We start from the raw sequence: 56944 nt of genomic DNA, 5'->3' as shown, positions 1-56944 counted from the left end.
CAACTGTCAATGCAGGCTAAAAGCGGCAAATTTAACCCCTTTACCAAAAATGGTGTACCGGTGGTAGGTATTGTCAATCTACCGGTTCGCTGTCAATAACTATGATTGTTAAAAAAATCCGTTCTTCATGAAACTTATCACTGTACAAATCGCTTTAACTAACATCACATGCCCAGTGTAGATATAAAAAACCCTCTAAATAAGCTATTTAGAGGGTTTTTCTTAGAGATTTTTGCTAGCTGATGAATTAATTGTATTCAATAACAAAGTCTTCAGTGGCTACGCGTACTTTTGCCATAGGCGCAATCCAATCACGTGCTGGATCTGCAACACCCACGTACATGATTACGATACTTTTTAGCCCCAATTTCTCTAAACCTAATACCTCGTCAATCAGCTTAGGATTAAATCCTTCGGCAGGGCAACTGTCTACTTTAAGCTCTGCTGCTTGTGCCAACGCAAGTCCCAATCCAATGTAAGCTTGGCGAGCGATATGTTCAAAGTTTTCGTCTGCGCTTTTTTTGGCCACACTTGCTTTGAGCATGGAAGTATAGCTATCAAAACGCCCTCTAGGTAAGCCACGCTCATCTGTGGTCATGTCATATACGGTATCAATTTTTTCGGCGCTATAATCCTGCCAACCTGCAAAAACAAGCACGTGAGAACATTCTTTCATGCAGTCAGGATTGAGCGCACCCGCCACTAGCTGCGCTTTAATGGCTTGGTTTTTGACCACAATAACTTTAAAGGGCTGCAATCCCGATGAGGTAGGCGCCAGTCGGGCGGCTTCGATGATTTTGTCGATATTTTCTTGACTCACACTTTGGTTTGGGTCAAAGGCTTTGACGGCATGGCGCCATTGTAAATTTTCAATCAGTGACATGAAATATTCCTAATCTAGTGATACAACTATAATGATAATAGTACAGTGATAAAAGTTATTGTCCGAGCCTTTAAACAAAGCTATAGAAAGCTCGTTGTTACCAATTTTGTCATTGGCTGTTAGAACGCTTGAAAGGCTTTCAACTTGCTCAACAAAACGGTGAATGTGCCCAAATTGGTCTTTGACAGTTGAGCACGCCACTTGCAATGGCAATTATGTTAAATTGATTATGCCACAACCTTGGTATGAAGGCGTACGTCAACATTACCACGCACGGCATTGGAATACGGGCAGACCTTATCCGTCGTCTCAACCAAGGCTTTGGCTTGTTCTTCGCTGACGCCGCTAAGTTCAATATACAAATCGATGTCAAGCGCATAACCGCCTTGGCTATTCATACCAAGCCCAACCACTGCTGAGGTTTTTGAGCTGACGCCTTCTAGCTTCATGCGCTGTGCCACATGAGTCAACGCATTGTCAAAACAAGCGGCATAACCCATGGCAAATAATTTTTCTGGGTTGACGCCTGTACTATTTTGCTCAGGGGTTTGTAAATCAAAGCCTAGTGAACCATCTTCTAGTGCAACATGACCTGAGCGGCCGCCTGTTGAGGTAGCAGTTGGAGTTTTATAAAAAATTTTCATAAGAGTACCTTATTTTGAATGCTTAACTTGCGTGAATGAATAAAAAAAATCGGCGTGACAACATTCGCCACAGTATTTAGATTTTAATATTTAAGTTTTAAAAAATTATATTTTACACAATATAATTTTCAGTGCCTAGATAAGGTAATCAAATTCTCACACGCTGCATACAAACTAATAACAAATGACTAAAAATGCTAAATTTAACGATACCCCAACAAGACGCATGATAATAGATAAGATATAGGCACATAGCGCTTAAAGATGAAAATTTGTTTAATGGTTTTTGGGTGATAGATTGTGGGTACACACCTCCGTATGAGTCGGGCAAAGTTTTTGCGCCACTCGTTGTAGCAGCTCTAGTGCTTCGTCATCTAACTGCATGGCAGCCAACATAGCACTAGGAATGGACGCAGCTTGGATTTTTAGCGCATCCCCTTTGGCAGTGAGCGATATTTGTACCACCCGTTCGTCTTGCGTGGCACGCTCACGGTGCACAAAGCCTTTGGCTTCAAGTCTTTTAAGTAAAGGGGTCAGGGTGCCGGTATCAAGGTCTAAAAAATCGCCCAATGTGCCGACAGTTTGTGGACTTTTTTCCCATAGCACCAGCATGACAAGGTACTGTGGATAGGTCAAATCCAAGGCTTTTAGCAGGGGACGATAGTGGCTAGTGATACTTTTTGACAGTGAATAAATGGGAAAACATAACTGGTTGCTCAGTTTGAGGGCATCAAGGCTCATCGTATTTTTTGGGACTCTAGAGATGAAAGGGTCATTGACCACTATAGGAAAAAACGCATCTTTGTGCAATCATTAACCACAATTAGCGGTCTGTACGGTCAAGCAGTTGATAGCCGATGATAGTGCATAATGTGATAAAGATGGTGGGTTAAATGACGGCATTTGTTTTTAAATTCATAATCTTGCATAATGGGTTTGGTATACTAAAAATCAAGGTGGGGATATGCGAATTGAGCCTTGGCACTGGCTGATTTTGGGGTTAGTGCTGATTATTCTTGAACTATTCTTGACCAGTTTTGTGAGTTTATCGATTGGTGTGGCGGCGATTGTGGTGGCCGCTTTGTCATGGCTATTACCGTTTAGCTGGTTTTTTTGGCTGATGGTATGGCTGATACTGTCGGTGATTTTTACTATCATTGGCTTTAAATTTATCAAGCCGTATATGCAAAATCGTACCACAGCAGGATTGGGTTCGGGGGTTATCATCGGGGAAACAGGCATGATTGTTCAAAGTCCGCAAGCAGATAAATTGGGCAAGATTCGTTTTAGTGTGCCAATTTTTGGGGCGGATGAATGGGTGTGTCGTAGCTATCAAAGCGCACCGCTGGCAGTTGGCGATAGAGCCATTGTCGTGGATGTTATCGGTAATGAGTTGCTTGTAGAATCCACCAAGCAACAATAAGCATTAATAAGCATCAATAAAGGAATTGTCATGGAAGCGTTGAGCGGTATTGGTATTTTTTTGGTCGCCTTTGTGCTATTTACCCTTTATAAAGGGGTAAAAATCGTACCACAAGGGTTTAAATGGATTGTACAGCGTTTGGGTAAGTACCATCAGACCTTAGAGCCTGGGTTGAATTTTATCATTCCTTATGTCGATAACGTGGCATATAAAGTAACCACCAAAGACATAGTGCTAGATATTCCATCGCAAGAGGTCATCACCCGTGATAACGTCGTGATTATCGCCAATGCGGTGGCGTATATCAATATCGTGCATCCAGAGCGCGCCGTATATGGTATTGAGAATTATGAGCAAGGTATTCGTAATTTGGTACAAACCTCACTGCGTTCTATCATTGGTGATATGGATTTTGACAGTGCGTTATCCTCGCGTGACCAAATCAAAGCCGCGCTAAAAATGTCAATTTCTGATGATATTGCAGATTGGGGAATTACCCTAAAAACCGTGGAAATCCAAGATATTAGCCCATCATCCACCATGCAAATGGCGATGGAAGAACAGGCGGCCGCGGAGCGTCAACGCCGTGCTACAGTGACCAAAGCGGATGGTCAGCGCCAAGCGGCGATTGCAGAAGCCGATGGACGTCTTGAGGCTTCACGGCGTGATGCCGAAGCGCAAGTGGTGCTGGCGCGAGGCAGTGAGCAATCAATTCGCTTGATTAGCGAAGCGGTGGGCGAGCGCGAAATTCCGCTGCTATATCTACTAGGTGAGCAGTACATCAAAGCCATGACTGATATGTCAAAATCACCGAATGCCAAAACCGTGGTATTGCCTGCTGATATCTTAAATACCGTGCGCGGTATGATGGGGGAAGTGGGCGATAAAATCCACCGTCCTTGATATTGGGCGTGACTCACCTGCTCATTAGAACGCTGACTGAAACCGCTGACTGAAAACCGCATCACCTTGCGGTTTTTTTATTCGCCCAAATTGGGTAACCATGACATTTTAGGATGTAAAATATGCGTGAAATGAAAAATTTACTATTGGTATTACATACCCCATCAGATAATACCCAGCGATTAGCAGAAGTTGCAAAATCCGCCACACAGCTAGCGGATATTGATAACGTCACTGTGATTGCTAAAACACCGTTACAAACCCAAGTGGAAGATGTGTTAAAAGCGGATGCCATTATCATTGGCACGACCGAAAATTTCGGTTATATGGCGGGGTTGACCAAGGATTTTTTTGAGCGAATTTATTACCCCGTGCTTGAGCAAAAACAAGGGCTGCCTGTGGCGTGCTATATCCGTGCTGGGCTTGACGGTACAGGTAGCAAACGCGCGGTAGAGAGTATCGTCACAGGGTTGCGTTGGCGCTGGATACAACCGCCTTTAGTATTAAAAGGTGAATGGTCAAGCGCATTTGATGAGCAAGTCGCTGAGCTTACCATGGCAGTCTGTGCAGGTTTATCATTGAGTATTTTGTGACCGCTTTAACATGATTTCCGAGTAAATTACTCAAGTTTTTTTTCCGCGTGATTAGCAAGTTTGTTATAATATCAACAATTTCACATTGTATGACACGCTGTAAGGATAGTTATGACCCGTAAGCCTGAACTTTTATGCCCTGCTGGCACTTTTCGTAATATGCAATATGCGTTTGCCTATGGCGCAGATGCCGTCTATGCAGGACAAGCACGCTATAGCTTACGGGTGCGCAATAATGATTTTGATGAGGAAAATCTTGCCAAAGGGATTGCCTACGCCCATTCACTGGGCAAGCAATTTTATGTCGTGGTCAATATCCAAGCGCATAATGCCAAGCTTAAAACTTTTATCGAAGACATCCGTCCTGTGATTGAAATGAAACCCGATGCGCTGATTATGTCAGATGCTGGGATGATTATGATGGTGCGTGAAGCCTTCCCAGAGCAGGTAATTCACCTATCGGTGCAGGCCAACGCGGTGAACTGGGCAACGGTAAAGTTTTGGAAACAAATGGGCGTCAGCCGCGTGATTTTGAGTCGCGAGTTGTCACTCAAAGAAATCGAACAAATCATCGCTGAAGTACCCGATATGGAAATTGAGGTGTTTGTGCATGGGGCACTTTGTATGGCGTATTCGGGTCGTTGCTTGCTCTCTGGCTATATCAATAAACGCGATGCCAACCAAGGCACTTGTACCAATGCCTGTCGCTGGTCATACAACACCTATAAAGCAGAAGAAAACGAAACGGGCGATATCGTGCCTACACAATCTACTACCCAACCTATCAATAGCCCCGAAGTTTTTGTGCCTACTCAAACCACGCAAGAAGATGCCATTCAAACTATCAATCTAAATGGTGATGTGGTGATGGGCGATGACTATGTACAGCAGCCATCGGATGAAGTGGTACTGATTGAAGAACAAGGTCGCCCAGGCGAATTGATGGCGATGTTTGAAGATGAACATGGCACTTATATTATGAATTCTAAAGACTTACGTGCCGTTGAGCTAGTGCCTGAGCTAACCCATATGGGCGTACACTCACTCAAAATCGAAGGCCGTACCAAGTCGCATTATTATGTGGCACGCACCGCGCAAGTGTACCGCCAAGCGATTGATGATGCCGCCGCTGGTAAGCCATTTGATACAGGCTTAATCACCGCACTCGATGGGCTCGCCAATCGCGGCTATACCGAAGGCTTTTTACGTCGCCACGTGCATAGTGATTACCAAAACTATGAATATGGGTCATCAAAAACCGATCATCAGCAGTTTGTTGCCGAGATTAGCGACATTACCCCAACACGCTTAACCTTAATAATTAAGAACAAATTAATGGTGGGTGATACCATCGAAATCATGACGCCGCAGGGTAATTTGAGCTATCCCCTCAAAGAAATGTGGAATAAACAAGGTGAGCCGATTGATGGCGCTTTAGGCTCTGGCTGGGTGTGTCAAATCGCCAATCCGTTTAAAGAGATGCAGGATGATGTATTGCAATTTGCGTTAATCATGAAAAGCGTCAGTGAGCCGATTTTTACCTAAGGTGTTGTCGAGGTATCAGGCAGGAATTGTGGATGCAAGATGACAATGTATGGCGCCTAAGTGCGGTGTCAATCGTTAATCGCTAAAGGTAAAAACAGACTACAAGACATGGCATTAAAAATCACTTCCGACTGTATCAATTGCGACATTTGTGAGCCTGAATGCCCAAATGAAGCCATTAGCTACGACAATAAAGTACAAAAGACCTACGTCATCAATCCTGACTTGTGCACCGAATGCATCGGGTTCTATGATGAGCCAACCTGCGATAAAGTCTGTCCGATTGACTGCATCATCAAAGACGATGAGCGCCCTGAATCGCCCGAACAGCTGCTTGCAAAGTATAAGCAAATTTGGCAAAAATAATACTAACAAAAAGTTGCGGTAAATGTTGCCAAAACATTTTACTATAAGTTAATCAATTTTTTTTGAAGTGATTACTGGCATTTTTTATCAAAAAACAACAATCTAAGTGACATTTAAAGTGACATTCATGTTTAAAAAAAATAACAAAGCGACTGACTCTGAAGCACAACAATCGAAGCGCTCAGCACAGTCTCGCAAACAAAAAAATACAGCTAAAAAACGTCACGTTGTCGCGAAACTCATTGGCGTCGGTGTGACAGCCACAGCGGCAACGGGCGTAACTGCTGTCTTAGGCAGTTATGGCGCATGGCAATATGCCAAGCAGCAATATAAAGCGCGCCGTTTATACACCCCTGCATTTAGCGGGGTTGTGACCAATCAGCATTTTAAAGGCAAGGTGCATAAAGTCGGTGAATATTTGACCTTTGTCACCGATGGCGCTACCTATGCGCTCAATGACCCATTACTGCGTATCCAATCACTGTATCAGTCCAACAAAACACCTACTGACAATCAAGCCAGTCATCAAACCAAGCTCATGGATCAGGTGCATTGTGATGATGTCACCATTGTCGCTGAGCTCAGTGAAAAAGGACATTATGGTTATTTAGGACATTTGGATTATCAGTTAACCGTGGTCGACACCGCGGACGACGTAATGAATTTTTAATGGCGTTTTTTTGATAGATTATAGTATAGCATTTGTGACATACGAATGATTGTAACCACCCAAGTTGAACCATCATCAAAGGAGCTGAAGATGACAACAAAATTTATCCCAAAACCCTATCGTATCGAGCGCAATGACTGCCAAGCCATGCTGATTGATATACAAGAAAAACTTGCGCCCCATATTGCCGAACATCGAAAATTACTCAAGAAAATAGCGATTTTGATTCAAGGTCTACAAGCGCTCAATATTCCCATTATGGTTAATGAGCAATATCCCAAAGGACTGGGGTCTACCTTACCAGAGTTGACGCAGTTACTATCTGAAAAAAATACGCCAGTGTTTGAAAAAACAACCTTTAGTGCCTGTGATACGCCAACCTCTTGGCATCATATCGCCCAGCAAAATCGCAACAATGTGATTTTATTTGGCACAGAAACCCATGTCTGTGTCATGCAGACGGCGTTAGATCTACTCGATAACGGTATGCAGCCTATCATTATCACCGATGCGGTAGGCTCGCGAGACCTGTATGACCGTAAAATTGCGATTCGTCGTATGCGCCGCGCCGGTGCGGTCGTCACCACCACCGAAGCGATTTTATTTGAGCTGTGTCGTAGCTCAGAAGACCCCGCGTTTAAAACGATTTCAGCGCTAGTCAAGTAAATACGACTCAGACCATGCATGATAAAGAGGTATTTGATGCAACCACTTATTGATTATCTGTTGGCATTGGATGCCTTAAAATCAGTCAACCGCCGCAACTATACCACCCAACTGTCTAAAGACGCGCCACGACGTCTTGAAAATTCTGCCGAGCATTCATGGCATTTGGCGATGGCGTGTTGGGCAGTCGCGCAGCATTTCAAACTGGATGTCAATCATGAAAAACTGCTCAAACTGGCACTGGTTCATGACTTGGGTGAAATCGAGGCGGGGGACACGTTCTTATACGCTGATAAACGCTCGCAGGCGCATGTTGATGAGCGCATTGGTGTAGAAAAACTGACGATGATGACTGGCAACCCCGTTTCAGAATTGTTAACGCTGTGGGATGAGCAAGAAACAGGTCATAGTGCTGAAAGCAAACTACTTAAAGTGGTAGATAGGCTATTGCCCTTTATGCTCAATATGGTGACAGATGGCGGTGCGTGGACAGATCATCAGGTCAAACGATCCCAAGTCAAAGCCGCCCAAGCCTTTATCAGACAGGATTTTCCCGAGATTCACGACTGGATAACCGAGCAAATTGCCATTGCGGTACAACAGGGTTGGTTGATTGAAGATTAAACAAAAAAAACGTGCCACATAGGCACGTTTTTTAACTCACTATTTTTAAAATCACTAACAGTTAAACAATCTCTGGCGATTGGTTATCATTAATCACTGCCTCATTGACTGTGACGGTTTTGCCGGGTGTCATTGAAGGCAGTTCATACATGGTATCGAGCAGGGCGTTTTCAATAATGGAGCGTAAACCGCGCGCGCCGGTACGACGCTTTAGCGCTTGTTTGGCAATCGCAACTAGCGCATCATCGGTAAATGATAACGTCGCATTTTCCATTTTAAACAAGTATTCGTATTGTTTGACCAGCGCATTTTTTGGCTCAGTTAAGATTTGTACCAATGCCTCTTCGTCCAGTTCTTCTAATGTCGCCACCACAGGCAGACGACCAATTAACTCTGGAATCAGACCAAATTTAATCAAATCTTCTGGCTCGACTTGCTTGAACAATTCACCGGTTTTTTTGCCGCTGTCTTTGGCTTTTACCTCAGCGTTAAAACCGATACCAGTTTTTTCGGTACGCTGTTGAATGATATTGTCGAGACCGGCAAACGCACCGCCACAAATCACCAAGATATTACTGGTATCGACCTGAATCATCTCTTGGTTTGGGTGCTTACGACCGCCTTGCGGTGGAATATTGGCAACCGTACCTTCAATCAGTTTTAACAGCGCTTGCTGTACGCCTTCACCCGACACATCACGGGTAATCGAAGGGTTTTCGCTTTTACGGCTGATTTTATCAATTTCATCGATATAGATAATGCCTTTTTGCGCTCTCTCGACATCAAACTCTGCCGCTTGTAACAGTTTTTGTACGATGTTTTCCACATCTTCACCGACATAACCCGCTTCGGTCAAGGTAGTGGCATCGGCGAGCGCAAATGGGACATCAAGTAGGCGGGCAAGGGTCTGCGCCAGTAAGGTTTTGCCAGAGCCCGTTGGACCAATCAGCAAAATATTACTTTTTGATAGCTCAACCATCGCATCTTCAGCGCCAAGTGTCGTCAATGTTTTATCTTCACGCAGTTTTTCGCTGACCTTTAAGCGTTTGTAGTGGTTGTAAACCGCTACCGCCAAAGTTTTTTTGGCTTTATCTTGACCGATGACATACTCATCTAAGTGGCTGCGGATTTCTTTGGGCGTTGGCAATTTGCGCGCTGCCCAGTTTTCACGCTCATTAGTATCACTATCATCACTGCCCGATGACTTGGATTCGGCGATTAAATCATCGCACAGTTCAATACACTCATTACAGATATTGGCGTCTTGACCTGCAATTAGCTTTTTGACTTCATGTTTGGCTTTACCACAAAACGAGCAGTGTGGCTCAATGTCATTTTTTGACATAAAAAAACGCTCCTAAAATTATGCTTGTCTTAATTGCTTTGTGATTGTGTAACCTATTAAGCAATGCTTGGACGTTTTTCTAATACTTCATCAATCAGACCGTATTCTTTGGCTTCTTGGGCATCTAGCCAATAGTCACGCTCTACGTCACGGGCGATTTTCTCAAGTGGCTGACCGGTACGTTCTGCCAAGATTTTATTCAAGCGTTCACGGATTTTTAGGATTTCACGCGCATTGATTTCAATATCGGTCGCTTGACCTTGTGCCCCACCTGATGGTTGGTGAATCATCACACGCGCATTGGCTAAGGAATAGCGTTTACCTTTTTCACCCGCTGCCAGTAAGAATGAACCCATGCTATAAGCACCGCCCATACAAATCGTTGACACTTGTGGCTGGATAAAGTTCATGGTGTCAAACACCGCAAGACCCGCACTCACAGAGCCACCGGGTGAATTGATGTATAAGTGAATGTCTTTTTCTGGATTTTCCGCTTCTAAGAACAACAACTGGGCGACAATTAAATTCGCCATGTGGTCTTCAACTTGACCGGCTAAGAACACCACACGCTCACGCAATAAGCGAGAATAGATGTCAAATGAGCGCTCACCGCGAGCCGATTGTTCGATCACCATAGGTACTAAAGCACTTTGTGGTGACAACAGGTCACGGGTTACGGTATTTTGGATTTGACTCGTCGCGAAAGGCGAGTCCAAGAATTTTTCTAACATGTTATTGTCCTTTTTAAATATGCAAAAGCCCTTATCGTTTATAAGGGCAATTGGCATAAAAACAAGTTACTAAGCTGACTAAAAATCCATTCTTAAATGCCTAAGCTTAAATATCTAAGCTTAAATCCCTAAGAATGGATTAAGCCAATTATTACATCATCGCTTGTTATTGTTGGCTAGCCAGTAACTCTTGGTAAGATACTTCAGTGTCCGTTACTTTACCTTGAGACAAGATATGATCGACCACTTGGTCTTCTAACACCACCGCTTCGATGTTGGCACGTTCTTGCGCATTGTTGGTGTAATAGTCGATAACTTCGTTTGGATCTTCGTAGTTTTCTGCCATTTCGTTGATGTATTGGGTCACACGTTCTTGGTCAACTTCAAGTTTGTTTGACTCAATGAGGCTCGATACAATGATGCCAAGACGGGCAGCGCGCAGGGCTTGCTCTTTAAATAATTCGTTTGGTAGCATATCTTTGTTAAAAGTTTTAGGATCTGCGCCAAACTGCTGGGCAAAACGGTTTAACATCATGCTGCGTTGGCGATCGATTTCTTGCTCAAGCATCGATGCAGGTACGTCGATTTCATTTTTTTCAAGTAAGGCGTTAAATGCCGCTTCTTTCACTTGGTTACGGGCAGCGCTTTTTACTTCACGCTCCATGTTTTTACGCACGTCTGCTTTAAGTTTGTCTAAGCCGCCTTCTGTTACCCCAAATGCTTCAAGGAACTCATCGTTTAATTCTGGTAATTGTGATTGCTCAACTGATTTGACGTTGATTTTGAACTGTGCTTGTTTACCTTGTAGGTTTTCGGCTTGGTAATCTTCTGGGAACGTCACGTCGATGGTTTTTTCTTCGCCTGCTTTCATGCCTTTGATACCATCTTCAAAGCCTGGAATCATACGGCCACTGCCTAATACTAGGCTAAAGTCTTGTGCGCTACCGCCTTCAAATTTTTCACCATCGATTGAACCTTCAAAGTCAAACTTGACTTGGTCGCCTTCGGCTGCGGCATCGTCTTTGGCAACGTAAGTTTGGCGTTGTTTTTGTAGGTTTTCAATCATAGTGTCAACGTCTGCGTCACTCACGTTGGCAACTTGACGCTCAACTTCGATGTCTGATAACCCTTGCACTTCTACTTCTGGGAATACTTCAACCGTTGCTTGATACACTAAAAAGTCGTTTTCAAGTTTCACGTCATCAATGTTTGGCATACCCACAGCGCGGATGTTTTCTTGACGAATCGCATCAAATACGGTATCGCGAATCACATCGTTGATGACTTCTTGTTGAATACCTGCGCCATATTGGGCGCGAATGTGCGATACAGGCACTTTACCTTTACGAAAACCGTCGATTTTAGCGGTTTTTGCCACTTGGTTGATGCGTTTTTCCACGCGACCTTGAATGGTTGACACAGGTACTTTAACCGTGATTTGGGTTTCAAGGTTTGATTTTTTGTTGGTAGTTACTTCTAAGTTAGTAACTGTTGAATCTGACACATTTGAATTTGACATAACAAAACCTTCCATAAAATATCAAAAAAGAGCAGCGAGGTTGCCACTCATAAGGGTAAATAGCGATAAATTATCAGGCTTTTAAGGGGATTGAAAAAAGCCTATAAAATACGCAATCCAAAATCTGTGGGTTAACGCATGCTAAAGGCAAAAATTAACCGAAAGTGGTATAGTATAAATTAATCGCCACATAAAGTAAAAAAATTGTTGCTGTAAAATCTCTGTGTCGACTACCTTAGCAGTCACACCCTGTCTATCTGCAATTGATAGGCGAGAGTTGCAAACCTTTACTTTACTTCATCAGTTGCATTAGCAGTTGCTGCATCGCTTGCCCGCGATGACTGATGCGGTTTTTATCGCTCTTTTGCATCTCAGCAGCGCTTTTTTTTACGCTTGGTACCCAAAATAACGGATCATAACCAAAACCAAGTTCACCTTGCGGAGCGGGCAAGATTTCACCTTGCCAAATCCCTTGTGCAATGATGGGTAGCGGGTCTTCGGCATGGCGCACGAGTGCCAACACGCAAATAAACTGCCCGATAATCGGCGCATTCGTGTGTCTGTGCGGTTCAAGAAGCCGCAATAATTTTTGGTTATTGGCTAAGTCTTTATGCTCGCTAAAGCTGGCTTCATCTTGGGCAAAACGCGCGGAATAAATTCCGGGTCGACCGCCCAAAATAGGTACACATAAACCCGAATCATCCGCAATCGCAGGCAGCCCGCTAATACGGCTGGCATGACGGGCTTTAATCAGCGCGTTTTCAATAAAGCTCAGCCCATCTTCGACCGCATCCTCGATGCCCAATTGCCCTTGTGGGGTGACGGTTATTTCAAGATTGGCTTGTTCAAATAATTGCTTAAATTCCGCGAGTTTGCCTTGGTTATTACTGGCGAGGACTAACTGACGGGTAGGAAATAGTTGATTGGGGATAGAAACTGACATACAGACCCACTGTGTTTATTTTGCATAAAAAACCTGACCTTATCATAGCATAGTTAACAGTGGCTCGCGCTGTAAATACTCACGTTGCAAAAGCCTTATACCAAACCACTACAGTTTTTTTTGAGTAATTTGCTATCATCAAATAGCAAGTAACGGGTTAAAAATCAGCTTATTAGCATACACTCATTGATTTTTACCCCACAAGATAATAAATCCCCACTGTAGAAACGGTTAAATTCTGCCAATTTTTATGGCAAAATAACCCATGTGTTATGAGGATATTATCAAGGCTAATGATAGCAAGGTTAATAAGCAAAGCTCACGATAGTAAAGTTAGTGAGTGGTTTTAACCCTTGATGAAGTATAGCTAAATAACATAAACTAAAGAACATAAACCCAGCCAACTTGCCATTTTAGATATGGTTTTGATATATGCGTTTTTAATACAAAGCTTTTATCACAAAAATGGCATGTGGTCACTTTTATCATAAAGTCATCACAACAATAGCGAAGGAAAAAGGAAAATAACATGTCACACATTACATTACCAGATTTACCATATGCCAAAAATGCGCTTGAGCCACATATCAGTGCAGAAACCCTAGAATTTCACCATGACAAACACCATGCAGCGTATGTTAACAAACTAAATGAGCTACTACCAGGTTCAGGTCTTGAAGGTAAAGAGTTGGATGAAATCATCAAAGCCACCGCAGGTGATAGCAGCAAAGCAACCATCTTTAACCAAGCGGCACAAGTTTGGAATCATACTTTCTACTGGAACTGCCTAACTGCCAATGGTGGCGGTGAACCAACAGGCGATCTAAAAGCCAAAATCGAAGAAGCGTTTGGTTCGTATGCAAAATTCCGTGAAGAATTCAAAAACGCGGCTGTAAGCCAATTTGGTTCAGGTTGGGCATGGTTAGTGGCTGACAGTATTGGTGGTCAATTATCAATCATTAAGACTGCAAACGCAGACACCCCATTAGCGCATAACCAAGTTGCAGTATTGACGTGTGACGTGTGGGAACATGCTTATTACATCGATTATCGTAATCGTCGTCCAGACTACGTTGATACTTTCCTAGACAAACTGGTCAACTGGGATTACGCAAACGCCAAATACAAAGGTCAAGAAGCTGGCGTAGAAAAATAATTGCCTATCTTTGCTTCTTTAAGTCCTTTAATTTTTTAAAAAAAGCCGAATCAATTTCGGCTTTTTTTATTTGCACATTTGTGGTGACGATAAAGCTGTGTTAAGAGACTTGCACAGGAATCACGTTGGCAGTGTCTTTAACAATATTACCTTCATCAAGGTAAACCAAGCGTGGATGATGGTTGTCGGCTTCTTTCTCATCCATTTGCGCGTAAGCAGCGATAATTACCACATCGCCTAAATCCGCCATGTGAGCGGCTGCTCCGTTGAGCGAAATCATTTTTGAGCCTGCTTCTGCACGAATCGCATAGGTGCGAAAACGTTTACCGTTGTTGACATTGTAAATGTCGATTGATTCGTTCTCACGGATGCCCGCCAAGTCGAGTAACTCGCTATCAATGCCACATGAGCCTTCGTAGTGAAGCTCACAATGGGTCACACGCGCACGGTGAAGTTTGGCTTTTAATAGGGTTAATAACATGATCGTTCCTTACCTTGTCAGGTTAACGCGATGCGCGTCATTGTGGTAAAAGTGAGCAGGCTAGTCATGAGAGGCTATTAACCAACTCGATAAAAGTTAAACATGATTGAAATATCAGGTGAGAAATTCATCCATCTTGCAATCAATATATGGAAGGAAAATAAAAGTTCAAGGATAAACCCTAAGATTTATCAATCTTGTCCTTTGGTTAACGTTAGGCATGGGGTAGTTTAAAACTATTGATGGCTTGCTGGGCTTTGGCTAAGTCACCTGTCACCAAGTCGGGCAGGGTACGCATGGCAGCATCTAGCATACTGTCAAATGCGATTTGCTCATCAGCGGTCGGTTTGCCAAGCACATAACCCGATACTTTGGACTTATGTCCTGGATGACCAATCCCCAAACGTAAACGGTGAAAATCCGCGCCGATATGCGGCACGATATCACGCAGTCCATTATGACCGCCATGACCACCGCCTGTTTTTAAGCGCATACGACCCACATCAAGGTCAAGCTCATCATGAACAATCAGCAGTTCGTCATTGTGGATGCCATAAAAACTCACCATCGGCACCACCGCTTCCCCTGATTTATTCATAAAAGTATGCGGTAACAATAAGCGTATATCCATGCCATACACTACGCCACGTCCAACCAAACCATGAAATTTTTTATCCAACGTCATGGTGATGTTAAACGTCTCGCTTATACGCTCCACAAACCAAAAGCCAGCATTATGCCGTGTTTGGGCATACTGCTGACCTGGGTTGCCAAGTCCGACAATCAGTTTCAGTTTTGACACGCTGATTATTCCAACTTAAGCGGCAAATGACAAATGATTATTCATCATCAGATTTTGGGGCATCATGGGTATCATCTTGTGCTTGAAGCTTACGTGCTTCTTCGTCACCTTCAGGATCACGAGTACCGGCAGCTTCTTCATTTGCTTCTGGCTCGATTGGCTCTTCAACTTCCACCGTTGGCGCTTGCATAGTAGCCACGGTACGGTTAAACGGTTCAGTCACTTCAAGCTCACGAATGGCAACGCCTTCAGGCAACTGGATATCTAACAAGTGAATCGAATCGCCTATGTTCATGCCAGAGACATCGACTGTCAAGTATTCTGGGATTTTTGAAGGAATGGCAGTGATTTCAAGTTCCGTAGCATTCGATACAAAGATACCGCCTGCTTTATGACCTGGTGCATCTTCAGCGCCTACATAGTGTACAGGAACAGTGATGTGCATCGCTTGACCACGGACGATACGTTGGAAGTCAGCGTGCATTGGGGTGTTTTTGGCTGGATGACGTTGTAGTGCTTTAATCACCACTTCTTCCGTACCTTGACCTTCTACGTTGATGGTCAAAATGTGAGAGAAGAAACTTTCTGTTTCCAGTGATTTAATCAACTCATTGTAACGGATGGCAATAGAGGCTGGCTCTTTGTCCGCACCGTACACGATTGCTGGTACTAGGTTTTGTTTACGAAGGCGGCGGCTCGCACCTTTACCTTGTAACTCGTCGCCACGTACGACAGCGTTTAATTCAAAAGTTTGGTTACTCATGGGAGTTTCCTTGGGTTAGGCTAGTCATGGGTGCCTGGTCAGTATGACTTGGCTTTTTGCCTTTACTTACAAAGCTCTGCTTGTAAAGATTGGCAAGTGACTAGCGAGTGAAAAAAAGCATAAATTTGCGACCAATTTATGCGTTATGCGCCATTTTTTAAAAAATGGCAAAACTTTAACAATTATTTTGCAAATAGCAAGTTAACAATAGCAACATGGGCATAACCAATACGCCCGCATCTTACATGTTGACTAGCATTGCCTAAAATCACCTACATAATGTCAAACATCGCACTCAATGATTCTTCATTGTTGATACGACGTAGCGCTTCAGCCAGCATAGGGGCAATAGTCACTTGGCGAATTTTGCCCGTGTTTTTTGCCGCATCTGACAGTGGGATAGTATCGGTTACGACAAGCTCATCAAGCACTGACGCTGCAATTGTTTGAATTGCTTTACCTGACAATACGGGGTGGGTGATGTAACCCACCACACGGCGCGCGCCACGTTCTTTTAATGCGGCAGCGGCTTTACACAGGGTACCTGCGGTATCCACCATATCATCAATAATCACGCAATCGCGGTCTTTAACATCACCGATAATATGCATCACTTCTGATTCGTTGGCTTTGGCGCGGCGTTTATCAATAATTGCCATATCGGCATCGCCTAACTGTTTTGCCATTGCACGGGCACGCACCACACCGCCCACGTCAGGGGATACTACCATCAAGTTATCGTATTTTTGCTCACGTAAATCTTTAAATAAAACCGGCGTACCGTAAATATTGTCTACAGGAATATCAAAGAAACCTTGAATCTGGTCTGAGTGCAAATCCACGGTAACCACACGGTCAATGCTCACAATATTGAGCATATCAGCGACCACTTTTGCTGAGATAGGCACACGCGCTGAGCGAGGACGACGGTCTTGACGCGCATAACCAAAATAGGGCATCACTGCCGTAATACGACCTGCACTCGCACGGCGCAAGGCATCTGCCATTACCATGATTTCCATCAAATTGTCATTGGTCGGTGAGCAAGTTGATTGTAGGATAAAGACGTCTTTACCACGTACATTCTCTTGGATTTCAACCGCGACTTCACCATCCGAAAAACGCGTCACATCGGCACGTCCTAGCGGAATATGTAAGTGATTGGTGACATTTTTTGCCAATTCTGGATGGGCATTTCCGGTAAAAATTGCCAAATAAGGCATATGCGAGTCCTATTTTTCTAGACCAACGACGGTTTCATCAAACAAAAAAACCCATCAACTAACTTTTACAATTAGGATGAGAAAAACGTCATTACGTCAACTACTAAAAATGGGTTAGTAAAGAAAATGGCAGGGGTAGCTGGACTCGAACCAACGAATGCCAGGATCAAAACCTGGTGCCTTACCAACTTGGCGATACCCCTGTGACGGTGCGAACTATACCGATTTTAGGCAATTTTGTCAATGTAAAATGTCTTGAACAGCGCAGATTTTATGACAAAATTTTTACTACGTGAGGCACAAAAAAATCTGTACATCTTTGAATATGGCAGGGGTAGCTGGACTCGAACCAACGGATGCCAGGATCAAAACCTGGTGCCTTACCAACTTGGCGATACCCCTATATTGGAAGCGATATTTTAACCAAAAAACATAAAATTGCAAGCTTTTTTTGGGCATAAACATCAAAATTTTTGCAATTGTTGATTTTCCAAAATTTTGTTACAGCGTATGCACCCAATACGCCTGAAAAGGTGAGGATTGTAACCAGTGTTTGATGCTATTTTTATCAAAATCGCTGGGTACTGGCAAAAACACACAACTGCCTGAGCCCGTCATGCGCGGTGTGGTGTGGGTGTTGGCGGCAAGCGTCATTAAAACATTCATCGCGGCGTTGACGTCTGTAGATAAGGCACATACCACAGGTTCAAAAACATTGGTAAAGCCATCGGTTAACTCATTGGTAAAGGCATGGCAATGGCTTTTTAAATAGTCATGAGAAAGGCTTGCGCAATCCCGTTTTAGCAGCGGGTGGGCGAAAAGTTCAGCCGTGCTGATATGGGCATCGGGTTTTAGCAATAAAAATTGCTGCGCAGGCAAGTCAATCGGCGTTAAAATCTCACCAATGCCTTCAGCAATGGCATCTTTGCCAAAAATAAATATCGGTACATCCGCGCCCAGTTTTGCGCCAATGAGGCGTAGCTGCTCATTTCTCAATCCCAGTCGCCATAAGGTATTGAGCGTCATCAGGGCTGTCGCACAATTAGACGAACCCCCGCCCAAGCCTGCCCCCATCGGAATGTGTTTATCGAGGTGAATATCAACAATCGGTAATTGGGCGATTTGCGAGTCACTCAAAATTTGATGATTTTTGGCAAAGGCTAATAAGGCAATGGCCGCTTTAACAATCAGATTGTCGGCAGGGGTGTCGGTGACGTGCTCGGCATTGGTCAGGGTGACGGGTAAGTTGTCGCCAATGGTTTTATCCGTATGGCTAAAAGTGAGTGTATCGTACAAATCTATCAGCCGAAATACGGTTTGTAGATTGTGATAGCCGTCGGGGCGTTTACCGGTAATATGTAAAAATAAATTGATTTTGGCAGGGGATTGTTGGGTAATGGTCGGCATATTTTTATAATGAGTAACAGGGTGGCTCGAAATTTTAACACATCAATTTGCATTGAAGTTCATTGAAAGGATAAAAATCGGCTGTGCTATAATGCCTTTCCTTTTTGATTCGATGTTCAAATTTAAAAAATGTCTCAACTTAAACCTTTTCTAAAATGGGCTGGCGGTAAATCACAACTCATCGGTGATATACAAGCACGTTTGCCAAATTATACAGCCAATCAAGATTTCTGTATGATTGAGCCATTTCTAGGTGGGGGTGCGGTCAGTTTTTGGGCATTATCTAACTTAAAGTATCTAAAAAAACTTATTATTAATGACTTTAATGAAGATTTAATAAATGTCTATCAGGTTATCAAGGCAGATGTTCAACAGTTAATGATTGAGTTAGATAACTTGCAAAAAGATTATGATAAGTTGTTAGATAAAGATGCAAAAACGCCTTATTTTTATGCTAAACGTGCAAGTTTCAATCAAAGAAATCTTGATCCAGTGAAGCAAGCCAGTTTATTTATATTTTTGAATAAAGCCAGTTTTAATGGGCTATATCGAGTTAATAAAAAAAATCAGTTTAATGTGCCAATAGGTAGTTATAAAAGACCCGTTTTTTTGGATAAAGCATTATTACTTGCAGTCTCTGACGCGTTGCAAAAAGTCGTGATTTTACAGGGTGACTACGAGCAAACGATTAAAGCGCTACCAAACAACTTACCTTGCTGGTTTTACCTTGATCCACCTTATCGCCCGATTAGCGAAACAGCAAGTTTTACTGCATATTCTCATCAAGTTTTTGATGACAGTGAGCAACGTCGGCTACATGGGTTTTGCCAAAAAATTGATAAATTGGGACATCAGTTTTTATTAAGTAATTCCGACCCAACGACGCACAGCGAGTATGATGATTTCTTCGACATACTCTATCAAGATTTTAATATTGAGCGAGTAACGGCTAATCGTGCTATTGGGGCAAAATCAACCAGTCGCCAAGCCGTCAATGAGTTGTTAATACGGAACTATTAATCTCTAAACAATTTTATCGGCTTTGATAGTACCGTTTTGAATATCTAGCATAAATTCCTTTTTAAAATAAAATGCATGGTTTTTATTGGATACATGGCGATCAAGCGTGGTGCAAAATATTGGATTATATTGCCCGTTCGCTCTCTTTGCATCTTTACTGCGAATTTGGATATATTTGCCGTTTGAAGTATGAATAAATTTGTCGGATGAATTTTCCAAATCATGCAAGATTTTTGCTTTTATTGTTTCAAAATCATCATGAAATTGTTGAAACAAATCATGATTTTCTTTGCAATTAATGTGATACGCAGGTAAAAAATACCAATCATTAGGCTCTTTACTGTTTTTACAAACAGGCAGATAAAGCAAATTACTTATTTTGGCTAGTAAGCGATTTTCTACAGTATCATTAAAAAATAAACTATCAAAATCTTTAGAGATTTGGGTAATAAACATGGTTTCTCTAGGTTTGCCGTTGCTATCTGCTTTATTGGTTTTTAACTCACCATCTTCAAAATCGGTCAAATCGCTATTGTTTGGCATGTCTAAAAGCTGTTGTAAGAATTGACCCGTATTACCTTTATTAATTGTAAAGCTGGTTAAATCTTCTTGAAGTTTAAGCTGTGAAAATGGCTTGTGATAAAGGGCTGGCAATTTATCAAATACATCAATTAGTTTCATTTTTTCCCCTAAAATCAAATAATTCACTTAACGACAAATCAAACGCGTTAGCAAAAATCTCAATATTGTTTAGTGCAGGATTTCGCTCGCCACGTTCGACCATCCCAATATAGTTACGATGAAACCCTGTCAGTTCTGCTAACTGCTCTTGACTGAGATTTTTAGCTTTGCGCAGTTGGCGAATTTTTTGCCCAAACTTGATTAAAATGTCATTTTCCATTGCGTTATTCTCACTGATTGATTAAAATTAACCACACACAATAAGTGTTATTTTGGAATTATTGACATGCATGTTGCTTACAAGTTCAATGATGATTGTGAATGGCTAGCGGATGAAGGCATCAAAGGCAAAATTGTGAATACCTTGCGAATGCTTAGCTTGGATAGTCGGTTAGAAAACCAGACGGTTTTCATTCCTGATGGTTGTGAAAATATGGGATTTTTAGAAGGGAGTTATGATATCGCGTCAATGTTGCACTTTATTGCGGATATGATGGAATGATTTTTTATCAATCAGAACTACAAGATTTTACGCTGCTGCAAGGTGATTGCTCACACATTTTGCCGACAATCGATGATAAATCTATCAATATGATTTTTGCTGATCCGCCTTATTTTTTATCCAATGACGGATTAACGGTTAAAAATGGTATAGTGCAATCGGTCAATAAGGGTGAGTGGGATAAATTTAGTGATGATAATGAAGTCTATATTTTTACTTATGATTGGCTAAGCCAAGCAAAGCGAATGTTGGCAGATAATGGCACGATTTGGATGAGTGGAACCCACCACAATATTTTTACGCTAGGGCGAGTATTATCACAACTCAATTTTAAAGTCTTAAACATGATAACTTGGGAAAAACCCAATCCACCGCCAAATTTTTCTTGTCGCTATTTCACCTATTCAACTGAATGGATAATCTGGGCAAGAAAAAACCCAAAAATTCCGCATTACTTTGATTATGAATTAATGAAGTCGCTCAATGGTGACAAACAAATGAAAGATGTTTGGCGTCTGCCTGCGGTATCAAGCTGGGAAAAGCAATTTGGCAAACATCCTACGCAAAAACCGTTAGGATTGTTGTCAAGGATTGTTTTGGCGTCTACCAAAGCCAATGATCTCGTGCTTGACCCATTTACAGGCTCATCGACAACAGGTATTGCTGCCAATTTATTTGGTAGAAAATTTATCGGAGTTGACCAAGATAGTAATTTTTTAACCTTAAGCAAAAATCGCTATCTTGGGTTGGATGAAAAATCACGCCAATATTTTAAAGAGAGAGTCAAACAACAGATTAGCTTGTAGCTTTCATTATTTTTGGCTCTTGAATCGGTAGATTGAGCACAGCAGCCAAGGCAGCCAGTGCCATATCGGCATACCACATATACTGATAATTACCAAATTTATCGACCACAATTCCCCCCAAGTAGGCGCCCAAAAACCCACCAACTTGGTGACTAAATAACACCAATCCAAACAAGGTCGCCAAATATTTGACCCCATACAACTTGCCGACGGTTGCCGCAGTCGGGGGTACCGTGGCAAGCCAAGTTAGACCCAAGCTAACCGCAAATATAAAAAAAGTCGTTGCGGTTTTGGGTGCCATCAAGAAAATCGCAATCAAGATAGTACGGCTCAAATACATCCAAAACAAAATATATTTACTGCGAAAATGACCCACACACCAGCCGACAAACAAACTGCCGACCACATTTGATAAGCCAATCAACGCGAGCGACCAAGAGGCAACATTGCTACCGAGACCCGCCAACGTTACTTCCATCGGCAAATGAGTGACCAAAAACGCAATATGAAAACCACAGGTAAAAAAGCCGATATGCAGCAGCCAATAGTTACGATCGCTAAGCGCGCGTCGGATGGCTTGTGATAGCGTTTCGTGGACTTGGTCATGAGCAACCGCCGACGAAGCGGCAGGCGCATGTTTACCAACATTTTTACCGTGCGTGAGATAATAGGCCAACGGCAAACACAGCAAACTTGTCCCTGCCATAAAATACATTGCCCCTGTCCAACCTATCAATGGCAGAGCAATTAACCCTTGTAAAATCGGCGCAAATAAAAATTGTCCAAACGAGCTACCTGCATTAATAATACCCGATGCAGTGCCGCGCATATGGGGTGGGGTTTGATTCGCCACTTGTCCCATCAGCACTGAAAAACTACCCGCCCCTGTCCCAAATGCGACCAAAATCCCAAGCGTGACCACCAAACCAGCGGCACTGACAAAATAGGGCACACTAAAACAGCCAATCGCCAGTAGCAAGGTACCGAACAATAGTACCTGCCATGCGCCAAACTTATCCGCCAGTGCCCCTGTCACAGGCTGTGACACGCCCCACATCAGCTGTGTCACCGCTAAGGCAAAACTGATTTGCACAATGCCGATATGCGCGCTAGCATCAATCGGTTTGATAAATAACCCAAGCGATAGGCGAATCCCAGACGTTATCAATAAAATAGCCGCAGCGGCGGCAACTAACAGCCAAAGCTGATTTTTTGACGGTAGGGCAGGGCTTGACATAGGGCATATCCAAAAAAAGGTAGCAAAAACTGGGGTGGCAACTACTTGGCTAACGCGCTAGTATCTGACGCATAAAACTGTTCAAAAAAATCCATGAATGCGCGATTTCATACAATCAATGTGCGCCGAGCAATCTTGATTAATTTAACCCATAAAAACAAAAAACCCTAGTAAATACTAGGGTCTCAGGGATTTTAATGGTTAGGTTAACACTTAACCAAACATTCGTTGTATTAAATTTACTTGCTTTGGAACCAAGAATCCGCACGGCTACGTGCAGTGGCAATATCTTGTGATGACAAGTTTAATGCCAATTGACCGATTTTGCTTTGCGCGCGGGTGCGTACTTGGTCTGATAGCATGCCGTCACGAGCCGCTAGGTCATACCATTTGTAGGCATCGACCAATTTCTTTTCTTTTTCATCTAGCATGGCTAGGGTATAGCTGGCACGGTTATCACCCAGTTTTGCCGCTTTTTCTAACCAATAACGCGCTTGCCCAGCATTAGGCTGCACGCCTTCGCCACGGATATACATCATGGCAAGATTTAATTGTGCAGGTGCAATGTCTTGTTTGGCGGCGGTGGTGTACCACTGGATGGCTTGTTGGAAGTTTTGCTGAATGCCGAGACCTTTTTGGTAGCGTTTGGCTAGGAAGAATTGGGCTTGTTGGTTGCCAGATTTAGCTTGGCTTAGTAATGCCATCGGTTCCATGCTGTCATAGCGTGAGCCATTGAGTGGAATATTGGCAACCAGTTCAGCGCTTGCAACGCCTGATAAGCTTAAAAATGCAGTTAATACGGTGACTTTTAATAATTTCATAACCAACTCCGAGTATCAAGCTGCAGCCATCGCAAGCTTGCCTAGGTTTAGATAAAATAAACTTAATAAATAGGTAAACGAATTAACAGAAAATCTTAAATTTTACAATGATTTAGCCATTCGTTATGTTTTAATAGGATAACGCAATCTTTTGATTGTTTTAGGTTAACACTGTTTGCTTTGCGTTTCAAATATTTAAGTGAAAATGTAAACAGTTGTTACAATATTTCACAGGGGAAACAAACACTTGCGACGTTTGGTGTCGTGTAGGGCTTTACTTTTGTGACATATTGTTAGATTAGACGGTAATTTATCCGCTGACCAAATTTTCATAGGCATAGAATCAGCGATAAAACAGCTTAGTTTTTGGTAACACGATAGATTGCCACATCGGCAAGTAAGTTGGGGTTTTTGCGGATGATTTGCGCCAATGCCCAAGGGTAGGGCTTTTCACTTTCTTGTACCGCAAAACGATTGATGATGCGGATGTCATTGTCATCACACAGCTTTTCAAAGTCTTTAAAGGTACACAAGTGAATATTGGGCGTGTTGTACCAAGCAAACGGCAGGGCTTCAGACATTGGCATCATACCTTTGATACCCAAGTGAATACGGTTTTGCCAATGCGCAAAATTAGGGAAAGTGACAATCACTTCTTTGCCAACACGTACCATGTCGAGGAGTAGTTGGTCGGGCTCTTTGACCGCTTGTAGGGCGCGCGCCATCACCACCGTGTCAAAGCTTGCGTCGGCAAACCGCGCCAACCCATCATTTAAGTCTTGCTCAATGACGTTAACGCCTTTGGTGATACAGTCATTGATTTTAGTTTGGTCGATTTCGATACCATAGCCAAATACGCCCAATTTGTTTTGCAAATGCGCGAGTAAATCACCGTTGCCACAGCCTAAATCTAAGACTTTGGCATTGGGTTTGATCCAGCGTTCGGCAAGTTGATGGTCGATTTTCATTCAATTCTCGTTAAATCTAAGTTAAGCCGTTAAAAAATTAAATACCGATTGACGATAGGTCGGGATATCAAACAAAAACGAATCATGCCCATAGGCGGCATCGATATTGATATAGCTTACGGGCTTACCATTGGCAATTAGCGCATCCACAATTTCTTGCGAGCGCTCTGGGCTAAACCGCCAATCGGTGGTAAAGGATATAATTAAAAACTTACATTGGGTATTTGCCAATGCCAACCGTAGCGCATCGGTATCACTCAAGCTATCATTGATACTGTCATCCTCAATCGCGCCACGCGCTGGGTCAAAATAATCCAGTGCTTTGGTCATCAGCAAATAGGTATTGGCATCAAAACGTTCACTAAACTGCTCACCTTGATAGCGTAAATAACTTTCCACTTGAAATTCTACATCGTAATTGAACATCAGCTTGCCGGCTTTCAAATCGCGTCCAAATTTCACCCGCATCGCTTCATCGGTGAGATAAGTGATATGACCGACCATACGCGCCAAAATCAAGCCGCGTTTGGGGATTTTGCCTTGCTCGATATAGCGTCCTTCACAAAAATCAGGATCGGATAAAATCGATTGGCGTGCCACTTCGTTAAAGGCAATATTTTGCGCAGACAGCTTGGGCGTGCTGGCAATGACCACACATTTTTTCAGCCGACCCGGATAGTCAATTGACCACTGCATGGCTTGCATGCCGCCCATTGAGCCACCAACAATGGCATGCCAAATGTCAATGCCCAGATAGTCAGAGAGCATGACTTGTGTTTTTACCCAGTCTTTGATGGTGACTAAGGGAAAATCTGGACCATACGGCTTGCCGGTTTCTGGGTTGGTACTGGTTGGACCGGTCGAGCCGTAGCAGCTACCAATGTTGTTAAGACACACCACAAAAAAACGCGTGGTATCAATCGCTTTGCCAGGACCGATAAAAGTATCCCACCAGCCGGCTTTTTTATCATCGCTACTATGATAGCCAGCCGCATGATGACTGCCCGATAGCGCATGACAAATCAATATCGCATTGGATTTATCGGCGTTGAGCTCGCCATAAGTTTCCACCATTAAATCAAAAAATGGCAGCGTGCGATTGCATTCTAGTGTCAATGGGGTATCAAAATGAATTTTTTGCGGTGTGACGATACCCACAGATTTGCCACCAGATTTGGCAAAACTAATAGGATGATCGTCGTCAAAATTTTTGGGGACAGTCAATTCAGCTTCAGGTAAAATCTTGGCATGTGGTTTGTGTTGCTGTGTGCTCACCCGCTTTCTCACTAATTTTTGATTGATAACGCATTAAAAGTATAGCTATTGTAAGGGTTTATATGGGTTATCACAACTTGGAATTCAAATGCCAAATTTAGCATCATCACCCCACTATACACTCCTATCGCTTACGGGATTGGCGCTCACAGGATTGGCGCTCACGGGGTTTTTGGCATTGACGTATTTGGCGTTTCATCAGCCAACATCGGTTTTGGCTGTCAATGCTAGTAAAGCCACAAGCGACACGACGATTAGCCATCATCAAAGCAATCACTCCCTCAGCCATCCAAACAGCCACCAAAACCACTATCAAAACCAACAGCACCAACAGCCCAAGCAGCATAGCCACCAAGCAGACGGTGAATCGGCTAGCAGTCCCTCACAAAACGCAACCTTTAAAAGTAAAAGTCCTGCTAAAAGTCCTGTATCATCTGAACAAAATTCCCGCCTAGTGGATGCGCTACTGGTCATGGGTGGGATAGGTTGTCATTGATTCAAATATAGCTTAAAAATGCAATAATTGAGCAATTTCAGGTGATTATCCAGTACGCGCGCCCTAGTAAATATGCTAATCTTAACCCCACTTTTTTTATAATTTTTTGGATTAAAGACAAATTATGAAGCCAAGCAATCCACCTGAAATTGCCGTTGTCCTTGTGAATTTGGGAACACCCGATGCACCAACTGAAGCAGCGGTGCGTCGCTATCTCAAACAATTTTTGTCCGATCCGCGCGTGATTGAAATTCCGCAGTTTATCTGGCAAATCATCTTAAACTTGTTTGTGCTACGCAGTCGCCCCAAACGGGTTGCCCACGCCTATGCTAGCGTGTGGGACGGTGATTCCCCACTGCGTAAAATCACGCTTGCCCAAGTGGACTTGTTGCAGCAGCGTTTTGACCAACATCAACTGCCTTGCAAAGTAAGCGTCCATGCTGCCATGACCTACGGCAAACCTGCGTTAACAGATGTGCTATCGGCATTAACTACCAAAAAAGTAGAGCAAATCGTAATGTTGCCAGCTTATCCACAGTTTTCCGGTTCCACCACTGGCGCGGTGTTTGATGTCGTCGCCAAATGGGGACTTAAGCAGCGTAATTTACCCAGCATCAGCTTTGTCAAAGATTATTTTGCCCATCCGCAATACATCCAAGCCTTGGCTGAGAGCGTCAAACGCTTCCAAGATGAACATGGCAAACCTGAAAAACTGCTATTGAGTTTTCACGGGATTCCAGAGCCATATGAGCAAAAAGGCGATCCGTATGCCAGACGCTGTCGCTGTACGGCAGCGCATTTGGCGCAAGTGTTGGGGCTTGAGCGTCATGAGTGGGAATGTAGTTTTCAATCACGCTTTGGTAAGCAAGAATGGGTCAAACCCTATACGGATGTCACCTTAACCGAGTGGGGCAAGCAAGGGATCAAGTCAGTGCAGGTGCTAAGTCCGGCATTTTCGGCAGATTGCTTAGAGACGTTAGAAGAGTTGGCAGTCGAAAATCGAGAGACATTCCAGTCCAATGGCGGTGGGGATTATCATTATATCCCTGCACTCAATGTGGATGCTGCGCATATTGACTTGTTTGAATCATTGGCATTGCCACACGTGCAAGCGTGGCAACAAAATCTGCAAGGTTGGTATTAATACTTATTGTTAAAGCTTGAGATTAAAGCGGATTATTAAGCGCATTAATAGCAAGTCTTATTAACAGCAAGCTAATAAAAAAGGTTGGTAGCTTACCAACCTTTTTGGTGTTTCTTTTTGACCTTTAAATACAAAAAATTTCAGTACAGGAAATCAGTCTTTATAACTTTCATCTGCGGCATCAGGGTCAGCGATATCACCAATGGTCGGATAGTGCTCTTCGCTAAAGCTGTCTTCAACCAGTAATTCATCAATCCGCTGCTCATCAATATTTTGGCGATGAATCGCGGTCAGACCACTTTCACCCGCTTCAATATGGCTTGATGACAAGGATTCATCATCCAATTGCACAGTAAAACTATCCGCATCAATATCGCTCAAATTGCTATATGTTGGTTTGGCTTTCATTTTTGTTCCTTAATTTTCATTTATTGTTTATTATCAGTGTTATGGCGTTATCATAGCCAGTAATCAGCATGACATCTATGTTGCCAATGTGATATTTGTGTTATGTTATCGAAAACAGTTTTTCGCACAGACAGCGTTTTTAACAATTTTTATGGATAAAACAGGAAGTGGCTATGTTTAAAAATCTTGCCTCAGATGCATTGGGTTTGAGTGACATCGGTAAAATCATCCCACCGAGCCAGTTTAACCAAACCGATATTGATGACTATATTTTTCACGAAGATAACGAGCGGATTTATTTTGTGATTAAGTCAAAAATGGACGAATATTGCTTTACCAATGTCGCCTTTATCCACCTTGATGGGCAGTCGGCGACCAGTAAAAAACGCCTGCTAAAACGCTATCCGTACCGCAATTTTCAGCCTGCCAATATCATGATTGAGACCGCAGGCACGATGGATATGGATGCTGAGCTAAAATTTAGCTTGGGCGGTATGGCGTTTTCGATTGATATCGACAAAAATCAAATCGAGCAAATCCGTGACATCTATAAGGCGTTGACTGCGATTAGCGAGCAATGCAAACGCATTGCCCATGAAGAAACGGTGCTAGAAAAATCCTTTAATACCGTCACCAATATGTTTAGCCTACGCGAACTGTCAGAAAACGTGGTGCTTAACTTGCCGGATGTCATCAACCAAACTGTCGCACAAGTAGAAAATGCCTATGGCGAGCGTTTAAAGACCATTCGTAATTATGACTTTGGCGCGATTTTTGAGCATTACTTGCGTCAATAATTGCTAAAACTTATGCAAACTGTACTCACCGCCTACGCTGAGCAAGGTATCAAACTTGCGATTGAAAGCAAACGGGTCAAACATATCAACTTTCGTATCAAATCGATTGATGAAGCACCGTTTACCAGCTTGCTCAGCGTGTCTTATCCCATGTGTATGCCACAACACCTGCTGATGCAATCGCTTGAACATCGCCTTGCATGGGCAATTGATTGTCAGCAAAAACAACGAAAACTTAAACAACTTAAACCCAAAAAACCTGCCTATATCAATGATATTAAAGACTTGGCAAATTTGACCCTTGAAAGCAACGTTTATTTTGAAGGGCAACAGGTTGTGCTTGGAGAGTTATTGTTAAAGCACCACATAAAACCAAGCGAGCTGGCGCGATTGGATGTTGGCAAAACTTTACTCTATATTTATAAATTTTGGCTTACTCAATTTATCCAAAACCGCCAAGCGTTTTGGCAAGACAAAGTGGGTAAATCCGCAAATAGCATCACGCCTTACACCATGAAGACCCGATGGGGCAGTTGTAGCACCCAAGCCAAAACCATTCGCTTGTCCGTTTGGCTAGCGCAATTTCCCCCAGACTGCGCGGATTATGTATTGGTGCATGAGCTTTGTCATCTGATTGAGCCCAATCATTCGGCACGATTTTGGGCTCAGGTGGCACGAGTCATGCCAGATTATCAACTGTGGCATCAGCAATTAAAATTTGGCGAGCTGTAATTATTCAAGCTGTAAAAATTCAAGCTGTAACTATTTGAACCGTAACGATTCTAGCTTTAATTATTAAAGCCACAAAAAAATCCATCTCGCTATGAGATAGGGTTGTGTTAGCCGTAAAAGTTGCAAATTCCTAAAATCAATCTGCTAAAATGTAACCCTATTTCAATATTTAAATATAATCACTAAAAAGCTGATAAAAAATGTCCCAAATTCATTACCAGTTCGATTTTAAAAAATTCCGTGAACACCTTGTCGATGTCACGCTTACGTTTACTGCGGACAATGACGACCCAATCGTTTGGCTACCTGCTTGGATTGCGGGCAGTTATATGATTCGAGAATTTAGCAAACACATTACGGCTGTCACCGCCACCATTCATCACCCCAACGCCAATAACAATCAACGGCTTAAAAAACTTGATAAAAACCACTGGCAAATCCACGCCAAGCAAGGCGACCGTATTAGCGTCACTTATGAAGTCTATGCTTATGACTTATCCGTGCGTGGGGCATATGTCGATGAAACTCGCCTGTACGGCAACTTCACCTCCCTGGCTTTAGCGGTACAAGGGCAAGAAAACCAAGCGATTAAAGCCGAACTCATTTGCCCGCAAGACTTTTATGAGGTAAACGGTGTGGAAGTCAGCCTAGCCACTGCCTTACCGGAAAAAATGCACCAACAAGCCGAACAAACCATCTATCAGCTAACTGCCGACAACTACGAGCAACTCACCGACAGCCCATTTGAAATTGCTGAGCAAGACGAATTTTGGTTCGATGTAAAAAGTGGCGAAAACACCATTGCCCACCGATTTGTGATTTCTGGTGTACACCACAGCGACCTTGAACGGCTAGAAACTGACCTTAGCAAAATTTGTCAAAGCTATGTCGATTGGCTCGGTGATACGCCGTTTGATGATTATCTGTTTATGACCATAGCAACTTCAAGCGACTATGGCGGGCTTGAGCACCTTGCCAGTACCAGCTTGATTACCCCACGAGATGACCTACCCACATTTTTTGAACAAGCTGAGCCAAGCGAGAGTTATCAACGCTTTTTGGGCTTGTGTAGCCATGAATATTTTCATGCGTGGTGGGTTAAAACCGTGCGTCCCGAAGTCTTTTTAACCGCCAATTTTAACCAAGAGACCTACACCACCTTGCTATGGGTGTTTGAAGGCTTTACCAGTTATGTGGATGATTTTATGCTACAAAAAAGCGGGGTTATTTCTCAACATAGCTATCTAAAGCTACTTGCTGAACAAATCAATCGCTACTATCAAACCCACGGACGCGCCTTGCAAAGCGTGGCAGAATCAAGCTTTGATGCGTGGATAAAGCTATATCGTAGCGATGAGAACACCGCCAACGCCGGGATTAGCTACTACAATAAAGGCGCGCTGGTGGCGTTATGTTTAGACTTGACTTTGCTAAACCATGGCAAACGTATTTTTGATGTGATAAAAGTTTTTTATGACAAAGCCAAAGCCCAAGATAATCGCCGTTTTGGTATGACGGACGCCAATCTAGATGACGTCATGAATGAATGTTTACCCAAAGAGGTTTGGCAAGATTTTAGAGCCAATTATATCGACGGCACGACAGAATTACCGCTATTTGAACGGTTGTCAGAACAGGGTGTGAGTATTGAACAAAAAGACGATGATATTACTTGGGGCATGAAATATATGAGCGAGCCTACGGGGTTAAAAGTGCAACGTGTTGTGCGAAATAGCCAAGCCGCCGCTGCAGGGATTTCTGCTAATGACGTCATCGTGGCAATTGATGGGTTAAAGGCGAGCGAAAAATGGCTCAAAGCCACTGCCAAAACCCAAACAATTAGTGAAGACCCTGCCGTGTGCCATGTATTTCGCCGCGATGAGCTGCTCGTGCTTGAAGTGCCACCCGTGAGCGACACGCATGTTAAACAACCGCAAAAATGGACGCTGTTAGCGGGTGAAAATACAAGCCTTACAAAATGGCTGCAGTGGAAATAACTTGCAAACATAAAGCAAATCTAGTAAAATTCGGCTTCCAATTTTATCAATCCATCCTGTGTTGGCTTTAATCGGTTGGGTGTTTGGGTGAATTTTTAGCAAAATAAAGATTCGTGCCACGCATACTAACTGCAGACCAAAGGGCAGGATAATGACTAGAGACCTAACCATGCGCCCAGATATCCATCCAGATTATCAAGAAGTTTTATTCCACGACACCAACGCTGACGTTTACTTTTTAACTCGCTCGACTATCAAATCAAAAGTAACTCGCGAATACGAAGGTAAAGAATACCCATACGTCGCACTCGATATTTCAAGTGCCTCACACCCATTCTACACCGGCGAACAACGTAAAACCCAAAACGAAGGTCGTGTGGCAAGCTTCAACAAACGTTTCGGCGCATTTGCAGGTCGTAACAAAAAATAAGTTTAATCGCTTATTATCAAAAACCCTTTGCAACTGCGAAGGGTTTTTTTATTGGATAAAATGGGACAGTACGAGACAGTCCCTAACAATACGACAAAAAAAGCTCACCGAAGTGAGCTTTTTTTGGATTTATTTGTTTAGGTTTAATAAGAATGAATTTTTACGTTTTTGGGTAGTAACAATTCTTTTTTGAGTGGCAACTGCGGTGATAACTCAAACAAGGCGCGGCGATATACATTACGTTTAAATGCCACCACTTGGTTAAGTGGATACCAGTAACTGACCCATTCCCAGCGGTCAAATTCAGGTTTTGCCGTATCAAAACGGATATGTTCTACATTGTTCTCATCTAGCTGGAGCAAAAACCATTTTTGTTTTTGTCCAATACACAAAGGATATTGTCCTTGTCGTACAAAACGTTTTGGCAACCGATAACGAAGCCAATTTTGGGTTTGTGACAACACTTTGACATGCTGAGGATACAGTCCGACTTCTTCCCACAATTCCCGATACATTGCATCAAGCGGCGTTTCACCAAAATCAATGCCGCCTTGTGGAAACTGCCAAGCATCGTGACCCACGCGTTTTGCCCACAGTACTTGCCCGTGTGTATTTGCCAAGATGATACCTACGTTGGCTCGAAAGCCGTCTGCATCAATCATGACGATTACCTTCAATTTAATGGTTAAAATCGGCAGGTAATCACATTATCAAGTTTTTTGGGTCGCAAGGTTTACGCATATCCTTGCAGACCATTATTAAAGTTTTGGTCAATCAAATCATCGGGAATAAACCCATCTCATACCAACAGACGCTTATTTTATTATTATTGCTAAAAAACATGGACAATGTAATCACTGCCTTTATTACCGACTATTAAACCAGTTTTTATGTCAAAAGTGTAATGTTTATTTGCTATAAATTGTTTCACGGACATAAAAAGCGCATAATATCCCTTGATTTTATACAAAATATTTTTTTAAAAATTATAAGCATCTGGGAGCAATATGAAAGCAACGGTAAATTGGTTAAAAAACGAAGACATTAATTTTGAAGCTGTGACTGAAAATGGCAATAAAATCATCATGGATTCAACCGAGAAATTGGGTGCCAAACCCATGGAAATGGTTTTGATGGGGCTTGGCGGCTGTGCCAGTTATGATGTGGTCAGTATCCTGCAAAAAGCCCGTCAGGCGGTGAGCGACGTTGAGTGTCAGTTATCGGCTAAGCGTGCCGACACGATTCCTGCAGTATTTACTGATATTCATTTGCATTTTGTGGTCAAAGGTAGCGCCATCAAAGAAGCGCAGGTTAAAAAAGCCATCGAATTATCGGCAGAAAAATACTGCTCAGCCAGTCGTATGCTAGAAAATGGCGGTGTCAAAATCACCCATGACTACGAAATCATTGATGAAACCCCTAGTGAAATGACTGATAAAACGGTTAAAGGGTAGGGAATAACGGCATGTTTTCCTATTTGAGTGCTGTCCCTGCCACCAATAGCAGTGTGGTGCTGGCAATGATGGTTGCCAGTTTATTGCCCTTGGTGTTTGCGATATTGGCAAAAGTCTTTGGCGGATTTAAAAGCAAAGACAATGCCAATCCGCGCGAGTTTTTGGGTAAACAAACGGGCGCGGCAGCGCGTGCCCATGCCGCGCAGCAAAATAGCTATGAAACCTTGCCGGTATTCTTGGCTGCGGTGATTGTGGCGTTGCTATTTTTTGTACCGCTGTCAGTGGTGACCCAGTTGGCATGGTTGTATGTGATATTACGGATTATTTATGGCTTGGCGTACATAGCCAATTGGGCAACTTTTCGCTCAATTATTTGGTCGCTTAGCCTAGCTTGTCCGCTGATGTTGTTTTATTTAGCGATACGATTGAGCTAATTTGCTATGAGCAATCGCCAGTTTGGGATTGTGCTTGCAACATCGCAACAATGGTCTCAAGCTGTTTTTGCTTTTTGACCGTTTGCCAAAGCTCGCTGGCTTCTTCATAGCCTTGGGTCAACATACCAAGCCACTGTTTGTAACGTCCCACCAGCATATTGTCGCTACGGGCATGTCCTTGCAAAAATGCAATTTGTAGCTTAAGTAGCGCGTGCCAAGCCATATTTTCTGCCCTATCACCTTTATCCATCGCTTTGATTTGATTGACCAAATCAGGACGAGTAACCGCACCACGTCCGAGCATGATATGTGGGGTGTTGGCTTGTTTGCGGCAACGCATGGCTTGCTCAGTCTGCCAAATCTCACCATTGGCAATAATGGGTAATTTTAACCGCTGTGTTAGGGGCGCGATTAACTCCCAATAGGCAGGGGGTTTATAGCCTTGGGTTTTGGTACGGGCATGGATAGTCAGCCAACTGGCATTGGCTGATTGCACCGCATCGCCGATTTCTTGGGTGAGTGAGGTATCTTCATAGCCGAGTCGGATTTTTGCTGATACAGGCGTAGCCGATGGCACGGCTTGGCGTACTGCATGGATGATTTGATACAAGGTTTCAGGTTCGGTGAGCAACACCGAGCCACCGCGGTGACTATTGACAGTTTTAGCAGGGCAACCAAAGTTAATATCAATGGCTAACGCACCAAGCTCGACCGCTCTGATGGCATTACCCGCCATCAAGTCAGGCTCACTGCCCAATAACTGTACATGTACTGGCGTGCCGTGAATAGTTTTGCCTTTTAAATTATCCTCATGCAAAAGTTCGGGTACAAATTTATAAAACACATGCGCGGGTAGGACGTGCTGGGTGACGCGAATAAACTCACTGACCGTCCAGTCGTAATGCCCGATACTGGTTAAAATATCCCGCATCAATGGGTCGGTCAGTCCTTCCATCGGCGCAAGGACGATTTGCGGCTTGGTAAAATCGGGGCTAAATTGCGATAAGTGACTAGCCATAAATCACCTTTTTATCTTTGAGTCCGTGAATCAAATCTTGAATATTAAAAATATCCAAATTTACCTTGGCGCGCGTACAGGCGACATACAGCAGTCGCAACTCTTCGGGGGAGATTTTTACCGCCTGAGAAGTCACATCATAATAAAAATCATTGTCAATCTGCACCCGTGACCATTCCAACCCTTTGGCTTTATGCGCGGTAGAGATGATATAGTCGGCTTTGTCCAGTGTGGTCAAGCTATTGATTGCTTGGTTTAGCGTCTCGGTGCCATGTTCATCGACCAGTTTGACGAGGGTTTTTAAATCGCTGCCTTCGCTCGTCTCGCTATAATCCTGCACGTCGCGCCAATTATTAAAGTAGGCAAGCTCAGGCACACCATAAGCCGCTTGTCCTTTTTTTAGCCGTTCGGCAGATTGACTAAATTTGAGCAAACGCTCTGTATCAGCTTGTAGCGCAACTTTATGTCCCATTTTAAGCCCAGATAACAGATTGACCATCGCACTGGCATTGGTACGGCAAAGAATGGCATCTTTTTGACCATGCACCATACTTTTGCCTAAGGTAGACGCCATCGCAGGATTACCGCGCAGTGGCACCTCTTCTTGTAGCGCTTTTAAAAACCCATTCGCCACATCGGCAATTCGGTCGCCAAATCGAAACGATTGGGTGAGCAAAGTTTGTGGTAGCGGCAGGCGCTTCATGGCATTGACAGCGCCGCGCCATTCATAAATTTGCTGATGCGCGTCACCCACATAGATAACTTGGTTGGGCTGATTGGACAAAATCCCCATCATCAAGGGGTCAGCATCTTGCGCTTCATCAAATAAGATAAAATCCGCAGGAATCACCGGTTTGGATAGCGCCCAGAGTTTGAGATAAATATCATGCCCAATCCCCGCAGGGTGGCGCGGGTCAATCGACTGCTGCCAGCGCCGCTCTACATACGGGTATAAGGTATCGCGCAGCTGCTCAGCTTCACTGGCAACCAACCAGTCAGGAAACTGCAAATGGCGCGGCGCGGGGTAACTGGCATGGGTACTACAAAACGTGCTCACCGCATCGGAGACAAATCGCGCTTGTCGCTCTGGCGTTAAGGTCACAAACTGGCTTTTGCCTTCAATTTGGCGTTTGACTTGCACAGGGGTCAAGCCCAAATCTGAGGCGAGGCGACTGGGCGAAAAACGCGGTAGCTGCAGCTTTGCGGTGATATCGCGAGCGGTATGACGAAATGCCAATGAGTGAAAAGTGCGACAGTCGACATGGTGGGGGAATTTACGCTGGGCTTCTGAAGCAATCGCTTTGTTAAATGCCAAATAAATCCCGCGACCGCGCAGCTGATTGCCAATCAGATTAAGCGTGGTGGTTTTGCCTGCGCCTGCATACGCTACCACCTTAAACGACTGGCGTGTGAGTGCCATATCGACAGCCTGCTGCTGCTCGATAGTGGGATGTTGGGCGTTAATGGGATTTGACATACGCGATTTGCTAAAAGAAAAGTGAGCTATTTTAGCAAAATTTGGCAGTTTTTGCTGAACTTATACACGTTTGCTGATTAAGATGATGCATCTTGTGCGGCTTGTTGGTCTTGGCGAATCAGCTGTTTTTCTTTGATGAGCAAACGCGCCATCACCAGTCCCAACTCAAACAACAGCCACATCGGAATCGCTAGCATCACCATCGATAAGCCATCAGGTGGGGTGACAATCGCAGCAATACCGAAACAACCGACAATGATGTAACGCCGTTTTTGCGCCAAGCTATCCACTGTCACCACGCCAGCCAGCACCAGTAGCAGCGTCAACACAGGAATCTCAAAGGTTGCCCCAAACACCAAAAACAACTTGAGCACAAAATTTAGATAGCTTTCGATATCGGTCATCGGTAGCACATTGTCGGGGGAGAATTTGATAAAAAAAGCCAGCACGCTTTTGAGCACGACATAATAGGCAAACGCAATCCCCAGATAAAACAAAATCACCGATGACAATAGCACGGGTAGGGCGATACGTTTTTCATGCTTATACAGCCCTGGTGCGATAAACGACCAAATCTGGTACAAAATATACGGCATCGCCAAGATAACAGCCAGATACAGCGTCAATTTAATCGGTGCCAAAAATGACGAGGTGATATCGGTTGCAATCATAGAAGAATTGACTGGTAACAACGCCGTTAACGGGGCGGAAAAAATATCGTAGATTTCCCGCGAAAAGCCCGCCAATGCCAAAAAAATCACCAAAACCGCCGCAAAACCATGAATCAAATGACGGCGCAGTTCAATCAAATGCTCAGTGATGGGCATATCTACCAAAGTGTTGTCTTGCGATGGTTTATCATCTTTAGCTTGTTCAATGGCTAATTGTTCAGGCGTTTTTTTGGTTTTGATAAGCTTAATCACTGGGCAACTCCACCCAAACTTGGCAACTGGTGCAGTAGCGGATCGGCTTGATAATTGGGTAAAAATGGTGGATTGGGAAGTCGTCTGACACGGTCATAATCACTGAGCAAAAACCAACGATAATACATTGGCTCAGTGGCAGCGAATAGGGCTTCATGTAAGTTTTTAGCCACTTCATCGGCTTCGACATCAGCCTCTAGACTCAGCAAATAATCGTCTACTTTGGTTTCTACCAGATAAGACTCGTCAGATGGATTGTTTGGTGAAAGCGCGGTGCTATCATTTGTTGGCTCAACTAAATGATTGGTTGTTTCATGACTAGGTGGTTTATGACTGGGTGCTTCACGACTGGTTTGTTCAGTGGGTAGGCTAACTGCGTTAGTATCATGACCAAGATTAAGGGTTGTATCAGCCGACTGGGTATTGTGAGCTTGCATCGAAGGCACTTTGCCATGTTGCTGTAGTTCGCTCACACTGCTGCGAAGGGCTTCCATCTCACGTTTCATATCAACTTCAGCTTGGCGAATTTTTTCCAGCTCAAGCTGCATTTGCTTGCGCGTTTCGGCAAGGTCAAGCTCAGCTTCAATTTCTGATTGCAGTGTTGCAACCGTACGGCGGAATTTGGCATACCACTGACCTGCAGTACGCGCCGCTTGGGGGAGTTTTTCAGGGCCCAGCACAATCAGTGCAATCGCCCCAAATAACAGTATTTCGGAGAAACCTATATCAAACATAACAACCGTGGCAGCTAGGGATTAAAAACCAAAGAAAAAGTAACGACTAGGGTTTAAACGTTATGTTTATCTTGTTGGGTCTGCGTGGTATTGAGTTCAGCTTTTTCGTGTTCAAGGACACGGTTTTTGTTCAGATGCTGTTCGTTTTCATCTTTGACCGCATCTTTAAAGCCTTTAACGGCACCACCCAAATCTTTACCGGCATTTTTCAGTTTTGAGGTGCCAAAAATGACCACAACAACAACCAGTAAAATTAACCAATGTGTGATTGAGAAACTACCCATGAGAATATCCTTTGATTAACCTTGACAATAGGGGTGAGGACCATATGAATTTGCAGTGTAACACATAACCATTGCGTTGACATAACTGTGCAAAAAACGGTGTGAAACACGGCGAATTTTTTGCACTTTTAGCCAGCAACACTCAGGAATTATCGACTGTTTAGTGGCGTTTACTTAAGGGCGCTCACTTAAGGGCTATTACTTAAGGGCTATTACTTAAGGGATTTGACGTGCGGCTTTTTCGTCGATACCCGATAAGCCAAAACGTCTTGCCAATTCATTGGTGACAGCCCAAGACGGTATATTAAACCATGCCAATGTGACCATTGTGTGAAACCAAACATCAGCAATTTCATACACCAAATCTTTCACCGCCGTATCATCGGCGATGGCTTCATAGGGGGTATCGTTGGCAATGTTGATATCTTTGGCAGCGATAATGGCTTCGGTGGCTTCTTCACCGACTTTTTCTAAGATTTTGTTGATACCTTTATGGTATAAGCTTGCCACGTATGAGCTATTAGGATTGGCATTTTTACGCCCAATCAATACTTCATCTAACGCGGTTAAAATATCCGCTGACGTCGTAGCGGTTTGTGTCGCATTGCTTGTTTGGGTTGGATTGCTTGAAAGCGGCGAGTGCTTATGAGTCGGTTTGGCGTTGTCACCATAAATCGCATCAGGGTCTTTGATGACTGCATCCGTGATTTGCCATTGTAGCTGTCCGTGGTCATCGGCAAGCAGACGATAAAAACAGGACTGCCGACCCGTGTGGCAAGCAATCCCCCCCACTTGGGTGACTGACAGCACAATCACATCAGCATCGCAGTCTAGGCGGATTTCATGGACTTGCTGAAAATGCCCAGAGCTTTCGCCTTTGTGCCATAATTTACCGCGAGAGCGTGACCAATACACTGCTTGCATTTTTTCGGCAGTCAGGCGTAATGACTCGCGATTCATCCATGCCATCATCAAAATGCGCCCTGTATGAAAATCTTGAGCGATTGCAGGCATAAGCCCATTGTCATCAAATTTTAGTGTATCTAGCCAATCCATATTCACGCCCTGTATCATACTATGCAAGCCCTAGCCAAAAAAAAGCACCCATCAAACGATGCGGGCATTTATCATAATTCATCAAGCCCTAAATCTCAAAGGGTTTCACATCTAAGGCTTCTTTGATGGCAGCTGATAACGGGATTTCTTGGCTTTGACGATAGTCATACGCCACAAAGCCCATTTTGGCATACGCCACCAATGACCCATCAAACATCCGCGAGACTTTAAACACAAAATCACCACCCAAATCGGTTAAATGCTGTACGCCAACCTCAAACAACAGTTCTTCACGCGCCCGTGCCCGATCAAGGATTTGGGTCTCGATATGATTAATGACCAAGCCTTGGTACTCAGCATTAACTTCCTTAATACTTTTTGAATATAAAAAACGAAAACGGGCTTCGGTAAGCAATGCCACCAAATTTTCAACCGTTAAATGTTGTGCTAATCCAATTTCGGTATTGCGCACGCGCATGACGGTCTCAAACACGAAATGGGCAACTTCAATATTTGTGCTTAACGTTGACAAGAATTGTAACCTCATGATGTTGATGAAATAGCATTACACGTTAAACTTTACAAAAGCCTGCGAACGATAAATACCTTAAGGTTAAACGAACTAACGCAAACTGTGTCCAAAATAGGGCTTACTTATCACTTTTAGCCAACTGAGCCCCAGTTTTTGTAAATTAAGTTGTTAACTTAATTAAGGTAATCTCATGATAGGTTTGCCAAGTAATTTATGATAGATGATTGATATCATGGATTTTTTTAAAATCTTATAAAAACTGACCGGATAAAAATCTACTATAGTAAAGAAATGTTAAAGTAGCATGAATAAAATGGATGTCAAAGAAAAAATTAGTTTTAACAATTGCGTGCATTCACCAATGATTTTTGATAAAATACCGCCTCCCACCTCAAGGCAAAAAATCCAGTGTGATGAGGATTTTTTGACAAACAGGTTAACTTCACTTGATAAAGATGTTTAATCTTTGTCAAAAACGAACAAGAGGCTATCATGAAATTAAAAACTCGCCGTGGTGCTGCCAAGCGTTTTAAAAAAACTGGTAACGGTATCAAACGCAAACAAGCATTCAAACGCCACATTTTGACCAAAAAATCTCCTAAGCGTATCCGTCAATTACGTGGATGCAAATTGGTACACGTGTCTGATGAGAAACGTGTTTACCGTATGTGTCCTTACCTATAATTTATGATAAACATAAGTTCACAGGTATTCAATCAACTGATATTACAAAACTTTAGGAGTAAATTATGGCTCGTGTAAAACGTGGTGTACAGGCAAATCGCCGTCATAAAAAAGTATTGGCTCGTGCAAAAGGTTATTACGGTGCGCGTTCTCGTGTTTTCCGTGTTGCTGTACAAGCAGTTACCAAAGCTGGTCAATATGCGTATCGTGACCGTCGTAACAAAAAACGTTCATTCCGTCGTTTATGGATTGCACGTATCAACGCGGGTGCGCGCTTAAATGGCTTAAGCTACAGCCGTATGATTAACGGTCTGAAAAAAGCCAGCATCGAAATCGACCGCCGTGTATTAGCAGACATCGCTATGCATGATGCGCAAGGTTTTACGGCATTGGCAGAAAAAGCAAAACAAGCACTGGCTGCTTAATTTGTTTTAAAGCAATTTTTCAAAAAGCCATTAAGTGCAAGCTTAATGGCTTTTTTTATCGCCATATTTTAGTTAAAATGCCTATCACTATTGATAACCAAGATTGCAACGCTCATGACAGAAATAACGACTGACAAACTTATCCAATATTCTGAAAATTTAACCGATATCACCCAAGACCAATTTACCCAATTTGTTCAAGATGCCAAAGCCTTAATCAGCACCGCACAAAACCCCCAAGACCTACAAAACATCCGCGTGACTTTAACCGGCAAAAAAAGCCATTTGACCACCTGGTCGAAACAGCTGGGCGGACTCGATGCCGACGGCAAAAAGACCATTGGTGGTATGCTGCATCAAGTACGTACCCAAATCAATGACAGCCTACAACAAGCGCAAAGCGATTTAGATGCCAAAGCCTTGGCTGCCAAACTTGCCAGCGAATCCATTGACATCACCCTGCCTGCACGTGGACAACAAGCGGGTAATTTGCACCCTGTCACCATGACCGCTGAGCGTATGCAAGGGTTTTTCCGTCAAGCAGGTTTTGAAGTCGCAACAGGCCCTGAAGTTGAGAGCGACTACTACAACTTTGAAGCGCTAAATATTCCAAGCCATCACCCAGCGCGCGCCATGCACGATACCTTTTATTTTGAAAAACAGCATTTTAATGCCAATTATGTGTTACGTACCCATACCAGTTCGGTGCAAATTCGCACCATGGAAAAAGGCAACCTGCCGATTCGTATCATCTGTCCAGGACGCGTGTATCGCAACGACAGCGACCAAACGCACTCGCCGATGTTTCATCAGCTTGAAGGTTTGTATGTCAGTGAATCGACCAATTTTGCTGAGTTAAAAGGCTTGATTCATGAGTTTTTGCAGGCGTTTTTTGGTCGCAAGCTCACGGTGCGTTTTCGCCCGTCGTATTTTCCATTTACTGAGCCGTCTGCGGAAGTGGATATCCTTGCCGATACTTATGCAGGTGGGGGCAAGTGGCTAGAAGTGATGGGCTGCGGTATGGTGCATCCAAAGGTATTGTCCGATAGCGGTATTGACCCGACCAAATACCAAGGTTTTGCATTTGGGATGGGGATTGAGCGCTTTGCCATGCTGTATTATGGGGTGAATGATTTGCGCTTGTTCTATCAAAATGATGTCAGATTTTTAAAGCAGTTTGCTTAGGGGAAAACAATGAAAATTAGCGAAAACTGGTTACGCCAATGGGCAAACCCAAACTTAAGCGCTGAGCAAATTGGCGAACAACTGACGATGGCAGGCTTAGAGCTTGATAGCTTGGATAAAGTTGCCAAAGACTTTAGTGGTGTGGTGGTCGGTGAGGTGATTGACGTCATCCAACACCCCGATGCTGATAAACTGCGCGTTGCCAAAGTGAATGTCGGTGAGCATAGCGAAGCACCCCTACAAATCGTTTGCGGTGCACCCAATGTCGCCGCTGGCGTGCGTGTACCTGTGGCACTGGTGGGCGCCAAACTGCCGCCTGCGCAAGGGGATGAACCCTTTAACATTAAAAAAGGCAAACTGCGCGGCGTAGAGTCGCATGGCATGCTGTGTGGTGGTAGCGAGATTGACTGTGATGATGGTGTTGATGGCTTGCTAATTTTGCCACAAGACGCACCGATTGGCATGGATATCCGAGCGTATCTTGGCTTAGACAATCATGTGCTAGATATTTCAATCACCCCAAACCGTGGCGACTGTTTTAGTGTGCGCGGTATCGCCCGTGAGCTTGCCGTGCTCAATGATTTAACATTTCAACTACCCTTTGACCACATCACCGCAGCTGTGACCGACAACGACAGCCAAGCGGTTAGGGTAGAGACCACCGACTGCCCACGTTATTACGCGCAACTGGTCAGTGGGCTGACAGGCACGACGCCATCACCTGATTGGATGAAACAAGCCCTAAATGCCTCAGGCGTCAAGCCACGTAATTTACTGGTGGATGTCACCAATTATGTACTACTTGAGCTCGGTCAGCCGCTGCATGCGTTTGATGCCGATAAGTTGGTGGGCGCAATTACCGTGCGCCATGCCCAACAAGGCGAAACCCTTGAGCTTTTAAATGAGCAAACCATTACCTTACAAGGTGACGAGCTGGTGATTGCCGATGAACAAGGGGTTATTGCGTTAGCGGGAATCATGGGTGGACTTCGCACTGCAGTGACCGATAGCACGACCCGAGTGGTAATCGAGAGTGCATTTTTCAAACAGTTGGCGATTGCAGGTAAAGCGCGCCGTTTTGGCTTGCATACCGATGCGTCACAGCGTTTTGAGCGGGGTGTTGATTTTGAATTGCCAAAATTGGCACTCGACCGCGCCGTCAATCTATTGGCGACATTTGGCAATGGCTCAAGTGAGGTTAGGGTCGGTCAAATCACGCTAGTTGAAAACACCGCTGAACTGCCAAAACGTACCCCAGTGACGCTACCGATTGTCAGTATCAATAAATTATTAGGCGCGGATATTGCCACTGACAAAGCCATTGAGATTTTAAATAGTCTACAAATCAGCACCGAGTTACAAGGCGAAAATCTGGTTGCCACGCCGCCAAGTCATCGTTTTGATATCGCCTTACCCGAAGATTTGATTGAAGAAGTCGCCCGCATTTATGGCTATAACAATATTGCCAACAAACTGCCGGCGTTTACCAGTAACTTGTTTGACAATAAACGCCAAAATGATTTGCACAATCTGAAAATGGCATTGGTCAATCAAGGTTATTTTGAAGCGGTGAGTTTTAGTTTTAGTGATGCCAAAGTCGAAGCGTTGTTTGATGGGGCGCATTTTGCTGCACCACTCGCGCTTGCCAATCCAATCTCAAGTGACTTAGCGGTCATGCGTCGTACCCTGCTGTCTAGTTTGTTGCCTTGTGTGCAATATAACTTAAACCGTCAACAAAACCGCGTGCGTCTGTTTGAGACGGGTCTGCGTTTTGATGGCAGTGATATCGCAAGCTTAAACCAAGTTGACACTTTGGCGATGGTGGCAGTCGGCAGCACTCATCCAGAGCAGCATCATGACAATCGTGTGATGGATTTTTACGACCTAAAAAATGACGTCGAATCGGTTTTTCCACGGTTTGCCCAGTCTGCTATCCGTTATCAACGTAGCGAGCAGCCGTTTTTACACCCCGGTCAAAGTGCCGATGTACACTACCAAGGCAAGGTGATTGGCTGGTTGGGTCAGTTGCACCCACAGATTGCCAAAGCCTTGGATTTGCCGACCACTTGGGTGGCGCAGCTAAACTTACAGATGGTCATTGACATGCACCAACAGGCATTGACCATCATGACGCCAAGTAAATTCCCACAAGTACGCCGTGATATCGCCGTGGTGGTAGACAAGTCGATTGCTATGCAATCAATGAAGGATACTATCAAACAAGTCGGGGGCGAGCTATTAAAAGATGTGTGGTTGTTTGATGTATATGCTGGCAGTAATTTGCCTGAAAACCAACAATCGCTTGCTTTTGCACTGGTCTGGCAAGACCTCGATGCCACGCTTTCTGACGAGCGTATCAATGCACAAATGGAAGCTGTCATCGCTGCGCTACATGAGCAGTATCACGCAACGCTACGTATGTAATCTTGGACTAGCAAATTATGCCAGTCGATACAATGTTTTTCTTTGATTTTAAAGTAAAAATAACTATCGACTGTATTTGCTAGAATCGCTAGAATAGGAACATTTAGTAGGGTGGGTATGATAATGAATATGCAAGTTGAAGGAAAAACCTTAACCAAATTAGAAATGATCAATCATTTGATGGAAAATTTGGGCATGACGCGCCAAGACAGCCGCGCATTTGTGGAGAGTTTTTTTTCAGAGTTGTCAGACACGTTGACCAAAGGTCACCAAGTCAAGCTATCGGGTTTTGGTAACTTTGAGATTAAGGATAAAAGCCAGCGTCCAGGTCGCAACCCAAAGACTGGCGAGATGGTTCATGTCACAGCGCGCCGCGTTGTTACCTTTAAAGCGGGGCAAAAAATGCGTCGCAGTATTGAAGATAAACTATTCACAGAATAACGCGCTTTATTATTTTTAGATTATTTTCAGTTAATTTGGGTATTTTAAAATCAATTACCGCATTTTGACCATAAAAAAAGAAGCTGAATGCTTCTTTTTTTTATGCCAATGATGCCACTATTTGGCAGCAGAGGCGGTGGCACTGGCAGCTGCTGGTGTCGCAGGGTTCTCACGCCAGATAGCTGGGTATTTGTAACCTGGGAAAGTTTTGTGGGCGTATTGTTTAAATTCTTCTGAATTATACGCATTGGTCACGTCTTTTACCCATTGTGTGTCTTTGTCTTTGGTGCGAATCGCTGACCAGTTGACATACGCATAGCTGGGTTCTTGGAACAGCGCTTCAGTCAATTTGATACCTGAGCTGGTCGCATAGTTACCATTGATGACTGCAAAGTCAACGTCAGAGCGCGCACGTGGTAATTGTGCCGCTTCTAGCTCTACCAATTTGATATTTTTTGGGTTTTCTGCGATATCATTTTTTGATGCGGTCAGTGGGTTGATATTGGCTTTAAGTTTTACCCAGCCCAGTTCGTTGAGCATTACCAGCGCGCGTGCAAAGTTGCTTGGATCGTTTGGTACAGCCACGGTGGTACCGTCTTTGACTTGTTTTAGGTCATTTAATTTACCTGGGTAGATGCCAAGCGGTGCGGTAGGTACTTGGAAGACTTCAACGATATCTAGGTTGTTGTCTTTTTTGAAAGTATCAAGATAAGGTTTGTGTTGGAACACGTTGATATCAATATCGCCATCCGCTAAGGCTTTATTTGGGCGCACATAGTCAGAGAATTCAACCAATCTGACTTTATAGCCTTGTTTTTCTAACTGCGGTTTGACAGAGTTTTTGACCATGTCACCAAAGTCGCCCACAGTAGTACCAATTACAATTTCAGATTTATTCGGGTCGATACCTGTGCTTGCCGCTGCTGTGGTAGTCGTTGAGCTTGCGGTGGTCGTGGTTGTAGTTGTGGTGGTGCTGGCTTGTGCTGTGGTTTCGGTTTTGCTTTCAGGTTTGCTACAACCGACTAGGGCAATCCCTGCCACCCCTACAGTTGCTAATAGCTGCGCGATATGGCTTGATAAATGCGTTAATTTCATACCTTCCTCCAAAAAAGAAAAAATAAACGGACAAAATAATCAGCTTACCTTAACATATTCATAAAAAAAATGTTATTGAGAGTTAACCTATGGATATGAAATTTTTTCATAATTCTTAGAAAAACCATCAATAACAATTTTTTAAACCGCTATCAGCTAAAATTAACGTTTATCCAAACGGTGCGCCAAAATATTACCAACCGATTGGATGATAATCACCATCACCACCAATAAAATCACCATAAAAATCATCACGTCATTTTGATAGCGGTTATAACCATAACGAATCGCCAAATCACCAAGACCGCCACCGCCAATCATACCCGCTGCCGCACTGTAAGAGAGTAAACTAATCATCAAGGTAGTAATACTCAAAATCAAACTTGAGCGTGACTCAACCAATAACACGTTACGAATAATCGTCCCTGTACTTGCACCCATCGATAACGCCGCTTCGATGATACCTTTTGGCACATCACGCAGATTTTGCTCAACGAGCCTAGCAAAGTAGAAAATACCTGCGACACTCAAAGCAAGCGATGCCGCGATTGGACCGATGGTGGTACCGACAATGAGGCGAGTGACAGGAATAATCACAATCATCAAAATCACAAACGGAAAAGCACGCATGATATTGGTAAAGTTGCCAAGTCCTGCATACAGCGATTTGTTGTCGGCGAGCTGATTTTTACTGGTCAAAAATAGCGCGACGCCAAGCAAGGTACCAAAGATAACTGACGCAGCCGTTGAGATACCCACCATAATCAGCGTCTCCCAAAACGCTTGCCAAATTTCTGCCTTCATCCCCAAAAGATTATCAACCGCGCTTTGCCAAGTTAATGTATTTGCCATGAAATTACCCAACGATTCAATTTAAAACTTAAAAAATTATCCAGTCATCGACCATGTTTGTGCGCCGTTAATCATCACTGATTAGCAGTTGCCCAATCGGCGTGGTGGCATGAATTTGCCCCGAATGTACGTCAGCGACTTCTAGCAATCTGCCTTTATCAAGCAGAGCAACGCGGTTACACAGCTTGCGAATCACCGACATTTCATGGGTCACAATCACGATAGTGACGTTAAACTTGTCATTAATATCCTTGAGACAGGCTAACACCGATTTTGTTGTCGCAGGGTCGAGAGCTGAGGTGGGCTCATCGGCGAGCATTACATGAGGCTTGGGTGCTAAGGCGCGTGCGATACCTGCCCGCTGTTTTTGACCGCCAGAGAGCTGGGCGGGATAGTGGTTGGCGCGATTGACCAAATCGACAATTTCAAGACATTCCATCACCCGCGGCATGATGGCTGTTTTTTCCCAACCGGCAATTTCTAGGGGAAAGGCAATGTTTTGTGCCACCGTGCGATTTGCCATCAGATTAAACTGCTGAAAAATCATCCCGATATTTTGACGAGCATGGCGCAAATCATGGGTGGATAGCGAGGTCAGTTCCTTGCCATCGATGGTAACAGTGCCGCTATCTGGGCGTTCAAGTAAATTAATCAAGCGTAGCAAAGTAGATTTGCCTGCGCCAGAATAACCCATCAAGCCAAAAATCTCGCCTTGTTGGATTGTGAGCGATGTCGGCTCTACCGCGGTAAACCAGTTGCCATCTTGGGTTTGGAAGCGTTTGGTAACGTTATCAATGGTAATCATGATAATAAAAAATTTTGCAGTGGCTAAAAGAAGGTAATTTTAGCACAGCTCGTCGTCAGCGTTTAGTCGCTTTAATGAATAAATAAATGCCGAATGGTAGGTTTATATGAATAATAGAGGAGAAAACCGAAAAAAATTGTGACAAAACTATAAGCAGAGATAAAAGCGATTACGATTGGGTGATAGGTAATGTGACCAAAAAGCGGGTATGACCATGCAATGTGTCGGTGATAATACGACCGCCATGGGCTTTGACAATCTGCGCGACCAAAGATAGCCCGAGCCCTGAGCCTTTTTTCTCTTGTTGTAGCCGTACAAATGGACTGAAAATATCGCTGCGTTTGTCTTCAGGAATGCCTGTACCTTGGTCGATAACCGCAATACACACCTGATGAAATTCTGGCAGGTGCACAATGTCAGATTTTTTACGGGAAAAAATAGACGATTTATTTTTTGGTTTGTTAGCCAGTTTGCTCGAAATTGCTTCGCTATCTGCTGTGACCGTTGCGGCGGGACTATTCGTCGATGACATTTCAGCGTCAACGGTGATGCCATCGCCGTCTGTAAGGTCACTGGTGGTATCTTTTATAGGGACGGGCAAAGCCACTTTATCTTTTTGAACATCGTTATGTTTTTCTGCATGGGTATCTTTTGTATGCTCTTGGATGGTTGGTAGGGCATCAATTGCCAGTTGATTACCCGCATCATCAATGGCATACAGCTGTACGCTCACAGGTGGGATGCCATGAAGATGGGCATTGTCGAGCAAATTACGCACAAGGTGGGTGAGAAGTTTGGCTTGCCCTTGGATGATAACGTGACCACCCGTAAAGGTAGCTTGTGGGTAGTGCTGAATCTCGTTTTTAATTAACTCATATAAATCGACGTCTTCTACTTTTTCTATCGCATGACCGGCATCCATACGACTGACGAGCAAAATACTTTCCACCAAATCATTAAGACCCGTCAAATCACGGTTGATGGCATCGGCACGTTTTTGTACTTTATCTTGTATGGTTTTGTCAAACTGACTTGCCAGCATGGTCATCATTTCAACTTGTAGACGAATACGGGTAATCGGTGTGCGAATCTCATGCGAGGCATGGGCTAACAGCAGTTTATTGGCATTCATCAAGGTTTCGATACGCTCGGCGGTTTGGTTAAAACCGCGTGCCAACAAGGTAATCTCATCGTTACCCACGGGCGTGACACGGGCAGAGAAATCACCATCACCCAATTGGGTGATTTGCCGACTTAGCTGATTGATACGCCATGTCATGGTGCGGGCAATCATCCATAACATGCCCGACATGATGAGTAGCAGTAGCAAAGTACCTGTCAATAAATTAATCGCAGGCGAAATAGCAGGGCGGCTACTAAGTTTTGATTGGTATAACAGCACATAACCTGATTGGCTATTGACTTGAATTTCGGTCGGGTGTTTTGGATCATCTCTAGGAAACAAAGAGGAAAAAAATGGCGGGTTTGGCGGTAAGGTGGCAGGCAGCCCACGCATGATCATAATCGCTTCGCCACTTTTGCCATCATATAGACCAAATTTAGCGTTCAGTGAATCGCTGTAGATATTAAAACTACGACGCAATAGGGCAAGTAGATAGCGGGTTTCGAGATTTTTTTGTTGGTCTTGAGCGGTACGTAGCTCAGCTAGTAACGGATCTAGCTGCTGGGTGACTTGATTGGCAATGACTTGGTGGCGGGTATTGGCAGAAGTATCGTGTACCAAATGGCTTAAAACTACCATTGCCCCAGCAAAAATGACCAATGCCAGCATAACGCTGGCAAATAACTTACTAAATACACTGTTAAATTTTATGCCGCTAAGTCGCACACAGAATCCAAAATCGTGGGTCATCATTGGCTATTATAATAGCTTTGCTAGCATAAATAACCAAGGATGATGACCTTTTGCGTGTTAAATTTGTCAAGCAATCCTACAATCTTAAACTTGGTCAGTGGCAAACTGATAGCCGACACCACGCACCGTAATAATGCGTTTTGGCTGACGAGGATTGTCTTCAATCAGCGCACGCAGACGCGAAATATGTACATCAATGGCACGGTCAATGTTATCACTGCTGTCATCGTTTGGCATTGCATGCCAAAGCTGTTCACGGCTCAGTACTTTACCCGAGTGGGTAGCAAAGTAATGCAATAATTGAAACTGGTGGGTGGTCAAACGCACCGGCTCATCATCAATCGTCACTTCATGGCTGTCTGGATAAACCTTTAAGCGACCAAATACTAAGTTATCTTCTTTTTGCTGGTGAAGCGGCAGATCGTGACGGCGCATGACCGCACGGATACGCGCCAATAGTTCACGCGGTTCAAATGGTTTTGAGACATAATCATCCGCGCCCATCTCAAGACCCAGTACACGGTCAGTGGTGTCACCTTTGGCGGTGAGCATGATAATCGCCGTTTGCGCCAGGCGGCTATCTTTGTGCTGACGAATACGTTGACACACTTGCATACCATCCATATCCGGCAACATCAAATCTAAAATCACCAAATCAATGGATTTTGCAGGGTTAAATAGTGTTTCTAGCCCTTCTGTTGCGGTTGGCGCATGCTGAACTTCATAATAATTCATGCCCAAATATTCGCTAATTAACTCGGCTAAATCTGGATCATCCTCAATCAATAGTACGGTTTTAGTACCACTATTATTTTCTTCCATCACCAACTCCAAAAAATCTCTAAAAATAAATCAGTTGTTATTATTGCTTTTGCTTATCAAAGCCAGGCTTCTATCATCAATCAAGATACTATTATCATAAAGCAAGAGAGTGCCAATATGATAGTGTGTTACACAGATTTATAAAACTTCTTAGCTGTTAATCATACAGCTATCAACCACACAGCCCAATTAATGCATAGCCCAACTTAAAATTGTACTGGGCTACTCATTCTTAAGTTTCTTTACACTGTATAAAATTGTAATGAATTATTGCTTAAAGTGAGTCTTGGCGCTCTATTGCAAGGGTTTTTGTTTTCTTTTTAGCAAATAACCGAAAAAACCGCTGTTTGCCGTCATCTAAATAGGTATAAATCACCGGCACCACAATCAAGGTCAATAAGGTTGAAGTAATCACCCCGCCAATAATAGCGTGTGCCATTGGTGCTTGCTGCTCCGACCCTTCACCAATGCCCAGTGCCAGCGGTATCATCCCCATCACCATGGCAGCGGTAGTCATCAAAATGGGGCGCAGGCGCGTTTGCCCTGCCAGCATAATGGCTTCTGTACGGCTCAAACCGTTTGATAAAGATTCTTTAATAAAATCAATGAGCAAAATCGCATTTTTACACACCAATCCCATTAGCATGATAATGCCGATGATAGAAAACATATTAAGACTAGAGCCAAATAAAAATAACGCAAAGAACACCCCAATTAGCGATAACGGCAGCGATGCCATAATCGCCACAGGGTATAAAAAGCTATTAAACTGTGACCCTAACAACATATAAATAAACACGATTGCCAGTCCAAGCGCGGTTGTCGCGTAGCCGATGGATTCTGCCATGTCCTTGTTAGAGCCTTGTACCGCAAAGCTGTAACCGGGTGGCAGTTTCATTTCGTTTTGGATTTTTGTGATATCCGCGCCGATATCACCTGCCGGTCTGCCATCCGTGTTGGCTTGGACTACCACCTCACGAAACAGCGAACGGCGGTTGATTTGCGGTGCACCCAAGGTTTCACTAAAATTCGCCACTTGCGATAGCGGCACTAGCATGGGCTGACCATTTTGATCCATACGGCTTGATGACAAGTACATGGACTGTAGTTGTGAGATGGTCTGGCGGTTGTCGTCATTTAAGCGCACGTTGACATCGATATTATTGCCGTTGTCATCTTTAAAGGTGGTCACATTGTCACCAGCCAGCAGCGGTCGTAATGCTTGTCCGATTTGCCCAATCGAAAGACCGGCGTCATTTGCTGCTTCTCGGTTAATGGTGACATTGACCATTGATTTGGGCTGTTTAAGCGTGCTTTCCAAATCTACCAAGCCATTGACGTTCGAGAGTTTTTGCATAAACTCATTGGATAAACGTTGCAGCTCATCTAGGTCATTGCCTTTGATGGATATCATAATCGGTTTAAGACCACCGCTGACCGCCATGTCAGCGGCTGCCACTGAGGTGACTTTGATACCGCCTACCTGCTGCAATTGCTCACGCATGGCACGGTTTAAGGCATCTAATCCGCGCGTGCGCTCATCTTTAGGTACTAATGATACATTGACTTGCACACGGTTTTTACCGCTATAAGATAGCGCATTCACCGTGGCATAGGTATTGGTCACTTCAGGAAAACTTTGTAATACTGCGTTGACTTGTGCTGCTTTTTGTTGGGTGTAGTCAAGATTGGCATTGACAGGCGTTTCAAATTTGACTTTGATTTCATTCATATCCGCTTGCGGGACAAACTCTTTGCCCACCAACCCCACGGCAAAAAACGCGGCAACCAGCGAGCCAATTGCAATCAGCACAGTTATCAAACGATGGCGTAGACTCCACGCAAGAATATGGCTGTATAGATTGGTCAACCGATCTAACAGGCGCTGAAAACCCGCTAATAGCCAAGCAATCGGTCGCTTGCGAAACGATACCCGTTCATTGTGTCGGTCATGTTGGTGCACGGCATCTGGGTCTGGCCAAATCGAAGACAACATCGGATCAAGGGTGAAGCTAACAAATAACGACAGCAACACAGCGGTGGAAACGGTCACACCAAACTGATAAAAAAAGCGTCCGATAATCCCGCCCATAAAAGCCACGGGTAAAAATACCGCCACAATCACCAGCGTCGTCGCTAGCACGGCAAGCCCGATTTCTTGGGTGCCATCGAGCGCCGCTTGGCGGTGATGTTTGCCCATACCCACATGGCGCACGATGTTTTCCCGCACCACAATCGCATCATCAATCAGTAGTCCGATACATAATGCCAGCGCCAGCAGGGTCATCATGTTGATGGAAAAACCAAACGTCCAAATTGCCGCTAAAGTACCGAGCAGCGAAATGGGCAGCGTCAATCCGGTGATGATGGTCGAACGCCACGAGCCCAAAAACAGCCAAACAATAAACACCGCCAATATCGCCCCTTCAATCAAGGTGCGTACCACATTATTTAACGAGCCGCGAATACTTTTGGAGCTATCGGCGACCACCGTCATGGTGACACCTGGGGGTAGGGTCGCTTGGATTTCTGCCAGACGCTGTTGGGTTTTATCAACCACATCAATTACATTGGCATCCGACATTTTGATAATATCCATTGCCACCGCAGGTTGACCATTTTGTAGCGACGCTGACTCAGCCTCGGCTTGCCCATCAACGACTTGGGCAACTTGCGAAAGGTAAACAGGCACGATAGCACCCGTGCTTGAACGATTTTGGGCGACAATGATTTGGTTAAACTCATTGGGTGTTTTGACCAACCCGTTAACTTGAATCACCATTTCTTGGTTTTGATTATTGATGGTACCGACAGGTAATTCGACGTTTTCTGAGCGTAGCGCATTGCTAATTTGATTGACTGAGACTTTATAGGCATTCATTTGGGTGGGATTGAGCAGCACACGGATTTGACGCTGCCGACCCCCAAGATATCGACCCGACCCACCCCTGTGACTGTTTGTAGCTGTTTTTTGACCGTGTTGTCTAAATAAGTGGATAATTCCCGAAGCGACATTTTGTCAGAGCGAAAGGTGACAGACACCACAGGCGCATCGGCAGGATTGTACTGCGCAACGATAGGCGTGGTGACTTCATCCCGAAAGGTGGGGGTCACCAGTGCCAATTTATCACGCACGTTTTGCGCGGCAACATCGGACGGGATATTCAAATCAAACTGCACGATGACTTGTGACAAGCCTTGTTGGGTGACGGAGGTCACTTCTTTGACACCGGCGATGGTATTGACTTGGTCTTCAATTTTTTTGGTAATGTCGGTCTCGATGACTTCAGGCGAAGCACCACTATAAACGGTATTGACCACCACAAAAGGGAATTCAATATTAGGAAATTCCTCAACTTTCATGCGAAATGTTGCCAGTAAGCCAATGACCATCAGCGCGAGCATGACCATGGCGGCAAACACAGGATTGTTGATACTGACGCGGGTGAGCCACATAGCAAATTCCTAATAGCAAAATTTTTAACAATATAAAATGATTGAATGAAACACTATCAGTAAGCTATTTGAGCACGACTTTTTTACCCACATCATTGGCATTGAGATTTGCCACAATCACTGTGGTGTTGGGCTCGATGCCAGTAATTAAATACTGACTGGTATCGTCAAGGTGTTTGAGTACCTTAATAGGCTGTTTGGTAATCACATTGTCTTTACTGACCACCAAAATCGTGCCTGTTTCTAAGGTTGAACTTGTGGCGGATTGGTCGCTGGATTGATTGGCTGCGCCTTTAGCCGTATCTTTGGCGTTAGAATCCAAGGCTTTTGACTCAAGCATTACCGCTGACATCGGCACCAATACCCCAACTTGTGCAACCCCATAATTAAGCTTGCCTGTGGCATACATGCCCGGTCGAAGTCCACGATTACGCTGAGAAGGTTTAACCGCGATATAAATCGTCAGCTGGCGAGTGGCGGCATCGACTTGGGGCGAAATGCGGCTAATTTGTCCGATGTACTGATTGGTTTGATTACTAATAGTAAAAGGCACTTGTTGACCAAGTTGTAGCTGTGTTTGTGCTTCGCTAGGGACATTGGCGGCAAACTCAAGTTTATTGGGGTCAATGATTTCCATCAAGGCTTGATTCTGTGTGATTACCTGTCCGACATTGACGCTGCGACTGCTGACAATCCCCGTGGTAGGGGCATAAATCGTGGTATCACCAAACATTTTTTGTGCACTACTTAATTGGGCTTGTTTGGCTTTGATGGATTCACGCTGGGCAATGCTATCTGCCACACTACGCTCATATTCTATTTGTGAGACAAAGCCTTGCTCGAGCAAAATTTTATTACGCTCAGCAAGTTTATTGGCGACGATAGCTTGTGCTTGGGCGGCAGCAACATCGGCTTGCGCTTGCGCGAGTTGGTTTTTACTATCACTGATATCAAGTCGTACCAGTGGCTCACCTTTTGCCACGGTTTTACCCACATCAGCGAGCACTTGCTGCACTTGCGCATTCACGGTTGATTGCACCACTGTGTGGTCTGAAGGCTGCAGCGTCCCTGTCACGGTGACACTCGGTTCAAAACGGTCTGCTTTGGCGGTGATGACATCAGCGGCTAACAGCTGAATCTCGTTATTGGCGATTTGCGTGGTGGCTGACGCGGTGGTGACTTGAGTGTTCTGGGTTGACAGCGGGCTTTTGCTGTCGTTTTGCTGTTTTTGGCAGCCACTCAAACTCATAACAGCGCTAGCCACGGCAAGGCTTAATGGTACAACTTTAGTGATAAACTTCGGTGTTATCATGAACGAGACGTCCTCAGCGCAAACAATCAACTTAAAAAAATATAAAATGATGTAGAAATAACCAGTACAATGCGTTTTTCTAAGCTTATTTCAACATGTTTCTATCATCAGGTAATACCTGTATATTACCATGGCTCTATGGGCAATCTACCAAAGCAGTCACCAGATCAAACTTGAATGGTCATCAGGATGTTAAAAATGAACGGTAAGTGCATCGATTTAAGCATACTTTGCAGCAAAAAAGTATGGTAGTATTTTAACAATAATCACCATACAGTTGGTTTGTAACTATACTGTGTGAAATATTTGTTATATCTTATAAAAATTATTTACAATAGCTTCGTTTGATTGTCAAAAATTGTACCAGTGACTTTTGAGCGTTGATGGCATCATGTGATACCTGCCCCAACGCCCAGACTTAAAGTTTTGAGCAATCGCTATAGGACAGTGGGTAGCAAAATCATAGCGAAACAACCCTTAGGAAAATATTATGAATGCAAATTTTGAAGGCCTAAAAGTCATGATTATTGACGATTCAAAAACCATTCGTCGTACCGCAGAGACGTTACTTGCCAAGGCAGGCTGTGAGGTGATTACTGCTGTTGATGGCTTTGATGCGTTGGCAAAAATTGCGGATAGCAACCCAGATTTGATTTTTGTCGATATCATGATGCCACGCCTCGATGGCTATCAGACTTGTTCACTGATCAAAAACAACGCAGATTTTGCTGCCAAGCCCGTAATTATGCTGTCATCAAAAGATGGCTTGTTTGATAAAGCGCGCGGTCGTATTGTCGGCTCAGATGAGTACTTGACCAAACCATTTAGTAAAGAAGAGCTATTTGACGCCATTGAGCGTCATCGTCCTGCGTCTTAATACGCTGTGCTCAAGATTAACAACATGCCAGTACCACTGTTGTTAATACTTAAAGTTTACAATCACTAGCTACGATGAAACTAGAGATAACTAACATAAAAGCGCAGATTGCAACCTAGACGGGCATAGATTTGCGATGCATGTTTAACAGTTGCGCTATCATGAGCACAGACACAAAAAACAGCAAAATATAAAGCGATTAATATAATCAATCAGCAGGTAAAAGGGTAAGTCTATGGCCAAAATCTTAGTAGTTGATGATTCACCATCAGAAATGGCAAAATTTCGGGATATTTTGACCCGACATCAGTACGAAGTCATTGAAGCGCATACAGGCGATGATGGCATTCAAAAAGCCAATGAGTTTTTCCCAGACGTGATTTTGATGGATGTGGTCATGCCAGAGATGAACGGCTTTCAAGCGACCCGCAAACTCACCCGTGACCCAAAAACCAGTCATATCCCTGTCGTCATCATCAGTACTAAAAACCAAGAAACTGACCGGGTATGGGGCAAGCGCCAAGGCGCACGAGATTATCTAAGTAAGCCGATTACAGAAGAAGCCTTAATCACTGTAATCCGTTCCGTGATGGAGTAGGTTTCGTGTCCTCAAACGGCTTTATTGAGCTTTTACGACTCGCTGACCGCGGTATCAAACGACAAAAAAGTGCTCACTTTGACCAAAAAACCCAGTGGTTAGGGGTGGCGTTTTCGCTCGGTGGCCACCACTTGGTAGCGCCACTTGGCGATGTGGCTGAGGTGCTATCTTTGCCTGCC

At 43.9% G+C, this 56944-nt stretch carries 62 protein-coding genes, 2 tRNA genes and 1 pseudogene (2 of these 65 cut by a window edge); 29 read left to right on the top strand and 36 right to left on the bottom strand.

The annotated features are described in order from the left end of the window. Positions 1–99: the 3' end of an energy transducer TonB family protein gene (locus AXE82_RS06335; RefSeq protein ID WP_062332684.1), read on the top strand. 999 nt of this gene lie to the left of the window's left edge; the window shows 99 of its 1098 coding nt (coding positions 1000–1098); the start codon falls outside the window, past its left edge; the stop codon is at positions 97–99. A 148-nt stretch (positions 100–247) separates the two neighbouring features. Here AXE82_RS06335 and AXE82_RS06330 read toward each other — a convergent pair whose 3' ends face one another. From AXE82_RS06330 to AXE82_RS12395, 3 genes are all read right to left on the bottom strand, one after another. Beyond that, positions 248–883 carry a nitroreductase family protein gene (locus AXE82_RS06330; RefSeq protein ID WP_062332681.1) on the bottom strand — a complete coding sequence of 212 codons (636 nt, stop codon included), beginning with the start codon at positions 881–883 and terminating at the stop codon, positions 248–250. Between the two features lie 227 nt (positions 884–1110). After that, positions 1111–1527, bottom strand: a complete 417-nt coding sequence (locus tag AXE82_RS06325; RefSeq protein WP_062332678.1) for an Ohr family peroxiredoxin — start codon at positions 1525–1527, stop codon at positions 1111–1113. Between the two features lie 276 nt (positions 1528–1803). Further along, positions 1804–2268: a MarR family winged helix-turn-helix transcriptional regulator gene (locus AXE82_RS12395; protein WP_062332674.1), complete on the bottom strand. Its 465-nt coding sequence runs from the start codon at positions 2266–2268 to the stop codon at positions 1804–1806. 223 nt (positions 2269–2491) lie between these two features. On the opposite strand from AXE82_RS12395, the gene AXE82_RS06315 reads away from it, so the two are divergent. The 8 genes from AXE82_RS06315 (at position 2492) to AXE82_RS06280 (ending at position 8317) form a co-directional block, all read left to right on the top strand. After that, positions 2492–2950: an NfeD family protein gene (locus AXE82_RS06315; protein WP_062332671.1), complete on the top strand. Its 459-nt coding sequence runs from the start codon at positions 2492–2494 to the stop codon at positions 2948–2950. A 30-nt stretch (positions 2951–2980) separates the two neighbouring features. Then, the gene (locus AXE82_RS06310; protein ID WP_062332668.1) at positions 2981–3853 is read left to right on the top strand and encodes an SPFH domain-containing protein; all 873 of its coding nucleotides are present in this window, start codon (positions 2981–2983) and stop codon (positions 3851–3853) included. Between the two features lie 122 nt (positions 3854–3975). Beyond that, entirely contained in the window at positions 3976–4446 is a 471-nt protein-coding gene (locus tag AXE82_RS06305) for a flavodoxin family protein (protein ID WP_082741429.1), read from the top strand. A gap of 111 nt (positions 4447–4557) precedes the next feature. Continuing rightward, positions 4558–5991, top strand: a complete 1434-nt coding sequence (gene trhP, locus AXE82_RS06300) for a prephenate-dependent tRNA uridine(34) hydroxylase TrhP (protein ID WP_062332665.1) — start codon at positions 4558–4560, stop codon at positions 5989–5991. Positions 5992–6099: 108 nt separating this feature from the next. Then, a complete protein-coding gene (locus tag AXE82_RS06295; RefSeq protein WP_007117256.1) occupies positions 6100–6357 on the top strand; it encodes a YfhL family 4Fe-4S dicluster ferredoxin in 258 nt (85 codons plus the stop codon). Between the two features lie 127 nt (positions 6358–6484). Next, a complete protein-coding gene (locus AXE82_RS06290) occupies positions 6485–7027 on the top strand; it encodes a hypothetical protein (protein ID WP_062332662.1) in 543 nt (180 codons plus the stop codon). A gap of 90 nt (positions 7028–7117) precedes the next feature. Further along, the gene (locus tag AXE82_RS06285; protein WP_062332659.1) at positions 7118–7693 is read left to right on the top strand and encodes a hydrolase; all 576 of its coding nucleotides are present in this window, start codon (positions 7118–7120) and stop codon (positions 7691–7693) included. Positions 7694–7729: 36 nt separating this feature from the next. Further along, positions 7730–8317, top strand: coding sequence for an HD domain-containing protein (locus AXE82_RS06280; protein ID WP_062332656.1), 588 nt, complete (start codon positions 7730–7732; stop codon positions 8315–8317). A gap of 61 nt (positions 8318–8378) precedes the next feature. Here AXE82_RS06280 and clpX read toward each other — a convergent pair whose 3' ends face one another. From clpX to rdgB, 4 genes are all read right to left on the bottom strand, one after another. Continuing rightward, positions 8379–9662: an ATP-dependent protease ATP-binding subunit ClpX gene (gene clpX / locus AXE82_RS06275; RefSeq protein ID WP_062332653.1), complete on the bottom strand. Its 1284-nt coding sequence runs from the start codon at positions 9660–9662 to the stop codon at positions 8379–8381. A 56-nt stretch (positions 9663–9718) separates the two neighbouring features. Beyond that, positions 9719–10297, bottom strand: a complete 579-nt coding sequence (gene clpP, locus AXE82_RS06270) for an ATP-dependent Clp endopeptidase proteolytic subunit ClpP (RefSeq protein WP_237049454.1) — start codon at positions 10295–10297, stop codon at positions 9719–9721. A gap of 262 nt (positions 10298–10559) precedes the next feature. Next, the gene (gene tig, locus AXE82_RS06265) at positions 10560–11912 is read right to left on the bottom strand and encodes a trigger factor (protein ID WP_062332646.1); all 1353 of its coding nucleotides are present in this window, start codon (positions 11910–11912) and stop codon (positions 10560–10562) included. Positions 11913–12204: 292 nt separating this feature from the next. Beyond that, the gene (rdgB, locus tag AXE82_RS06260) at positions 12205–12855 is read right to left on the bottom strand and encodes an RdgB/HAM1 family non-canonical purine NTP pyrophosphatase (RefSeq protein ID WP_062332644.1); all 651 of its coding nucleotides are present in this window, start codon (positions 12853–12855) and stop codon (positions 12205–12207) included. A gap of 529 nt (positions 12856–13384) precedes the next feature. On the opposite strand from rdgB, the gene AXE82_RS06255 reads away from it, so the two are divergent. Continuing rightward, a complete protein-coding gene (locus AXE82_RS06255; protein WP_062332640.1) occupies positions 13385–14011 on the top strand; it encodes a superoxide dismutase in 627 nt (208 codons plus the stop codon). 100 nt (positions 14012–14111) lie between these two features. Here AXE82_RS06255 and panD read toward each other — a convergent pair whose 3' ends face one another. From panD to ispE, 7 genes are all read right to left on the bottom strand, one after another. Beyond that, on the bottom strand, positions 14112–14492 hold the full coding sequence (gene panD, locus AXE82_RS06250; RefSeq protein ID WP_036589204.1) for an aspartate 1-decarboxylase: 381 nt from the start codon (positions 14490–14492) through the stop codon (positions 14112–14114). Positions 14493–14706: 214 nt separating this feature from the next. Then, the gene (gene pth / locus AXE82_RS06245) at positions 14707–15294 is read right to left on the bottom strand and encodes an aminoacyl-tRNA hydrolase (protein WP_050324934.1); all 588 of its coding nucleotides are present in this window, start codon (positions 15292–15294) and stop codon (positions 14707–14709) included. 37 nt (positions 15295–15331) lie between these two features. Further along, positions 15332–16057: a 50S ribosomal protein L25/general stress protein Ctc gene (locus AXE82_RS06240; RefSeq protein WP_036589199.1), complete on the bottom strand. Its 726-nt coding sequence runs from the start codon at positions 16055–16057 to the stop codon at positions 15332–15334. A 272-nt stretch (positions 16058–16329) separates the two neighbouring features. Continuing rightward, a complete protein-coding gene (locus AXE82_RS06235; protein ID WP_007117244.1) occupies positions 16330–17280 on the bottom strand; it encodes a ribose-phosphate pyrophosphokinase in 951 nt (316 codons plus the stop codon). Between the two features lie 127 nt (positions 17281–17407). Continuing rightward, positions 17408–17483 (bottom strand) — tRNA-Gln (locus AXE82_RS06230). 123 nt (positions 17484–17606) lie between these two features. Next, positions 17607–17682: transfer RNA gene (locus tag AXE82_RS06225), tRNA-Gln, on the bottom strand. Between the two features lie 99 nt (positions 17683–17781). Next, positions 17782–18687, bottom strand: a complete 906-nt coding sequence (gene ispE, locus AXE82_RS06220) for a 4-(cytidine 5'-diphospho)-2-C-methyl-D-erythritol kinase (RefSeq protein ID WP_062332637.1) — start codon at positions 18685–18687, stop codon at positions 17782–17784. A 129-nt stretch (positions 18688–18816) separates the two neighbouring features. Here ispE and AXE82_RS06215 point away from each other — a divergent pair, with 129 nt between their 5' ends. Then, positions 18817–19707 (top strand): DNA adenine methylase, encoded by an 891-nt coding sequence (locus AXE82_RS06215; RefSeq protein WP_062332635.1) that lies wholly within the window; start codon positions 18817–18819, stop codon positions 19705–19707. A gap of 3 nt (positions 19708–19710) precedes the next feature. Here AXE82_RS06215 and AXE82_RS06210 read toward each other — a convergent pair whose 3' ends face one another. Beyond that, positions 19711–20406: a PDDEXK family nuclease gene (locus AXE82_RS06210; RefSeq protein WP_147285557.1), complete on the bottom strand. Its 696-nt coding sequence runs from the start codon at positions 20404–20406 to the stop codon at positions 19711–19713. Further along, positions 20375–20608, bottom strand: coding sequence for a helix-turn-helix domain-containing protein (locus tag AXE82_RS06205; RefSeq protein WP_062332633.1), 234 nt, complete (start codon positions 20606–20608; stop codon positions 20375–20377). The genes AXE82_RS06210 and AXE82_RS06205 overlap by 32 nt, the downstream gene beginning before the upstream one ends. Before the next feature lie 66 nt (positions 20609–20674). Between AXE82_RS06205 and AXE82_RS06200 the strand changes: the two genes are divergently transcribed. Next, a complete protein-coding gene (locus AXE82_RS06200; protein WP_036596632.1) occupies positions 20675–20890 on the top strand; it encodes a hypothetical protein in 216 nt (71 codons plus the stop codon). Then, entirely contained in the window at positions 20887–21696 is an 810-nt protein-coding gene (locus tag AXE82_RS06195) for a DNA-methyltransferase (protein ID WP_062332631.1), read from the top strand. The genes AXE82_RS06200 and AXE82_RS06195 overlap by 4 nt, the downstream gene beginning before the upstream one ends. On the opposite strand, the gene AXE82_RS06190 is transcribed toward AXE82_RS06195, so the two are convergent. The 4 genes from AXE82_RS06190 to metX form a co-directional block, all read right to left on the bottom strand. Continuing rightward, complete coding sequence (locus AXE82_RS06190) at positions 21686–22933, bottom strand: MFS transporter (RefSeq protein ID WP_062332628.1); 1248 nt, start codon at positions 22931–22933, stop codon at positions 21686–21688. The genes AXE82_RS06195 and AXE82_RS06190 overlap by 11 nt on opposite strands. Positions 22934–23172: 239 nt before the next feature. Then, entirely contained in the window at positions 23173–23754 is a 582-nt protein-coding gene (locus AXE82_RS06185; protein ID WP_062332625.1) for a tetratricopeptide repeat protein, read from the bottom strand. Between the two features lie 359 nt (positions 23755–24113). Beyond that, a complete protein-coding gene (metW, locus tag AXE82_RS06180) occupies positions 24114–24722 on the bottom strand; it encodes a methionine biosynthesis protein MetW (RefSeq protein ID WP_062332622.1) in 609 nt (202 codons plus the stop codon). Positions 24723–24743: 21 nt separating this feature from the next. Then, positions 24744–25910 (bottom strand): homoserine O-succinyltransferase MetX, encoded by a 1167-nt coding sequence (gene metX / locus AXE82_RS06175; RefSeq protein WP_062334830.1) that lies wholly within the window; start codon positions 25908–25910, stop codon positions 24744–24746. Positions 25911–26085: 175 nt separating this feature from the next. Between metX and AXE82_RS06170 the strand changes: the two genes are divergently transcribed. Both AXE82_RS06170 and hemH read left to right on the top strand, forming a co-directional pair. Continuing rightward, on the top strand, positions 26086–26493 hold the full coding sequence (locus tag AXE82_RS06170; RefSeq protein ID WP_062332619.1) for a hypothetical protein: 408 nt from the start codon (positions 26086–26088) through the stop codon (positions 26491–26493). A 124-nt stretch (positions 26494–26617) separates the two neighbouring features. Continuing rightward, the gene (gene hemH / locus AXE82_RS06165) at positions 26618–27637 is read left to right on the top strand and encodes a ferrochelatase (protein ID WP_062332616.1); all 1020 of its coding nucleotides are present in this window, start codon (positions 26618–26620) and stop codon (positions 27635–27637) included. Positions 27638–27790: 153 nt separating this feature from the next. On the opposite strand, the gene AXE82_RS06160 is transcribed toward hemH, so the two are convergent. Beyond that, positions 27791–28045, bottom strand: coding sequence for a hypothetical protein (locus tag AXE82_RS06160; RefSeq protein ID WP_062332614.1), 255 nt, complete (start codon positions 28043–28045; stop codon positions 27791–27793). A 173-nt stretch (positions 28046–28218) separates the two neighbouring features. On the opposite strand from AXE82_RS06160, the gene AXE82_RS06155 reads away from it, so the two are divergent. The 4 genes from AXE82_RS06155 to AXE82_RS06140 all read left to right on the top strand — a co-directional run bounded on the left by AXE82_RS06155 (position 28219) and on the right by AXE82_RS06140 (position 32001). Beyond that, a complete protein-coding gene (locus AXE82_RS06155; protein ID WP_036596088.1) occupies positions 28219–28842 on the top strand; it encodes a PH domain-containing protein in 624 nt (207 codons plus the stop codon). A gap of 12 nt (positions 28843–28854) precedes the next feature. Further along, complete coding sequence (locus AXE82_RS06150; protein ID WP_062332611.1) at positions 28855–29574, top strand: M48 family metallopeptidase; 720 nt, start codon at positions 28855–28857, stop codon at positions 29572–29574. A 200-nt stretch (positions 29575–29774) separates the two neighbouring features. After that, a complete protein-coding gene (locus AXE82_RS06145; protein WP_062332608.1) occupies positions 29775–31571 on the top strand; it encodes a M61 family metallopeptidase in 1797 nt (598 codons plus the stop codon). Positions 31572–31740: 169 nt separating this feature from the next. Then, the gene (locus AXE82_RS06140; RefSeq protein WP_036596085.1) at positions 31741–32001 is read left to right on the top strand and encodes a type B 50S ribosomal protein L31; all 261 of its coding nucleotides are present in this window, start codon (positions 31741–31743) and stop codon (positions 31999–32001) included. Positions 32002–32144: 143 nt separating this feature from the next. On the opposite strand, the gene AXE82_RS06135 is transcribed toward AXE82_RS06140, so the two are convergent. Further along, on the bottom strand, positions 32145–32663 hold the full coding sequence (locus AXE82_RS06135; RefSeq protein WP_036596083.1) for an RNA pyrophosphohydrolase: 519 nt from the start codon (positions 32661–32663) through the stop codon (positions 32145–32147). A gap of 345 nt (positions 32664–33008) precedes the next feature. On the opposite strand from AXE82_RS06135, the gene AXE82_RS06130 reads away from it, so the two are divergent. Together AXE82_RS06130 and AXE82_RS06125 are read left to right on the top strand one after the other, a co-directional pair. Beyond that, on the top strand, positions 33009–33455 hold the full coding sequence (locus tag AXE82_RS06130; protein ID WP_062332605.1) for an OsmC family protein: 447 nt from the start codon (positions 33009–33011) through the stop codon (positions 33453–33455). Between the two features lie 11 nt (positions 33456–33466). Continuing rightward, a complete protein-coding gene (locus AXE82_RS06125) occupies positions 33467–33889 on the top strand; it encodes an MAPEG family protein (RefSeq protein WP_036596077.1) in 423 nt (140 codons plus the stop codon). Between the two features lie 4 nt (positions 33890–33893). On the opposite strand, the gene AXE82_RS06120 is transcribed toward AXE82_RS06125, so the two are convergent. The 7 genes from AXE82_RS06120 to AXE82_RS06090 all read right to left on the bottom strand — a co-directional run bounded on the left by AXE82_RS06120 (position 33894) and on the right by AXE82_RS06090 (position 39913). Continuing rightward, positions 33894–34907 (bottom strand): tRNA dihydrouridine synthase, encoded by a 1014-nt coding sequence (locus AXE82_RS06120; protein WP_062332602.1) that lies wholly within the window; start codon positions 34905–34907, stop codon positions 33894–33896. Further along, positions 34900–36384 carry a UvrD-helicase domain-containing protein gene (locus AXE82_RS06115; RefSeq protein WP_062332600.1) on the bottom strand — a complete coding sequence of 495 codons (1485 nt, stop codon included), beginning with the start codon at positions 36382–36384 and terminating at the stop codon, positions 34900–34902. The genes AXE82_RS06120 and AXE82_RS06115 overlap by 8 nt, the downstream gene beginning before the upstream one ends. A 77-nt stretch (positions 36385–36461) precedes the next feature. Next, positions 36462–37211, bottom strand: a complete 750-nt coding sequence (gene tatC / locus AXE82_RS06110; protein ID WP_257619698.1) for a twin-arginine translocase subunit TatC — start codon at positions 37209–37211, stop codon at positions 36462–36464. A gap of 92 nt (positions 37212–37303) precedes the next feature. Next, a complete protein-coding gene (gene tatB, locus AXE82_RS11890) occupies positions 37304–38041 on the bottom strand; it encodes a Sec-independent protein translocase protein TatB (protein WP_065252160.1) in 738 nt (245 codons plus the stop codon). A gap of 53 nt (positions 38042–38094) precedes the next feature. Next, on the bottom strand, positions 38095–38325 hold the full coding sequence (gene tatA / locus AXE82_RS06100) for a Sec-independent protein translocase subunit TatA (RefSeq protein WP_007117213.1): 231 nt from the start codon (positions 38323–38325) through the stop codon (positions 38095–38097). A gap of 216 nt (positions 38326–38541) precedes the next feature. Further along, on the bottom strand, positions 38542–39381 hold the full coding sequence (gene hisIE, locus AXE82_RS06095) for a bifunctional phosphoribosyl-AMP cyclohydrolase/phosphoribosyl-ATP diphosphatase HisIE (protein WP_237049445.1): 840 nt from the start codon (positions 39379–39381) through the stop codon (positions 38542–38544). An 88-nt stretch (positions 39382–39469) separates the two neighbouring features. Continuing rightward, on the bottom strand, positions 39470–39913 hold the full coding sequence (locus tag AXE82_RS06090) for an acyl-CoA thioesterase (RefSeq protein WP_082741428.1): 444 nt from the start codon (positions 39911–39913) through the stop codon (positions 39470–39472). A gap of 489 nt (positions 39914–40402) precedes the next feature. On the opposite strand from AXE82_RS06090, the gene rpmI reads away from it, so the two are divergent. From rpmI to AXE82_RS06065, 5 genes are all read left to right on the top strand, one after another. Continuing rightward, positions 40403–40597 (top strand): 50S ribosomal protein L35, encoded by a 195-nt coding sequence (gene rpmI / locus AXE82_RS06085; protein ID WP_036604595.1) that lies wholly within the window; start codon positions 40403–40405, stop codon positions 40595–40597. 65 nt (positions 40598–40662) lie between these two features. Continuing rightward, entirely contained in the window at positions 40663–41022 is a 360-nt protein-coding gene (rplT, locus tag AXE82_RS06080; RefSeq protein ID WP_007117209.1) for a 50S ribosomal protein L20, read from the top strand. Between the two features lie 114 nt (positions 41023–41136). Continuing rightward, the gene (gene pheS, locus AXE82_RS06075) at positions 41137–42207 is read left to right on the top strand and encodes a phenylalanine--tRNA ligase subunit alpha (RefSeq protein ID WP_062332587.1); all 1071 of its coding nucleotides are present in this window, start codon (positions 41137–41139) and stop codon (positions 42205–42207) included. 9 nt (positions 42208–42216) lie between these two features. Next, positions 42217–44631, top strand: a complete 2415-nt coding sequence (gene pheT, locus AXE82_RS06070; protein ID WP_062332584.1) for a phenylalanine--tRNA ligase subunit beta — start codon at positions 42217–42219, stop codon at positions 44629–44631. 123 nt (positions 44632–44754) lie between these two features. After that, on the top strand, positions 44755–45072 hold the full coding sequence (locus AXE82_RS06065) for an integration host factor subunit alpha (RefSeq protein WP_062332582.1): 318 nt from the start codon (positions 44755–44757) through the stop codon (positions 45070–45072). A gap of 117 nt (positions 45073–45189) precedes the next feature. Here AXE82_RS06065 and AXE82_RS06060 read toward each other — a convergent pair whose 3' ends face one another. The 7 genes and pseudogenes from AXE82_RS06060 to AXE82_RS06030 form a co-directional block, all read right to left on the bottom strand. Then, complete coding sequence (locus AXE82_RS06060) at positions 45190–46167, bottom strand: MetQ/NlpA family ABC transporter substrate-binding protein (protein WP_062332580.1); 978 nt, start codon at positions 46165–46167, stop codon at positions 45190–45192. Positions 46168–46329: 162 nt separating this feature from the next. After that, complete coding sequence (locus AXE82_RS06055; protein WP_062332577.1) at positions 46330–47019, bottom strand: methionine ABC transporter permease; 690 nt, start codon at positions 47017–47019, stop codon at positions 46330–46332. 67 nt (positions 47020–47086) lie between these two features. Then, on the bottom strand, positions 47087–47824 hold the full coding sequence (locus AXE82_RS06050) for a methionine ABC transporter ATP-binding protein (RefSeq protein ID WP_062332574.1): 738 nt from the start codon (positions 47822–47824) through the stop codon (positions 47087–47089). A 169-nt stretch (positions 47825–47993) separates the two neighbouring features. Then, a complete protein-coding gene (locus tag AXE82_RS06045) occupies positions 47994–49616 on the bottom strand; it encodes a sensor histidine kinase (RefSeq protein WP_228140550.1) in 1623 nt (540 codons plus the stop codon). Between the two features lie 168 nt (positions 49617–49784). Next, positions 49785–50522: a response regulator transcription factor gene (locus AXE82_RS06040; protein WP_062332572.1), complete on the bottom strand. Its 738-nt coding sequence runs from the start codon at positions 50520–50522 to the stop codon at positions 49785–49787. Between the two features lie 274 nt (positions 50523–50796). Beyond that, positions 50797–53978: pseudogene (locus AXE82_RS06035) on the bottom strand (efflux RND transporter permease subunit). A gap of 64 nt (positions 53979–54042) precedes the next feature. Further along, the gene (locus AXE82_RS06030) at positions 54043–55290 is read right to left on the bottom strand and encodes an efflux RND transporter periplasmic adaptor subunit (protein ID WP_197931440.1); all 1248 of its coding nucleotides are present in this window, start codon (positions 55288–55290) and stop codon (positions 54043–54045) included. Positions 55291–55780: 490 nt separating this feature from the next. Here AXE82_RS06030 and pilG point away from each other — a divergent pair, with 490 nt between their 5' ends. The 3 genes from pilG to AXE82_RS06015 all read left to right on the top strand — a co-directional run. Then, on the top strand, positions 55781–56167 hold the full coding sequence (gene pilG, locus AXE82_RS06025) for a twitching motility response regulator PilG (protein ID WP_062332554.1): 387 nt from the start codon (positions 55781–55783) through the stop codon (positions 56165–56167). A 235-nt stretch (positions 56168–56402) separates the two neighbouring features. Beyond that, positions 56403–56765, top strand: a complete 363-nt coding sequence (locus AXE82_RS06020; protein WP_036592735.1) for a response regulator — start codon at positions 56403–56405, stop codon at positions 56763–56765. 5 nt (positions 56766–56770) lie between these two features. Further along, positions 56771–56944: the 5' portion of a chemotaxis protein CheW gene (locus AXE82_RS06015; protein ID WP_062332551.1), read on the top strand. 363 nt of this gene lie beyond the right edge of the window; the window shows 174 of its 537 coding nt (coding positions 1–174); the start codon lies at positions 56771–56773; the stop codon falls past the right edge of the window.

The organism is Moraxella osloensis (assembly GCF_001553955.1).
GTDB lineage: Bacteria > Pseudomonadota > Gammaproteobacteria > Pseudomonadales > Moraxellaceae > Faucicola > Faucicola osloensis.
This window is presented reverse-complemented; position numbering and strand designations above follow the sequence as displayed.

Excerpts from the sequence above, each read along its gene's own strand:
- pheS (WP_062332587.1), top strand. The coding sequence starts at position 41,137 with ATGACAGAAATAACGACTGACAAACTTATCCAATATTCTGAAAATTTA.
- AXE82_RS06135 (WP_036596083.1), bottom strand. The coding sequence starts at position 32,663 with ATGATTGATGCAGACGGCTTTCGAGCCAACGTAGGTATCATCTTGGCA.
- AXE82_RS06215 (WP_062332635.1), top strand. The coding sequence starts at position 18,817 with ATGTCTCAACTTAAACCTTTTCTAAAATGGGCTGGCGGTAAATCACAA.
- AXE82_RS06190 (WP_062332628.1), bottom strand. The coding sequence starts at position 22,933 with ATGTCAAGCCCTGCCCTACCGTCAAAAAATCAGCTTTGGCTGTTAGTT.
- AXE82_RS06280 (WP_062332656.1), top strand. The coding sequence starts at position 7,730 with ATGCAACCACTTATTGATTATCTGTTGGCATTGGATGCCTTAAAATCA.
- AXE82_RS06285 (WP_062332659.1), top strand. The coding sequence starts at position 7,118 with ATGACAACAAAATTTATCCCAAAACCCTATCGTATCGAGCGCAATGAC.
- tatC (WP_257619698.1), bottom strand. The coding sequence starts at position 37,211 with ATGCCCATCACTGAGCATTTGATTGAACTGCGCCGTCATTTGATTCAT.
- AXE82_RS06055 (WP_062332577.1), bottom strand. The coding sequence starts at position 47,019 with ATGGCAAATACATTAACTTGGCAAAGCGCGGTTGATAATCTTTTGGGG.
- AXE82_RS06115 (WP_062332600.1), bottom strand. The coding sequence starts at position 36,384 with ATGTCAAATCCCATTAACGCCCAACATCCCACTATCGAGCAGCAGCAG.
- AXE82_RS06200 (WP_036596632.1), top strand. The coding sequence starts at position 20,675 with ATGCATGTTGCTTACAAGTTCAATGATGATTGTGAATGGCTAGCGGAT.
- AXE82_RS06205 (WP_062332633.1), bottom strand. The coding sequence starts at position 20,608 with ATGGAAAATGACATTTTAATCAAGTTTGGGCAAAAAATTCGCCAACTG.
- AXE82_RS06140 (WP_036596085.1), top strand. The coding sequence starts at position 31,741 with ATGCGCCCAGATATCCATCCAGATTATCAAGAAGTTTTATTCCACGAC.
- AXE82_RS06305 (WP_082741429.1), top strand. The coding sequence starts at position 3,976 with ATGCGTGAAATGAAAAATTTACTATTGGTATTACATACCCCATCAGAT.
- AXE82_RS06325 (WP_062332678.1), bottom strand. The coding sequence starts at position 1,527 with ATGAAAATTTTTTATAAAACTCCAACTGCTACCTCAACAGGCGGCCGC.
- tatA (WP_007117213.1), bottom strand. The coding sequence starts at position 38,325 with ATGGGTAGTTTCTCAATCACACATTGGTTAATTTTACTGGTTGTTGTT.
- AXE82_RS06020 (WP_036592735.1), top strand. The coding sequence starts at position 56,403 with ATGGCCAAAATCTTAGTAGTTGATGATTCACCATCAGAAATGGCAAAA.
- tig (WP_062332646.1), bottom strand. The coding sequence starts at position 11,912 with ATGTCAAATTCAAATGTGTCAGATTCAACAGTTACTAACTTAGAAGTA.
- AXE82_RS06155 (WP_036596088.1), top strand. The coding sequence starts at position 28,219 with ATGTTTAAAAATCTTGCCTCAGATGCATTGGGTTTGAGTGACATCGGT.
- AXE82_RS06240 (WP_036589199.1), bottom strand. The coding sequence starts at position 16,057 with ATGAGTAACCAAACTTTTGAATTAAACGCTGTCGTACGTGGCGACGAG.
- AXE82_RS06120 (WP_062332602.1), bottom strand. The coding sequence starts at position 34,907 with ATGGCTAGTCACTTATCGCAATTTAGCCCCGATTTTACCAAGCCGCAA.
- panD (WP_036589204.1), bottom strand. The coding sequence starts at position 14,492 with ATGTTATTAACCCTATTAAAAGCCAAACTTCACCGTGCGCGTGTGACC.
- rplT (WP_007117209.1), top strand. The coding sequence starts at position 40,663 with ATGGCTCGTGTAAAACGTGGTGTACAGGCAAATCGCCGTCATAAAAAA.
- AXE82_RS12395 (WP_062332674.1), bottom strand. The coding sequence starts at position 2,268 with ATGAGCCTTGATGCCCTCAAACTGAGCAACCAGTTATGTTTTCCCATT.
- AXE82_RS06150 (WP_062332611.1), top strand. The coding sequence starts at position 28,855 with ATGCAAACTGTACTCACCGCCTACGCTGAGCAAGGTATCAAACTTGCG.
- hisIE (WP_237049445.1), bottom strand. The coding sequence starts at position 39,381 with ATGGATTGGCTAGATACACTAAAATTTGATGACAATGGGCTTATGCCT.
- AXE82_RS06185 (WP_062332625.1), bottom strand. The coding sequence starts at position 23,754 with ATGAAATTATTAAAAGTCACCGTATTAACTGCATTTTTAAGCTTATCA.
- AXE82_RS06030 (WP_197931440.1), bottom strand. The coding sequence starts at position 55,290 with ATGATAACACCGAAGTTTATCACTAAAGTTGTACCATTAAGCCTTGCC.
- AXE82_RS06060 (WP_062332580.1), bottom strand. The coding sequence starts at position 46,167 with ATGAAATTAACGCATTTATCAAGCCATATCGCGCAGCTATTAGCAACT.
- pheT (WP_062332584.1), top strand. The coding sequence starts at position 42,217 with ATGAAAATTAGCGAAAACTGGTTACGCCAATGGGCAAACCCAAACTTA.
- rdgB (WP_062332644.1), bottom strand. The coding sequence starts at position 12,855 with ATGTCAGTTTCTATCCCCAATCAACTATTTCCTACCCGTCAGTTAGTC.
- clpX (WP_062332653.1), bottom strand. The coding sequence starts at position 9,662 with ATGTCAAAAAATGACATTGAGCCACACTGCTCGTTTTGTGGTAAAGCC.
- pilG (WP_062332554.1), top strand. The coding sequence starts at position 55,781 with ATGAATGCAAATTTTGAAGGCCTAAAAGTCATGATTATTGACGATTCA.
- metW (WP_062332622.1), bottom strand. The coding sequence starts at position 24,722 with ATGAAAATCGACCATCAACTTGCCGAACGCTGGATCAAACCCAATGCC.
- AXE82_RS06145 (WP_062332608.1), top strand. The coding sequence starts at position 29,775 with ATGTCCCAAATTCATTACCAGTTCGATTTTAAAAAATTCCGTGAACAC.
- AXE82_RS06315 (WP_062332671.1), top strand. The coding sequence starts at position 2,492 with ATGCGAATTGAGCCTTGGCACTGGCTGATTTTGGGGTTAGTGCTGATT.
- AXE82_RS06235 (WP_007117244.1), bottom strand. The coding sequence starts at position 17,280 with ATGCCTTATTTGGCAATTTTTACCGGAAATGCCCATCCAGAATTGGCA.
- AXE82_RS06195 (WP_062332631.1), top strand. The coding sequence starts at position 20,887 with ATGATTTTTTATCAATCAGAACTACAAGATTTTACGCTGCTGCAAGGT.
- AXE82_RS06330 (WP_062332681.1), bottom strand. The coding sequence starts at position 883 with ATGTCACTGATTGAAAATTTACAATGGCGCCATGCCGTCAAAGCCTTT.
- tatB (WP_065252160.1), bottom strand. The coding sequence starts at position 38,041 with ATGTTTGATATAGGTTTCTCCGAAATACTGTTATTTGGGGCGATTGCA.
- AXE82_RS06125 (WP_036596077.1), top strand. The coding sequence starts at position 33,467 with ATGTTTTCCTATTTGAGTGCTGTCCCTGCCACCAATAGCAGTGTGGTG.
- AXE82_RS06290 (WP_062332662.1), top strand. The coding sequence starts at position 6,485 with ATGTTTAAAAAAAATAACAAAGCGACTGACTCTGAAGCACAACAATCG.
- hemH (WP_062332616.1), top strand. The coding sequence starts at position 26,618 with ATGAAGCCAAGCAATCCACCTGAAATTGCCGTTGTCCTTGTGAATTTG.
- AXE82_RS06170 (WP_062332619.1), top strand. The coding sequence starts at position 26,086 with ATGCCAAATTTAGCATCATCACCCCACTATACACTCCTATCGCTTACG.
- AXE82_RS06065 (WP_062332582.1), top strand. The coding sequence starts at position 44,755 with ATGAATATGCAAGTTGAAGGAAAAACCTTAACCAAATTAGAAATGATC.
- ispE (WP_062332637.1), bottom strand. The coding sequence starts at position 18,687 with ATGCCGACCATTACCCAACAATCCCCTGCCAAAATCAATTTATTTTTA.
- AXE82_RS06255 (WP_062332640.1), top strand. The coding sequence starts at position 13,385 with ATGTCACACATTACATTACCAGATTTACCATATGCCAAAAATGCGCTT.
- AXE82_RS06050 (WP_062332574.1), bottom strand. The coding sequence starts at position 47,824 with ATGATTACCATTGATAACGTTACCAAACGCTTCCAAACCCAAGATGGC.
- AXE82_RS06040 (WP_062332572.1), bottom strand. The coding sequence starts at position 50,522 with ATGGAAGAAAATAATAGTGGTACTAAAACCGTACTATTGATTGAGGAT.
- AXE82_RS06045 (WP_228140550.1), bottom strand. The coding sequence starts at position 49,616 with ATGCTGGCATTGGTCATTTTTGCTGGGGCAATGGTAGTTTTAAGCCAT.
- clpP (WP_237049454.1), bottom strand. The coding sequence starts at position 10,297 with ATGGTGATCGAACAATCGGCTCGCGGTGAGCGCTCATTTGACATCTAT.
- AXE82_RS06295 (WP_007117256.1), top strand. The coding sequence starts at position 6,100 with ATGGCATTAAAAATCACTTCCGACTGTATCAATTGCGACATTTGTGAG.
- trhP (WP_062332665.1), top strand. The coding sequence starts at position 4,558 with ATGACCCGTAAGCCTGAACTTTTATGCCCTGCTGGCACTTTTCGTAAT.
- AXE82_RS06130 (WP_062332605.1), top strand. The coding sequence starts at position 33,009 with ATGAAAGCAACGGTAAATTGGTTAAAAAACGAAGACATTAATTTTGAA.
- AXE82_RS06160 (WP_062332614.1), bottom strand. The coding sequence starts at position 28,045 with ATGAAAGCCAAACCAACATATAGCAATTTGAGCGATATTGATGCGGAT.
- AXE82_RS06310 (WP_062332668.1), top strand. The coding sequence starts at position 2,981 with ATGGAAGCGTTGAGCGGTATTGGTATTTTTTTGGTCGCCTTTGTGCTA.